The organism is Mitsuaria sp. CC2, from assembly GCF_048957715.1.
Classification (GTDB): Bacteria; Pseudomonadota; Gammaproteobacteria; order Burkholderiales; family Burkholderiaceae_C; genus Roseateles.
The window spans coordinates 56,958-114,628 of record NZ_JARVXN010000015.1; the positions used below are offsets into that span (position 1 = coordinate 56,958).

Consider the following 57,671-nt stretch of genomic DNA (forward strand, 5'->3'; position numbering starts at 1 on the left):
TCCCGCCGCGTCCCGCGCGGGAAAGGGAACTGGAGGGATTTCCATGGCCGGCACCCGCCGCGCATCGCGCAAGACCACCTCGAGGCGCCCGTCGTCTCAACACCCGGCCTTACTCCCGGCGGATCAGAGTTATCTGCAACGGATTCTTAACGCCAAGGTGTATGAGGTGGCGCAGGAAACTCCTCTCGACGCCGCCCGCAATCTCTCCAAGCGCATCGGCAACAAGGTCTGGCTGAAACGCGAAGATCAGCAGCCGGTATTCAGCTTCAAATTGCGGGGCGCCTATAACAAGATGGCAAATCTCGCGCCCGAGCAATTGGCGCGCGGCGTGATTTGCGCGTCGGCGGGTAATCACGCGCAAGGGGTGGCGCTGTCGGCGAAGAAACTCGGCTGCCGCGCCGTCATCGTGATGCCGGTGACCACGCCCAAGGTCAAGATCGACGCCGTCCAGGCCCTGGGCGGCGAGGTCGTCCTTTCTGGCGAATCCTTCACCGACGCCTACGGCCATGCGCTGGAGCTGGAGCAGCAGCACGGGCTGAGCTTCGTCCACCCGTTCGACGATCCCGACGTCATCGCCGGCCAGGGAACGATCGCGATGGAGGTCCTTCGCCAGCATCCCGGTCCCATCGACGCCATCTTCGTCGCGATCGGCGGCGGCGGCCTGATCTCCGGCGTGGCGGCCTACATCAAGGCGGTGCGGCCGGAGATCAAGGTCATCGGCGTCCAGACCAAGGATTCGGACGCCATGGTGCGTTCGGTGCGCGCCGGCAAGCGGGTGACGCTGAGCGACGTGGGCCTGTTTTCGGACGGCACCGCGGTCAAGCTGGTGGGCGAGGAGACCTTCCGCATCTGCCGCGAACTTGTCGACGATTACCTCCTCGTCGACACGGACGCCGTCTGCGCCGCGATCAAGGACGTCTTCGTCGACACGCGCAGCATCCTGGAGCCCGCCGGCGGCCTGGGCGTCGCGGCGATCAAGCAGTACGCGGCGCAACACGGGACCAGGGGCGAAACCTACGTCGCCATCACCTGCGGCGCGAACATGAACTTCGACCGGCTGCGTTTCGTCGCCGAGCGGGCCGAGGTCGGTGAGGAGCGCGAGGCGCTGTTCGCCGTCACCATCCCCGAGGAACGTGGCAGCTTCCGGCGCTTCTGCGAGTTGGTCCAGGGACGCAGCGTCACCGAGTTCAACTACCGCATCTCCGACCGCCAAGTGGCGCACGTCTTCGTGGGCGTCTCCATCACAAAGCGCGAGGAGGCCGACAAGCTGGTCCGCAGCTTCGAGCGGCACCGCTTCGCCACCGTCGATCTCACTGACGACGAACTGGCCAAGCAGCACGTCCGCCACATGGTGGGCGGCCGCACCGAGCTCGCGGAGAACGAGCGCCTGTTCCGCTTCATCTTCCCGGAGCGGCCCGGCGCCTTGATGCGTTTCCTTTCCAGCATGAGCCCGGACTGGAACATCAGCCTGTTCCACTACCGCAACCAGGGCGCGGACTACGGTCGCATCCTCGTCGGACTGCAGGTGCCCAAGGGCGACGGCAAGGCGTTCAAGACCTTCCTCGACCAGTTGAACTATCCGTACACCGAGGAAACCGACAACCCCGTGTACCGCCTGTTCCTGCGTTGAGCGCCCACCCGTCCGTTACGGATTGACACCAACAGCCTGCCCCTGGGACAAGGGGCAGACCTCGGGCGTCGGGGGCAATTGCCGATGGCCCGACTTCGGCGCGGCCCGAGAATGGCGGTCCCCATGTCCATTCATCAGTCCCTCATCTCCCCGACCGCCAATCCGGAGCTGGAACGCGCCCTGCGCCAGCGTCTGGAGCGCCGCTGCTCGCTGGCCGGCCGGCTAGGGGAACTGGAGCCGCTCGCGGTGCGGCTGGGCCTGATCCAGGCGACACAGACGCCGAAGTTCCGCGACCCGACCCTGGTGCTGTTCGCGGCCGACCACGGCCTGGCCGTGGACGGCATCGCATTGCCCAACGGTCGCAGCACGCGCGAGCAGGCCCTGCTCGCCCTGCAGCATCGGTTGCCCTCGACCGTGTTCGCGCGCAACCAGGGCATGCACGTCACGGTCGTCGACTGCGGCATCGCGGAACCGCTCAGTCCGCAGCAACGCCTGCTCGCGCGCAAGATCGCGCATGGCACCCGCAACTCGCGGGCCGGCGCGGCGATGACGGTCGAACAGGCACATGCCGGAGTGCGCGTCGGCATGGAGATCTCTGACAACCTCGCGGGCAACGTGATCGCCTGCGCGGGCCTCGGCCAGGGATCGCTGGAGGCCTCGGCCCTGGTCCTCTCCCGACTGATGGACATGCCGGTGCAGGACTTCATCATTTCCGGCCCCGACATGCCGCATGAGGACCTGTCCCACCTCATGCTGGTGCTGCAAGGGGCGCAGCAGCGGCACCGCGACGTCCGGGAACCGATGGCGGTCCTGGCGGCCTTCGGCGGTTTCGAGCTGGCGGTCATGGTCGGCGCCATGCTGGTGGCCGCGTCCAAGCGTCAATTGATCCTGGTGGACGGCATTCCCGCATGCGCGGCACTGAAGGTGGCGTCGATGATCGCGCCGCCGGTCACCGACTACGCGGTGTTCTGCCGCAGCACCACCCATCGCGGCCTCGACGAAGCCCTGCAGCTCTTCCACGCCGCGGCGCTGCTGGAACTCGGCATGGCATGCGGGGACGGCACCGGCGCGACGCTGGCGTGGCCGCTGGTGCGTTGCGCGGCGGCGTTGCTGACGGAAGTCCAGGACCTGCCCGACGGCACCATCCACAGCCGCCCCTCCGACCTCCGCGACACGGCGACCAGCGGTCCGGGCGCATTGCACACGGGACCGGGTCGGTCCACGCTGGGAAGCAAGTACTGACCCCATGCGCGGCCAGCGCCTGGGCACTCGCACGCGCTACCTCTTCGGGATTACTTGATGGGGTTGGCGCTGCCGTCGCCGGGCGGCATCTGCGGCAGCGACCCGGTGACGGCCGTCGGCGGCACGATGCCGTCAGGTCCCGGCGCGCCGGCATGCGGCGGCATCTGCGGGCCGAAGTTCGGCGGAGGCGCCATGCCGCCACCCGGCGCGAACTGAGGCGGCTGTGCCGGCATGACCATGGACAGATCAGGCGCGCCCGGCGCGAGGCTCAGCCGCACCGTCACTGCGTCGCCGACGCCGAGCCCGACATCCCGTCGATTGATCTCGATCAGTTTCAGGTCGCCTTCGACCAGAGCGCCCATGCGCACGGGCTTGGGTGGCGCACCGGCGATGGCGATCAGCGCGACGCCTTCACCCGGATAACGCCCACCGGTGGTCGGCGCCACCACGCCCAACAACTGGAAGCGCGACGAGGCGGCCTCGACCGGCGTCTCCACCACCTTGGCGGCAGCGAACAATCGAGTCCAGTCGGCGGGCGCGCCTTCGGACACCGCCGAACGCGTCATGGCGGGCGCTTGAGGCCCCTTCACCATCAGCGTCAATGCCCAATAAGCGAGGCTCGCCGCCATCGCCGCCCAGACTACGAAGCTTAACCATCGTGCATGCATCCGACGATTATGATGCAGCGCGATGGGCCACCAAGGGCGGCCCCACGAGGATTGCAACACCATGCATCGACCCGTTTCCCTGTCCGCTCCGCGCCGCGCGCGCGGCTTCACGCTGATCGAACTGATCGTCGCCATCACCATCGTCGCCGTCATGGGCGCGGTGGTCGTGCCGGCGGTGATGAATCACGTGTCCGAAGCCCGCCGCACCGCGGCGCGCTCCGACGTCAACACGTTGATGCAGGCGCTCAAGCTCTACAAGATGGACAACGGCCGCTTCCCGAGCGGCGACCAGGGACTGGGCGCGCTCGTGGCCAAGCCCACCAGCGGCCCCGCGGCGCCGAACTGGAAGGTCTACATCGAGAAACTGCCCAAGGATCCCTGGGGCAATCCTTACCAGTACGACAACCCCGGCCTGAAGGGCGAAGTCGACATCTACAGCCTGGGCGCCGACGGCAAGCCGGGCGGCGAAGGCTCCGACGCCGACATCGGCTCCTGGGAATAAGCGCGCGGTCCGCCGTGCGTGTCCTCCCTCCCCTCGCCGACCGCCCAGCGCCGTGCGCACGCGTCCGTCCGGCCGACTGCTCCAGCGCGGCTTCACGCTGATCGAGCTGATCGTCGCGATCACGATCGTGGCGATCGCCAGCGCCACCGTTGCGGTCGCCGTGCGCGACCGCGCCGACGTGCAGTTGGAGCGCGAGGCGCTGCTGTTGGCCGCCGTGCTGGAAACTGCGCGGTCCGAAGCCCGCGCGGCTTCGCTGGACGTGCGGTGGGTCCCTGATTCGAACAGCGACGCCTCCCGCTACCGCATCACCGGTCTGCCGGTGGCGCTGATCAAGCGGCTGGATCTGGAGCGCCCCTGGCTGGGCGACCCGCCGATCGTCGAGATCGAGAGCGCGAACCCCACCGGCCGCGCGATCCGCCTCGGCCCCGAGCCGCTGATCGGCGCGCAGCGCGTGACGCTGATCCGCGGCGACCACCGCATCACGCTCGCCACGGACGGCCTGCGTCCTTTCGCCATCGCGAAGGGCGGCGCATGACCATCGGCATGCCTTCGTCGCGAGGCCGCGGCTTCACACTCGTCGAGGTGCTGGTGGCGGTGACGATCGTCGCGCTGTGCCTGGCGGCGGGGCTGCGCGCCGCCGGCGCAATGACCTCGAATTCCGACCGGCTGGCGATCAACTCGCTGGCCCAGTGGTGCGCCGAGAACGAACTCACCGAGATGCGTCTGACCAAGACCTTCCCGAGCATCGGCGACAACAGCGTCACCTGCGCGCAGCTGGGACGCGACTTCAACGTCAAGATGGCGGTGCGCGGCACGCCGAATCCGAACTTCCGCCGCGTCGAGGCCCAGGTCTTCGACGACCGCGACCGGCCGCTGCTGACGATCACCACCATCGTGGGACGCAACTCCTGATGCGCCGCTCGGCAGGCCCTTCCCGGCGCGCGGCGCGCGGGTTCACGCTGATCGAGGTCGTGGTCGCGCTCGTGGTGATGGCGATCATGTCGGTGATGGCGTGGCGCGCGGTGTCCGCGCTGACGACCAGCCGCGAGCGCAACGAGGCCGCGATGGATCGTGCCGAGACGCTGCAGACCCTGATCCGCCAGTGGGAGCTGGACCTGCGCGAGGTCCAGAAGAGCGACGTTTTTGACGCCCTGACCTTCGACGGCGCGACGCTGCGCGTCACGCGCCGGCGCGAGACCGGGCTGCAGCTCGTCGCGTGGCAACTGAAGGAAGGCCGGCTGGCGCGTTGGGAGTCGCAGACCCTGAACAGCGCCGACGCGCTGCGCGATGCCTGGTTCCGCAGTCAGCAGCTCAGTGCCAAGGAGATGCGCGAGCTGCCCGGCCTCGACCGCGTCACCGGCTGGCAGATGTACTTCTTCCAGCGCGGCGCCTGGGCCAATGCCCAGTCCACGCTGGACAAGGACACCGATCAGGCGAACAAGGACGCGGCGGCGACCAGCGCCGTGCCGGAAGGCGTGCGCATGCGGCTGCAATTCGGCGAGGACAGCGGCTACCGCGGCGAGCTGATCCGCGAAGTCGCCGTCGAGGGCGGCAGCTGATGCGTACCGCGCCTGCGCGCCCCCACGTGGCGACGCGTTCGCGACGCGGCGCGGCCCTGCTCACCGCGCTGCTGATCGTGGTGCTGGTGACGACCTTGTCCGCCGCGATGGTGTGGCGGCAGTCGCGCTCGATCCAGATCGAGGCGGCGGACCGCGGCCGCACCCAGGCGGACTGGGTGCTGCAGGGCGCGCTGGACTGGGCACGGCTGATCCTCAGCGAGGACGTCAAGTCCGGTCGCAGCAAGGCCGCGCAGAGCGACGACCTCGGCGAAGTGTGGGCGGTGCCGCTGGCCGAGGCCCGGCTGTCGAGCTTCCTGTCGCAGGACGAGAACAAGTCGGAGGATGCAGGCCCGGACGCCTTCCTGTCCGGCCACATCGAGGACGCGCAAGGCCTGTTCAACCTGCGCAACCTGGAGACGCAGCCGACGCAGCCCCAGGCCGGGCAACCGCCGGACGCGCAGGCCGTCCAGAAAGCCCTCGACAACCTGAATGCCGCGCGCCGCATCTTCCAGCGCGCGGGCATGAGCGCCTCGATCGCCGAACAGGTCCAGAAGAGCCTCATCGCCTCCGCGGGGGGCAAGGGCACGGACCAGCAGGGCGACGTGCCGCTGAGACCGGCGCGGATCGAGCAGCTGCGCTGGTTCGGCCTCAACGAGGAACAGGTGGCGCGCCTGGGCACCCTGGCGGTGCTGCTGCCGAAGGCGGGGACCACGCTGAACCTGAATACCGCGCCGCGGGAAGTCATCGCGGATGTCCTGGGCGTCGACCTCGGTGTCGCCGACAGCATCGTTCGCACCCGCCAGAGCAAGGCCTTCACGGCCTGGGACGACCGGCTTTCCAGCCTCGTGCCGGGGCTGCCCTCCACCGATACGCGCCGGGCGATGGCCGCCTTCACCTCGAACTACTTTTTCGTCGAGGGCCAGCTGCGCATGGACGATCGGATCCTGGCCCAGCGGTCGCTGGTGTTCCGGGACGGTACCAACGTCCGCGTGATGGATCGGCAGCGCCTGCTTCGCCAATCGGCATTGCCCGGCACGCCCGGCTACGGGGCCGCGCCGTGATCGCTGCGGACGACGTCGCGCGCGGCCCACAGGCGCTTGAAACGAATCGAAAGAAGAGGGACGGGATGCATGCACTTGTAAAAGCGCGACTACGGGCTTGCTCGGGGGCTTACGGCCCCGTTTCGTCACGCAAGCCCTCCTAGAATCCGCGATCCTATGAGTACCCTGCTCATCCTCCTGCCGGCCAGCCCGCCTCAGAACGGTGCCGCCCCGCTCGACTACGAATTCTGGTTCAGCCACGACGCACAGGCGCCGGCCCACGCACACGGGCGCGGTCAGCGCGCCGCGCTGGACGCGATGCCGCACGCCGATCGCGTGATGCTGCTGCTGCGCGACGACCAGGTCAGTTGGCTCCCCGCGCAATTGCCCAAGATCAAGGGCGCAAAGTTGCGCGCCGCGATCGTCGGGGTGATGGAGGACCAGCTGCTCGAAGACGCCGACCGGCTGCACTTCGCGCTGATGCCCACGCCCGACGCCGAGGGCCAGTCCCACTGGGTCGCCGTGACCGCCCGCGAACCGCTGCGCGAGCATCTGCAGGCGATGGCAGCGGCCGGGCTGCTGATCGAGGCGCTGCGGCCACTGTCGTGGCCGCAGATCGCCAAGCCCGGCGACGAGGACGTCGAGGAAGGCGGCCACGTCTACGCCGGTTCCGACGACCGCCCCCGCCTGCGCGTCTCGCGCGCCGACGGCGTCGCGACCTTCCCGCTGGACAGCGGCGGTCTGCGCGGCTGGCTCGGCGAGGACTGGTGGACCGCGGCCCCCGTGACCGCGAGCCCCGCCGCCTCGGCCGTGGCCGAGCAGTGGCTGGGCCGCAAGGTGCGGGTGCTCAACGACGCCGAGCGCGTCTGGGCGGCCCGGGAGGCGCCGGTCAACCTGCTGCAGTTCGACCTGACGCCGCGCCAGCGCGGCTGGCAGCGCGTGCACCAGGCCTGGCAGACGCTGCAGTCGCCGACGTGGCGTCCCTTCCGCTGGGGCGTCATCGGACTGATCGCCGTGCAGGTGATCGGTCTGAACGCGATGGCCTGGCAGCAGGGCCGCGCCATCGACGCGCGCAAGACCGAACAGGAAACGCTGCTGCGCCAGGCCTTCCCGCAGATCCGCGTCGTCCGTGACGCGCGCGCCCAGATGCTCCGCGAGACCGAAACGCTGCGCGGCGGCGCCGGTCAGGTCGGCCCCGGCGACCTCGAAGACCTGCTCGGCGCGGTGGCGAGGGTCTGGCCGCAGGGCGAGCCGCCGCTGCCCAACGTCCGATTCGAACAGGGCCGGCTGACGCTGGCCGGACTGACCCAGCCGCAACGCGCCCAGTTGCGCGACCGGCTCGGTCAGGATCCCGCGCTGCGCGTCTCCGAAGAAGGCGACGCGCTCCAACTCAGCCTGCGACCCGACAACCGATGAACGCCATCACGACCATGCGACGGGACCTCACGGCCCGCTGGCAGGCCGCCACCCCGCGCGAACGCCTGATCGTGCGGCTGACCGCGACGTTCGTCGGCCTGCTGCTGCTCTGGCTGATCGCACTGGCGCCGGCCTGGGCCACGCTGCGCAAGGCGCCGGGCGAGATCGACCGGCTCGACCGCGAGCTCCAGCAGATGCGGTCGATGGCGCTGCAGGCGCAGACGCTGAAGCAGGCGGTGCCGGTGTCCACCGAGCAATCGATGACCGCCCTGCGCGCCGCGACGGCCCGACTGGGCCCCTCCGCTGAACTGACCATCACCGGTACGCAGGCCCAGCTGCGGCTGCGCGGCGTGCCCGGCGGCGCGCTGGCGATGTGGATCGGCGAGGCGCGCCAGGGCGCGCGCGCGCGTCCGCAGGAAGCCGAACTGCAAGCGGGGCCGCAGGGCTACACCGGTCGCCTGACCGTCGTGCTGCCGGCCGCGACGGGGAACTGAGCGATGGCCAAACAACCCCGCTTCATGGAGTCGGCTTTCGTCCAGTCGGCCTTCATGCTCCTGGCCGCGCCGGCCAAGGCCGTGGCGCTGGTCCGCACCGACCGTGGCGCGATGCGCTGGGCGGTCGTCGGCGCCGTGCTGGGCCTGCTGACCGCCATCGTGGTCTGGGCGCCCGCGGCCTGGCTGGCCAAGGCCGCAGCCTCGGCGACGAATGACCGGCTGCTGCTGGCCGACGCGCGCGGCAGCCTCTGGAACGGCAGCGCGCGCGTGATCCTCAGTCCCGGCGAAGGCAGCCGCGACGCGAGCGAACTGCCGCAACGCCTGGGCTGGACGCTGCGACCGGCCTGGATCGACGGCGGCCCGGGCGTGCGCCTGACGCTGGACCAGTCCTGCTGCATCAAGCCGGCGGCGCCGGTGACGGCGAGCTTCGGCCTGGACCGGCTCACCGTGCGCCTGCCCGACGCGACACCCGAACAGCCCTGGATCCGCTGGCCCGCCGCGTGGCTGGTCGGGCTGGGCACGCCCTGGAACACACTGGCGCCGGACGGTGTCATCGCCGTCAGCGCGCAGGGCTTCGTCTTCGAAGGCAAGGGCAAGGCGATCGCCGTGAGCGGCATGGCCCAGGTCGAACTGCGCGACTTCTCGTCGCGCCTGGCGCAGGTGTCGCCGCTGGGCAGCTATCGCATGGGCCTGGTGGGCGGCGGCGCGGCGCCGCAACTGATCCTGTCGACGATCCAGGGCCCGCTGCAACTGAGCGGGCAGGGCACCCTGGGCGCGACGCGGACGCAATTCCAGGGCGAGGCCACGGCCGCGCCCGGCAGCGAAGCCGCATTGGCCAATTTGTTGAACATCATCGGGCGGCGCCAGGGGGCGCGCTCGATCATCTCGGTGGGATGAGCATGAACAAGCACATGATGCGACCGACGGCGCTGGGCGTCGCGATCACCCTGATCGCGGGCAGCCTGCCGATGCAGGCCGGCGCACAGTCGACGCAGCAGAACCGCCGACAGCCGGCCGTGCGCGCGAGCACGCCGGTCACGCTGAACTTCGTCAACACCGACATCGAGGCGGTCTCCCGCGCGATGTCCGCCGCGCTGGGCAAGCCCATCCTGGTCGATCCCCGAGTCAAGGGCACGATGACGCTGACGGCGGAGACGCCGGTCCCCGTGCAGGAGGCCTACCTGAGCTATCTGGCCGCGCTGCGCGGCATGGGCTTCGCGATGGTCGAGACCGGCGGACTCCTCAAGCTGGTGCCCGAAGCGGAAGCCAAGCTGCAGACCGGCGCGGTGACCATCGCCGGCGAGTCGCGCACGCGCGGCGACCAGGTGGTGACGCAGATCTTCAAGCTCAGTCACGAGAACGCCAACAACCTGGTGGCGGTGCTGCGTCCGCTGATCACGCCGAACAACACGATCAACGCCAACCCGGGCAACAACAGCCTGGTGATCACCGACTACGCCGACAACCTGCAGCGGATCAGCCGCATCGTCGCGGCGCTGGACCAGCCCTCGAACACCGACATCGAGGTGATCCCGCTGCGCAACGCGGTGGCCTCGGACATCGTGCAACTGGTGCAGCGGCTGTCGGACGGCGGCGGCGCGCAGGGCGTCCAGGTGCAAGGCGGCGCGGGCGGCGGCAGCGGCAGCGTCATGGCCGATCCGCGCAGCAACGCGCTGATCGTGCGCGCGGCCAATCCGGCCAAGCTGATGCAGCTGCGCGCGATGATCGCCAAGCTCGACCAGCCCAGCAGCGACACCGGCGGCAGCATCCGCGTGATCTACCTGAAGAACGCGGACGCGGTGCGCCTGGCCACGGTGCTGCGCGCGGCGTACACGAACAACGCGGGACCGGGCGCGGGCGGCTCCAACAGCAGCGGTCAGGGCGGCACCGGCAACTTCGCCGGCGCACAGACCGGCAGCGGCGGACAGTCGGGCGGTTTCGCGGGCAACAGCTCCTCGTTCGGCGGCAGTTCGTCGAGCTCCGGCAGCAGCGGGTCCAGCGGCAGCGGCGGCTCTTCGACGCAGGTCGGCCAGACGGCGCAGGTGAACACCGGCGGTTTCGTGCAGGCGGATCCGGCGACCAACTCACTGATCATCACGGCGCCGGAGCCGATGTACCGCCAGATCCGCGCGGTCGTCGAGCAGCTCGACACGCGCCGCGCGCAGGTCTACGTGGAAGCGCTGATCGTGAAGGTCGACGCCAGCAAGGCCGGCCAGTTCGGCGTGCAGTTCCAGCAGCTGTTCGGCGAAGGCGCGATCGGAACCAACTTCGGCACCGGCTTCTCGAACATCCTGAACTTGACCGCCGCCACGGCCGGCGGCACCACGGGCGTCAGCAGCGCGATCTCCAGCGGCACGATCCCCACCGGCCTGAACGTGGGCATCATCAAGAAGGTCGGCAGCCTCTACACGCTGGGCGCCATCGCCAACGTGCTGGGTTCCGTGGCCGGCACCAATGTGCTTTCCACGCCCTCGCTGATCGTCCAGGACAACGAGGAAGCGGACCTGTTGATCGGCAGCAACGTGCCGGTGCTGACCGGCAACTCGACGACCACGTCGGGCACCACCACCAGCCCGTTCCAGACCTTCGAGCGCCGCGACGTCGGTCTGCGCCTGAAGGTGCGCGCCACCGTCGGCGAAAACGGCACCGTGCGGATGAAGGCGTATCAGGAGAACTCGAGCGTGGTCACGGGGGTGGCGAACTCGGCCACGCAAGGGCCGACCTTCGACAAGAGCGCGGTCGAGACCTCGGTGACGCTGGAAGACGGCCAGGTGCTGGTGATGGGCGGCATGCTGAAGGACGAGTACACCGACGGCGAGGACAAGGTGCCGGGCCTGGGCGACATCCCCATCCTGGGCAACCTGTTCAAGAACCAGAGCCGCAAGCGGACCAAGTCCAATCTGATGATCTTCCTGCGCCCCGTCATCCTGCGCACGCCGGAAAGCGCCGCGGCGCTGACGATGGACCGCTACGACGCGATCCGCGCCTATCAGCAGGAGTCCCAGCCGAAGAGCACCCTGGTGCTGCCCGACACCGGCGCGCCGCTGCTGCCGGAAAGGCCGGCGTCGACGCCAAGCGGCACGCTGCCCCAGCAGCTGCCGCTTCCGGTGTATCCGGCCTCGTCGCCGGTGCCGGGCGCCGCCACGCCGAGCAACACCAACCCGCCGAGCAACCCGCAAGGCCGTTGAGCCCGGAGCGATCATGGCCAGCCGCCATCCCCTTCCCTACGCCGTCGCCAAGGCGCAGCAGCTGCTGATCGAGGACGACGGCCAGCAGCGCACGCTGTGGGCCTCGCCGGCGCTGACGCTGCCGGTGCTGTCGGAGCTGCAGCGCGTCTACGCGCCGACGCGCATCGAATGCCTGAGCGTGGCCGAGCTCTCGACACGCATCCAGTCCGCCTACGCCGGCGGCGAGGACAACGCGGCGATGGTGATCGGCGAAGTCGAAAGCGCCGTCGACCTGTCGCGCATGATGCAGGACCTGCCGGCGGTCGCCGACCTGCTGGAGGCCGCGGACGACGCGCCCATCATCCGGATGCTCAACGCGCTGCTGACGCAGGCTGCGAACAACGGCGCGAGCGACATCCACATCGAGCCTTACGAGCGCGAAAGCTCGGTGCGATTCCGCGTCGACGGCACCTTGCGCGAGGTGGTCCGGCCGAACCGCGCGCTGCACGCGGCGCTGATCTCGCGGCTGAAGATCATGGCGGAACTCGACATCGCCGAGAAGCGGCTGCCGCAGGACGGCCGGATCTCGCTGCGCATCGGCGGCCGCGCGATCGACGTGCGGGTGAGCACGCTGCCCTCGGCGCACGGCGAGCGCGCGGTGCTGCGTCTGCTGGACAAGTCGGAATCGCGCTTCACGCTGACGGCCCTGGGCATGGACGGCGAGCGCCTGGAGCGTTTCCAGCGCGTGGTCCAGCAGCCGCACGGCATCGTGCTGGTGACGGGCCCGACGGGTTCGGGCAAGACGACGACGCTGTACGCGGCGCTGCAGACGGTGGACACGTCGACGACGAACGTGCTGACCGTCGAGGACCCGATCGAATACGAACTGCCCGGCATCGGGCAGACGCAGGTGAACTCGCGGATCGACCTGACCTTCGCGAAGGCGCTGCGCGCGATTTTGCGCCAGGACCCGGACGTCATCATGATCGGCGAAATCCGCGATTACGAGACGGCGCAGATCGCGATCCAGGCCTCGCTGACGGGTCACCTGGTGCTGGCGACGCTGCACACGAACGACGCGGTGAGCGCGGTGACGCGTCTCACCGACATGGGCGTGGAGCCCTTCCTGCTGAGCTCATCGCTGCTGGGCGTGCTGGCGCAGCGGCTGGTGCGCAAGCTGTGTCCGGTGTGCAAGTCGCCCGAGCCTCTGCCCGGCGGCGGCACACGCTACCACCCGGTGGGTTGCCCGGCCTGCTCGAGCAGCGGCTACAAGGGCCGGACCGGCGTGTACGAGCTGATGGTGAGCAATGACGCGATGCGCAGCCTGATCCACAACCAGGCGCCGGAGTCCGAGCTGCTGGCGGCGGCGCGCGCAAACGGCCTGCGCTCGATGCGCGAGGACGGCGACCGGCTGGTGGCGGCGGGCGTCACGTCCGAAGAGGAAGTGCTGCGGGTCACGCGCGAGTGATCGCTTTGATGCCACGGCCACACGAGCAGTAGAGACACGAGGTTCCGAGCGATGCCTGCCTTCAAGTACGACGCCCTGGATGCGTCCGGCAAATCCCGCACGGGCCTGCTGGAGGCGGACACGCTGAAAGCCGCGCGCTCGCAGCTGCGCACGCAGGGACTGGTGCCGCTGGACGTGAAGGCGGTGGCGGCGCAGCCGGGCAAGAAGGCGCGTTTCGCGCGACGCGCGTTCAAGGCGGCAGGGCTCGCGGTGTGGACGCGGCAGCTCGCGGGACTGATCTCGGCGGGACTGCCGCTGGAACGCTCGATGGCCGCGTTGGCCGATGAAGCCGAAGATCCACGCCAGCGCGAACTGATGTCGCAGCTGAAGGCGGAGGTCAACGCGGGTTCGTCGTTCGCGCGTGCGCTGGGCACGGCGCCGCGCGAGTTCGACGACGTCTACCGCGCGGTGGTCGCCGCGGGCGAACAGAGCGGCGCGCTGGGTCCGGTGCTGGAGAGCCTGGCGGACGACCTCGAGGAACAACAACGCCTGCGCTCGGAGCTCTTCGGCGCGCTGGCGTATCCGGTCATCGTCTGCATCATCGCGGTGCTGGCGGTGAGCTTCCTGCTGACCTACGTGGTGCCGCAGGTGGCGGCGGTGTTCACGCAGACGCGGCAGACGCTGCCGCTGCTGACGCGGATCATGATGGGCACCTCCGACGTGCTCCGCAACTGGGGCTGGGTGATCCTGATCATCGTGGTCGGCGGCTTCATCGGCACGAAGCAGCTGCTCAAGCGCGAAGGACCGCGACAGCGCTTCGACGCGGCCTTCCTGAACCTGCCCTTGCTGGGCCGGCTCGCGCGCGGCTACAACGCGGCGCGGTTCTCGGGCACGCTGGCGATGCTGGCGGGCGCGGGCGTGCCGATCCTGAAGGCGCTGCAGGCCGCGGCGGAGACGCTGTCCAACAGCGCGATGCGCGCCGACGCGATGGACGCGCTGGCGCAGGTCCGCGAGGGCGCGCCGCTAGGCGCGGCGCTGGCCGGCAAGAAGCGCTTCCCGGGGCTGCTGTCCATGTTCGCGCGACTGGGCGAGCAGACGGGTCAACTGCCCGACATGCTGCAGCGCGCGGCCAAGCAGCTCGGCAATGAAGTGAAGCGCCGCGCGATGACGCTGGCCACCCTGCTGGAACCGCTGCTCATCGTGGCGATGGGCGGCGTGGTGATGCTGATCGTGCTGTCGGTGCTGCTGCCGATCATCGACATGAACAAGCTGGCGGCGCAGTAAGCGCCCCACCGGCGCCCCGGGCGCCGGTGCTTCGAGTCGGTCGGCGGCCTATCATCGGGTCCATGCCCGCCTCTCTCGACGGCCGCCTGGTGGTGGCCCTTTCCTCCCGCGCGTTGTTCGACTTCGAAGAGGAGAACCAGCTCTTCGAGAACAGCGACGACCGCGCCTACATGCGCCTGCAGCAGCAGCGCCTGGACGAACCCGCCAAACCCGGCACCGCGTTCTCCCTCGTGCGCAAGCTGCTCGCGTTCAACGCGCCCGGCGGGACGCCCCGCGTCGAGGTCGTCGTGCTGTCGCGCAACGACCCGATCTCCGGCATGCGCGTGTTCCGGTCGGCCCAGCATTACGGCCTGAACATCGAGCGCGGCGTCTTCACGCGCGGTCACAGCCCCTGGCGCTACCTCAAGCCGCTCAAGGCGCAGCTCTTCCTCTCCGCCAACGAGGACGACGTGCGATCCGCGCTCGTCGCGGGCGTCGCCGCGGCCCGTGTTTTCCCGCAGTCGGCGCGCGCCTCCGCCGCCTATCCGGATGAACTCCGCATCGCCTTCGACGGCGACGCCGTGCTCTTCTCCGACGAGGCCGAACAGATCTACCAGCGCGACGGCCTCGACGCCTTCCAGGAGCACGAGATCGCCCGCAAGCTCACGCCCCTCCCCGCCGGCCCGTTCAAGCAGGTGCTGCATGAGCTGCAACGCCTGCAGGACGCGCCCGCCGTGCCGATGCGCCTGCGCACCGCCCTGGTCACCGCCCGCAGCGCGCCCGCCCACGAGCGCGCCATCCGCACGTTGATGGACTGGGACGTCGAGGTCGACGAGGCGATGTTCCTCGGCGGCCTGCCCAAGGGCGAATTCCTCCGAGAGTTCGAGCCCGACTTCTTCTTCGACGACCAGCACGGCCACGTGCAGAACGCCGTCCCGCATGTGCCCGCCGGGCACGTGGCCATGGGGGTGACGAACCGCTGAAGACTTTCGCGGCGCCAGAATCCGCGCCGCATGACTTCCGGCTGCCGTCAGGCCGGGCCCCCTCCACGCTCCGACGCTCCGCCCCGGACTCCCACAAGGAAGACCCACGATGCGCATCACGCTCCGCCGCCTGGCCATCGCCACGGCCTGCTCGATGGCCACCCTCGCCATCGCCGCCGAATCCATGGCCACCGCGACCGCCGCCGCAGGGACCGCCGACGCTGTCGCCCGCAACGCCCCGGCCCGGCCCGCCGTCACCGATCCCTCGCTCGGCTTCTACCGCCAGCCCGCGCTGCGCGGCGACCGGCTGGTCTTCGTCGCCGAGGGCGATCTCTGGCAGGCCAGCACCGCCGGCGGCACCGCCCAGCGCATCACCACCCACGGCGGCGCGGAGACCTTCCCCGCCGTCTCTCCCGACGGACGCTGGATCGCGTTCGTCGGTCAGCAGGAGTCGGCCGGGGACGTCTTCGTGATGCCGGCGGTCGGCGGCATCGCCCGCCGCCTGACCTGGGATACCGGCGCCGTGCGCGTCTGGGGCATCACCGCCGACAACGAGGTGCTCTACTCCGGCGCCACCGAGCGCGGCGAACCCGGCACCCAGCTGCATCTGGTCTCCCTGGTCAGCGGCGCGCACCGCGCGCTGCCCGTCGGCCAGGCGAGCGACGGCGCACTCAGCGCCGATGGCAAGACCTTGTACTTCACCCGCAACGGGCTGCGCGGCGACAACGCCCGCCAGTACCGCGGCGGCGCCCTCGCCCGTCTGTGGGTGATGGACCTCTCCGGCACCGCCGAAGCCCGGCCGCTCTTCGCCGAAGGCGCGAACGACCGCCGCCCGATGCCCTACCAGGATGCCACCGGCGCCGCACGCGTCGCCTTCCTGTCCGACCGCGACGGCACCTTCAACCTGTGGTCCGTGAAGGCCGACGGCTCCGATCCGCGCCAGCACACCCGTCACAAGGGCTGGGACATCCGCCACGCGAGCCTGGACGGCGCGCAGGCGGTCTACGCGCTGGGCGCGGACCTCTATCGCATCGACCTCAACAGCAGCGGTGGCGGCAGCGGTGGCGGCAGCGTTGGCAGCAATGGTGGCGGCAGCGCCGCCGAGCAGAAGATCACCCTGCGCCTGGCCGGCGACTACGACCAGCAACGCAAGCGCTGGATCGCGCGTCCGCAGGACTTCCTGACCGGCGTCTCGCTCTCGCCCAACGGTGAGCAGGTGGTGATGACCGCGCGAGGCCGCCTCGCGACCCAGGGCGTCGGCCCGCTGCGCCGCGCCGAACTGCCGGTGCCGGCCTCCGCCGACGACGCGGGCCGCTGCCGCGATTCCGCCTTCAGCGGCGACAGCCGCGACGTCTTCGCGTTCTGCGACTTCAGCGGAGAATTCGAGCTCTGGCGCTTCGCCGCCAACGGCACCGGTCAGCCCCGGCAGATCACCGAAGGCGCCACCGTGCTGCGTCGCAGCCTGTCGCCGTCGCCGGACGGCCGCTGGATCGCGCACACCGACAAGGAGGGGCGCCTCTTCCTCACCGACCTCAGGAACCCTTCACGCGCCGCCGCCACGCGCGAGGTCGACCACGACACGCTCGGCGACGGCGCCGCGTCGCTGAGCTGGTCCGCCGACGGCAAGGCCCTCGCCTTCGTCCGCACCACGACCAATCCGTACCGCGAGCAGCTGATGCTGCTGACCGTCGCCGACGGCAAGGTCCATCAGCTCGGCAGCGACCGCTACGCCGCCACCGCACCGGCCTTCAGCCCCGACGGCCAATGGCTGTACTTCCTGTCGCGCCGCAGCTTCAGCGTGACCGGCAACCCCGGCCCGTGGGGCGATCGCAACATGGGGCCCTATTTCGACAAGGGCTGGAAGATCTACGCGATCGCGCTGCAACCGAACCTGCGCTTCCCGTTCGCCGCGCCGGATGAACTGCAAGGCATGAAGGCCAAGGAAGAGGCCGAGGTCCGGGAGCAGGAGAAGGACAAGCCCGACAACAAGGAGTCCAAGCAGAAGGTCGAGGAAGCCAAGGCCGACGCAGCCAAGGAAGCCAAGCCCGCCGCGCCACCCGCCTCGAAGGGTGGCAAGCCGGAGATCCAGATCCCCGGACTGGCGTTGCGCCTGTACGAGGTGCCGGCCGCCGCAGGCAATTACAGCCTGCTCGCGGTCGATTCCAAGCGCCTGTACGTGCAGGAAGGCGCCGCCCTGCGCCAGCTGCCGATCGGACCGCAGGAGTCCAAGCTGGAGACCTTCGCCGACGGCGTCGTCGCCTGGGACCTGAGCGCGGACGGCAAGAAGCTGATGATCCGCCGCGCGGCCGCACCGGGAGCCGCGCCGGAGATCCTGATCGTCGACGCCGGGCCGAAGCTGCCGGGCGATCTCGACAAGTCGCGCGTGCGCTGGGCCGACTGGCAGATCGCCGTCGACCCGAAGGCCGAATGGCGGCAGATGTTCAACGACGCATGGCGCATGCAGCGCGATTTCTTCTACGACAAGGACATGCACGGCGTGGACTGGGCCGCCATGCGCGCCAAGTACTTCCCGTTGACCGAGCGGATCACCGAGCGCGGCGAACTCGCCGAGCTGATGGCGCAGATGGTCGGCGAACTCAGCCTGCTGCACAGCCAGATCGCGCCGGGAGAGCTCCGCAAGGGCGCCGAGGAACCCGGCTACGCCGGCCTGGGCGCGCAGCTGGAGCGCGATCCCAAGGGGAACGGCTGGAAGATCGCCCGCATCTATGCCGGCGATCCGGAACTGCCGTCCGAAGCGGCGCCGCTGGCGGCGCCCGGACTGAACATCGCCGAAGGCGCGGTGATCACGCAGATCAACGGCCGCAAGGCCGCATCGGTGCCGGACCCGAGCGAGCTGATGCGCGGCCAGGCCGGCAAGCAGGTGCTGCTGCAGATCCGCGAGCCCTCGGGCAGGGAGCGCCCGGTCGTCGTCACGCCGGTCGACATGCGACGCGAAAGCCAGCTCCGCGTCAACGACTGGCGCTTCAGCCGCGGCAAACTCGTCGACAAGGCCGCCGACGGCAAGATCGGCTACCTCCACCTGCGCGCGATGACCCGCGATGACATCGGCGACTTCGTCCGCGAGTTCTACGCGCAGAGCGAGCGCGAAGGCCTGATCATCGACGTCCGCCACAACAACGGCGGCAACATCGACAGCTGGATCCTGCAGACGCTGCTGCGCCGCGCCTGGGCGTTCTGGCAACCGCGCTCGCCGTATGGCAGCAAGCCGTATCCGAACATGCAGCAGGTCTTCCGCGGCAAGGTGGTCGTGATCGCCAACGAGGAAACCTACTCCGACGGGGAAACCTTCTCCGAAGGCTTCAAGCGTCTGGGCCTGGGTCCCGTCATCGGGAAGACGACCTCGGGCGCCGGCGTCTGGTTGTCTGACCAGAACCGCTTGATGGACAACGGTCTGATGCGATCGGCCGAGAACGGCCAGATCACCATCGACGGTCAGTTCCTCGTCGAAGGCAAGGGCGTGACGCCGGACATCGAGGTCGACAACCCGCCGCGGGCAACCGCGAACGGGCAGGATGCGCAGCTCGACGCCGCGATCTCCTGGCTCAAGGACGCGATCGCGAAGGATCCGATCAAGACACCGAAGCCGGGGCCGTATCTGCGGCCGATCAAGCAGTAACCGCGCACCGTCGAGCGCGGCCCTGCACAGGGTAGGAGGCCTCGCGTCCGCGAACCTCCCACCCTGTTCCGGTCCCGGCAGCACTCGCTGTCCACCATTGAAAACGGGAGGCCTCTGCCTCCCGTTTGTCGTTGCTGGCGCGGTTGCTGCCGCGCGTTCAGCTCAGCGTGACGCGCGCAAACTGGCGCTTGCCGACCTGCAGCACCATGGTGCCGGCCTCGACCTTCAAGGCCTTGTCGCTGATCGTCACGCCGTCGATCTTGACGCCGCCCTGCTCGATCTTGCGATTGCCCTCGCCATTCGACGGCACCAGGTTGGCCGCCTTCAGCAGCGCCGCGATGCCCATCGGGGCGCCGCTCAACGCGACCTCGGGGATGTCGTCCGGAATGCCGCCGCGGGCCCGGTTGTTGAAGTCGGCCTCGGCGTCTTCCGCCGCCTGCGCACTGTGGAAACGCGCGGTGATCTCCTTGGCGAGCATCACCTTCGCTTCCTTGGGATTGCGACCGCCCTCGATCTCGCGCTTCAGCGCGGCGATCTCCTCGATGGACTTGAAGCTCAGCAGGTCGAACCACTTCCACATCTGCACGTCGCTGATCGACAGGATCTTGGCGAACATGCCGTTGGCCGGCTCGGTGATGCCCACGTAGTTGTTCTTGGACTTGGACATCTTCTCGACGCCGTCCAATCCCTCCAGCAGCGGCATCGTCAGGATGCACTGCGATTCCTGGCCGTATTCGGCCTGCAGGTGACGACCCATCAGCAGGTTGAACTTCTGGTCGGTACCGCCCAGCTCCAGATCGGCCTTCAGCGCCACCGAGTCGTAGCCCTGCATCAGCGGATAGAGGAACTCATGCACCGAGATCGGCGTGCCGGCGGCGTAACGCTTGGTGAAGTCGTCACGCTCCATCATGCGGGCGACGGTGTACTTGGCCGCCAGCTGGATCAGGCCTCGCGCGCCGAGCGGGTCGCTCCATTCGCTGTTGTAGCGGATCTCGGTGCGGGCCGGGTCCAGCACGAGGCTGGCCTGCTTGTAGTAGGTCTCGGCGTTGTGCTTGATCTGCTCCGGCGTCAGCGGCGGACGCGTGGCGTTGCGTCCCGACGGGTCGCCGATCATGGAGGTGAAGTCGCCGATCAGGAAGATCACCTGGTGCCCCAGGTCCTGCAGCTGGCGCATCTTGTTCAGCACCACGGTGTGGCCGACGTGGATGTCGGGCGCCGTCGGGTCCAGGCCAAGCTTGATCCGCAGGGGCTGGCCGGTGGCCTCGGAACGCGCCAGCTTCTTCAGCCATTCGTCCTGCGGCAGCAACTCCTCGCAGCCCCGGAGCGATTGCTGCATCGCATGACGGACGCGGTCGGTGACCGGAAATTCGGGGGCGGACGGGGCGGGGGTTCGGATGTCAGACATGGCGTTTCAAAACCCGCACGGGCTTACGTAAAGTCTTGATTTGCCGGGTTTTCTAGCAGTTGTAACCCGGGGTCGCCGCTATACTTTCGGCTGATTTTGCGGGGCGCCAAGAGGGCAATTCACGTGCCTGGTTTGACGTTGCAGCGCAAGGCGTTGATTCTAGTGGACGGTCAACGGCACTCCTCAGGCTTCAGAAAGGGCTTCGGCGCGTGATGAATTGGAATGACGAATGGCAGCGCGTTCAGCGCACCCTCGCTCGCGCCGAGTCCTTCGCGGCCAAACACCCGCGCGCCCTGACCGGCACCGTGGTCGGTGTGTTGAGCTGCTTCGCCGTGACCGCCTTCGGCGTCGCGCCGCTGGCCCCTGATGCGGCAGATCTCCCGCAACGCGTCGTCTCCGAATCCATTCCGCTGCAGTCGCTGGACGAGCAACTGGCCGATCTGGCCGCGTTCGATCCGGGCCTGTCGCGCAGCGACGTGACCCGCTCCGCCGACACCGCCGATGCGCTGCTCAAGCGCATGGGCGCCTTCGATCCCGCCGCCGCCGCGTTCCTGCGTTCCGACGAGACCGCCAGGAAACTGCTGACCGGCCGCGTCGGCAAGCGCGTGCAGGTCGTCGCGACCGCCAGCGGCGAGGTGCAATCCCTCATCGCCCGCTACGCCGCCGAGGCCACCGAGCAGCAGGACACCCACTTCACCCGCCTGAGCATCACCCGCCAGGGCGACAAGTTCGTCTCCAAGCTGGAGACCGCAACCTTCGAGACCCAGACCCGTCTGGGCAGCGGCACGATCCAGTCCTCGCTGTTCGCCGCGACCGACGAAGCCAATGTGCCCGACGCGATCGCGACGCAGCTGGCGGACATGTTCTCGGGGGACATCGACTTCCACCGCGAACTGCGCAAGGGCGACCGCTTCTCGCTGGTCTACGAGACCTTGACCGCCGACGGCGAACCCATCACCTGGGGCAACCGTTCCGGCCGCCTGCTCGCCGCCGAGTTCGTGAACAACGGCAAGAGCTACCAGTCGGTGTACTTCCGCGACCCGACCAGCGGCAAGAGCAACTATTACGGCTTCGACGGCGAGAGCAAGCGCCGCTCGTTCCTGGCGAGCCCGATGGAGTTCTCGCGCGTCACCTCGGGCTTCGCGATGCGTTTCCATCCGATCCTCCAGACCTGGCGGCAGCATCAGGGCATCGACTACGGCGCCCCGACCGGTACCGCGGTGCGCAGCGTCGGCGACGGCAACGTCGAGTTCGCCGGCTGGCAGAACGGCTTCGGCAACGTCATCCAGCTCAAGCACAGCGGCAACCGGATGACGGTCTACGCCCACCTGAGCCGCATCGACGTCAAGAAGGGCCAGAAGATCGAACAGGGCCAGAAGATCGGTGCCGTCGGCTCGACCGGCTGGGCGACGGGTCCCCATCTGCACTTCGAGTTCCGCGTCAACGGCAAGCAGCAGGATCCGCGCGTGATCGCCCGCGCCTCGGAGGCCGTGACCCTGCCCGCGACCGCCAAGGCGGCATTCAAGTCGCAGGTCGCCAGCGCGAAGAATGCGCTGGAGGCGGCCGCCTCGATCCACGACGGCGTCGTCGGCGAGTAAGCAGGACGGCGCGCACACCCAGCGCTCCGCCGCCTCGACCCGGATTTCCTGACTTCCCGAGCATCCGGCCATGAAGAAGTCCGGCACCGAGCTCTACATCGGACTGATGTCCGGCACCTCGCTGGACGGCGTCGATGCGGTGCTGCTGCGCGCCGAGTCCGATGGGCGCGTCCAGGCCCTCGCCCACGAATACCAGCCCTTCGGCGCTGAGTTGCGCGCGGAACTGCTGGCACTCAACAGTCCCGGCAACAACGAACTGCAGCGGGCCGCGCTCGCCGGCAATGCGGTCACGCGTGCGTACGCGCAAGCGAGCCGGGCGCTGCTGACATCGCAGCGGCTCGTGCCGCAGCAGGTCCGTGCACTCGGCGCGCACGGGCAGACGGTACGACACCGCCCTGGCGAGTTCGACGGCACTGGCTTCACCTTGCAGTTGCTCAATGCCCCCCTGTTGGCGGAGCTCAGCGGCATCGCGGTCGTTCATGATCTGCGCAGCCGCGATCTGGCCGCCGGCGGCCAGGGCGCGCCGCTGGTGCCAGCCTTCCATCGCGCCGTGCTGGCGCAGGAAGGCACCGACGTCGTCGTGCTGAACGTCGGCGGCATCAGCAATGTGAGCCTGCTCTGGGCGGACGGCCGCAGCGGCGGCTTCGACTGCGGTCCCGGCAACTGTCTGATGGATGGATGGATTCATCGCCATCAAGGCGCCGCGTATGACGCCAGCGGCCAATGGGCCGCGCAGGGCCAGGTGCACACCGGGCTGCTCAACGCGCTGCTGGACGAGCCCTACTTCCGACAGACACCGCCGCGCAGCACGGGGCGGGACCTGTTCCACCTCGACTGGCTCGACGGCCGGATCGAGGCGCATGCGCCGCGCGCTCCGGCCGTCGACGTGCAGGCGACACTGCTGGAGCTGAGTGCACTGTGCGTGCTCGACAGCCTGGTCGCCTTCGCTCCGGGCGCCTGGCGTGAGCTGCTGGTTTGCGGTGGAGGCGCCTTCAACGACACGCTGCTGAAGCGCCTGCAGGCGCTGCTCCCCACCGTGGCCGTCCGCACCACCGCGGCCAAGGGACTTCCCCCCATGCAGGTCGAGGGCGCTGCCTTCGCCTGGCTGGCCATGCGCCATGTACGCGGGTTGCATGGCAACCTGCCGGCGGCGACCGGCGCATCGGGCCCGCGCGTGCTGGGCAGCTATACGCCCGCCTGACCACGCAACCCAGAAGCGACAAGACCGCCCGAAGGCGGTCTTTGTCATCCGGCCCGAAGGCCGAAACTCCCGACAAGCAAGGAACCTGCCCCGGTCAGACCGAGAAGCTGGATCCGCACCCGCAGGTGGTCTGGGCGTTCGGATTCTTGATCACGAACTGGGCGCCTTGCAGGTCTTCCTTGTAGTCGATCTCGGCGCCGACCAGGTACTGCAGGCTCATGGCGTCGATCAGCAGCGTCACGCCGTTCTTGGCCATCTGCGTGTCGTCGTCGTTGACGGCCTCGTCGAAGGTGAAGCCGTACTGGAAGCCCGAGCAACCGCCGCCCTGCACGAACACGCGCAGCTTCAGTTCCGGATTGCCTTCTTCCAGCACCAGTTCGCGCACCTTCTCAGCCGCGCTGTCCGTGAAGACCAGCGGGGCCGGCATGCCGCCCAGATCGGTGGAGGTGGTTTCGAGGACTGCGCTCATCGTGGATCCTGTTGTGTCGGAGGAATGGCGGGATTATCTCAAAGCCCCCGCCCGGGAGGCAGGTGCTTGGAGATAAGCCCCTTCGAGAGGATATGCACCCTGTCGAACAAAAAACAAGGCGGATAAAAAACAAGGCCGCTGAAGCAGCGGCCTTGTCCTGGAGCTTTCGCCACCGGTGACATCCCAACCCGGATGCCACCGATGGACGGAAGTCGATCAGCGCTTGCTGAACTGCTTCCGGCGACGGGCGCCGTGCAGACCGACCTTCTTACGCTCAACTTCACGCGCATCACGCGTGACGAAGCCAGCGCGGCTCAGTTCGGGCTTCAGGGCCGCGTCATAGTCGATCAGCGCGCGGGTGATACCCAGGCGGACCGCGCCGGCCTGGCCGGACTCGCCGCCGCCGTGCACGTTGACCTTGATGTCGAACGCTTCACCATTGTTCGTCAGCAGCAGCGGCTGGCGCGAAATCATGATGGACGTTTGACGGCCGAAGTACTGCTCGATCGTGCGGCCATTGACCGTGATCTGGCCAGTGCCCTTCTTGATGAAGACACGAGCCACAGACGACTTGCGACGGCCGGTACCGTAGTTCCAGTTTCCGATCATCTCCGCTCCTTAGATTTCCAGCGCCTTGGGCTGCTGGGCGGTGTGCGGATGCGTGTCGCCCGCATACACCTTCAGCTTCTTGATCATCGCGTAGCCGAGCGGGCCCTTGGGCAGCATGCCCTTGACGGCCTTTTCCAGGGCACGGCCCGGATGCTTGGCTTGCATGTCCTTGAACTTGGTGGCGTAGATGCCGCCCGGGAAACCCGAGTGACGGTAGTACACCTTGTCCGTGGCCTTGTTGCCGGTAACGCGCAGCTTCTCGGCGTTGATGATGACGATGAAGTCACCGGTATCGACGTGAGGCGTGTAGATGGCCTTGTGCTTGCCGCGCAAACGGAGTGCCACTTCGCTGGCAACACGTCCGAGCACCTTGTCGGTGGCGTCAATCACAAACCACTCGTGCGTCACTTCGGCCGGCTTGGCGCTGAAGGTCTTCATGAGATTCTTTCAAAAGGCGAAACTTCGGGCGATCTGCCCCCGTACGCTCGGTGCACGCTTTTGCTTGCGGCCTCTCACGGACGTTCCCCCGCTGCCTTGGAAACGGGAAAGCCGACGAGTCTAGCAGAACCTGCGGGAATGGCCAAATCCAGGCGGCTGCCGGACGCGTGTGGCGCGATTTTCCCTGAACGCGGCTAGCATCCTCGCCCACCGACCCCGTGCCATGTCCCGCTCGAAAGACCCCCGCCCCACCCCCGCCGCCACGCCGGTTGCGGAGGACGCCCCGCGCTCGCGCTGGAGTCCCCGCGCGATGCTGGCCCGCTGGACCGGCTGGGTGCCGATCCGATCGCTGGGCAAGCGCCACCGCAAGCGCATCCTCCAGCATCTGCTGGCCCTGGGCGAGCGCGACCGCTACCTCCGCTTCGGTTATCCGGCCCGAGACGAACAGATCGAAAAGTACGTCGCCGGCCTGGACCTCGTCCGGGACGAGGTGCTGGGCATCTTCAACCGCCGCCTGCAGCTGATCGCCGTGGCCCACCTGGCCTATGCACCGGCGCCGCAGATCAAGGGCCGTCCAGCGATGGCGGAATTCGGCGTCTCGGTCGCCACCTTGGCCCGCGGCAAGGGCTTCGGCGGCCGGTTGTTCGAGCGCGCCTCGCTGCACGCGCGCAATCGAGGTATCGACACGCTGTTCATTCACGCGCTCAGCGAGAACGCGCCGATGCTGAAAATCGCCCGCAAGGCCGGCGCGACGGTCGAGCGCGACGGCGGGGAGTCCGAGGCCTGGCTGCGCCTGCCGCCGGATTCGGTGTCTTCCCACGTGGACGAAGCCCTGGAGCGCCACATGGCCGAATGGGACTTCCAGTTCAAGCGCCACATGCGGACCGTGGGCGATTTCCTGGACGGCGTGGCCGAGGTGAAGTCCCGGATCCGTAAAGTGCGCGAGCGCACCGACGATCCGGAATCCAAACCCTGATCCACCGCTGATCGCACAGGTACCGGTTTCATTCCCGGCATCCCCACCCCATTTCAGGGGGTAGCCGGGGTGATTTCTGATGCAATTTGTAACGCCTTTCCGCTACATTCCCGCGATTCGCCCGGTACGGTGTCTCCAATTCGCTGCTCCCGTGCGTCCTTCGGCGTCCTCGGGCGCCATCCGTACGGTCCGTCCAGCTGATTGGGCTCATTGGGTATGCAGAACCTGCTTCCGTGGATCATCGCGGGACTGTCGGCATTGGCAGTCCTGGGACTGGCCGCCGCGCTCCTGCTGCGGCGCCCGCGCCGCGAGCGCAAGCCGCTGCCCACGGAGTGGTCGCTCAACGCCCGCCCCGTCTTCAGCGCCGACGAGCGTCGCGTCTTCCGCCTGCTGCGGGAGGCGCTGCCGCACCACGTCGTCATGTGCAAGCTGCCGATGGTGCGCTTCTGCCAGCCCACCGAAGCCCGCGACGTGCGCTACTGGTATGAACTGCTGGGCGGCATCAGCGTGAACTTCGCGATCTGCAGCCCCAACGGGCGCGTGCTGGCCGCAATCGACATCGAGACCGAGCGGCCGGGCTCCGCCCGCAGCCTCCAGATCAAGCAGGCGGTGCTGGCCGCGTGCCGCATCCGCTACCTGCGGTCGTCGGTCGACAACCTGCCCACCGCCACGGAATTGCAACTGCTCGTGCCCTACAGCAACCAGGGCAGCCGCGCCGGCATGGCCGCGATGCCGCGCGCCGGCGCGTCCCATCTGCCGAGCCCCCCGCCGGTCGCTCCGCGTCGTCCGGCGCCGGCTGCGCCGGCAACCGCGCGCAACACGCTGTGGAACGATTCGCCGGTTTTCAGCGATTCCTTCTTCGCGCCCGACAGCCGCTACGACGCCTTCGGCGGCGAATCGATGCAGGCGCCGATCCCGCCCGCGGAACCGCGTGCGCGCGGCTACCGTCCGCGCGCCGGCGCTCAGGAGGCCGCCGGTTTCCGCGACTCGCAGCTGCGCGAACCGCATGCACGCGATCCGCAGTTCCGCGACTCCCAGTTCCGTGATTCCCAGTTCCGTGATTCCCAGTTCCGTGATTCCCAGTTCCGTGATTCCCAGTTCGGCCGCGACTTCCCCACACTGCCCAGCGAACTGCCGGACCCCGACATCGGCGGCGTGGTCGTCGACTCGCCCCGCTACGGGCGGCGCTAAGCTACGCCCCTGCCCGCTCTTCGAGGACACCACGGCGCTGCGGCGCCGTTTTTGCTGTCCTCGCCGCTTCGATGACTGACTTGACGGCCGGCTTCGGCCTCCTGACCCCCGAACTGATGCTCGACGCGCTCGAGCACGCGGGGCTCCGCCCCGACGGCCGGCTGCTCCAGCTGAACTCGTACGAGAACCGCGTGCTGATGGCGCATCTGGAGGACGGCACGGCGGTGGTCGCGAAGTTCTACCGGCCGGGCCGCTGGAGCGATGCGCAGATCCTGGAGGAGCATGCCTTCGCGCAGGCGCTGGCCGACGCCGAGGTGCCCGTCGTCGCGCCGCTGCCGCTGACGACCGACGGCGTCACCGGGACGCTCGGCCACTTCAAGGGCCAGCGCTTCGCGGTGACGCCGCGCCAGGGGGGCCGCGCGCCGGAGCTCGAAGACCCCGAGGTGCTGCGCTGGAACGGCCGGCTGCTCGCCCGGCTGCACGAGATCGGCCAGCGCGAGCCCTTCCAGCACCGGTTGTCCTGGAACAGCGCGGGGCCGGCGCGCGAGGCGCGCGACTGGCTGCGCGCGCACGACACGCTGGCGCCCGAGGTCGCCGCCAACTGGCACGACGCGGCCGCGCGCTGCATAGACGCGATCGATGCCGCGTTCGAGGCGCTGCCCGACCGACGCGCGCTGCGTCTGCACGGCGATTGCCATCCCGGAAACATCTTGTGGACGCCGGATCGCGGACCGCATTTCGTGGACCTCGACGACGCGGTGCAGGGTCCGGCGGTGCAGGACCTGTGGATGCTGCTGTCGGGCGAGCCGGAGGCGGCGCGTCGCCAGCTCGACGCGCTGCTCGACGGCTACGAGAGCGTGCGCGAATTCGACTGGCGCGAGTTGAAGCTGGTCGAGGCGCTCCGCACGCAACGGATGATCCATCACAGCGCCTGGCTGGCGCGTCGCTGGGAGGATCCGGCCTTCCCGGCGGCCTTCCCCTGGTTCGGCACGCCCAACTACTGGAGCGACCAGGTCGTGAAACTGCGGGAGCAATTGGACGCGATGCAGACGCAGGCCCGGCCCGTCGACGGCTGGCACGGCTGATCCGTGCGCGCCCTGCGCGGGGTCGGACGCGCTGCGCAGCGCTGACCGGCTTCGGGGTCCATCCCCGTATCCAAGCCAGTTGGCGCCGCCGGTTTCACCGTGTTGGCCAGCCCGCTACGGCTCCCGCCGACAGATGACGGCATGACTGACGCTGCTCCCTTCGCCCTGGAGCCGCACCATGCCCGACTCACCCCCCGGCCACGACCTGCACGTCGTGTTGCCGACGCCCGCCCTGCCGGACGCGACGCACGACGGCCCCTCGACGTCGAATGCGGCCGCGCAGGTCCGCACCGCGACCACGACGGCGATGCCGTCGCGCATCCGGTCTTTCCTCAACCTCCGTCACGACATCGATGCCGGGCGCGTTCACGCCGAGGAGGGCCGGCTGCGCGTCATCCTTTACGCAGTGCACGCGGCGATGCGCTCCCTGGCGACTGATACCCCGCAGGTGACGGCCGAGCAGCGGGCACAGGTGCGCAAAGACGTCGTCGCGCACCTGACGCGGCAGTTGAAAGATGCTTTCCTCGACGAGGCCGACGAAGCATTCCTGGATCGATACGCCGGACGGTGGGTGTCGGCCGTGCTCGACGGCGACTACGCCGGTGTCGCCGGAGACGGCGGCCGCCGGGACACGATCCGCCAGGTCATCCTGGAGCCGCAGCATTTGACCGCCGCCGTTCTGCTGCGCCCCTGGGGCATCGGCGATCTCAGCGACAACGGCGTCGAGGCGGCCCCCGCGTTCCTCCGCAAAGAAAAAGTGACCGTGCACCGCGGCAGCGCGCTGCTTGTGGAAGGCCTGCTGGCGGCGGCGTACCACGCGGAGCGCCTGCTCAACCACTCGCCGACGCCCGCGTCCCTCGCCCACCATGTCGGCGTGGCGCGTCAGGCCGCCTATACGCTGGAGTCCGGACTCGCCGGCAAGCCGCTGCTGTTCGACCTCGACCGGCTCGAGCGCCTCGCGGCGCGTAGGGACGCCTCGGCGCAGGGACATCTCGCCGCGACGCGGGACCTCTGGTTGACGCAATGGCGATTGTCCGAACTGGGCGTCGCCGGCCCGCCGACCTTCCTGTCGAGAGCGGAGCGCGGGATCGCGGCCTGGCGTCCGGCCGGCGGTGCCCTGCTGCGAACCGACGACCCGACGCCCTTCGTGCAGCTGATCGGATTTGCGCCCGCGGTGTCCAAGCGACCGGACAACGAACTCCCCGCGAGCGTCGCGCCTCAGGAGGCGGCGACGCCCCTGCCGTTGCTCCACTCGTTGATGCCGACGGTGCAACAGCACCTCGATCGGCAGACGGGCACCGTGACCCTGACGTCGAGCGGAGGATCGCCGCCCCTCACCCTGCACCTGCCTGGCCCCGTGTCGACATCGGACGCGGAGCGAGGCCGCCAGCAGGACGCAGGCCTCGCGCTCCTGGACACCTTCAGCGTGGCGGTGTTGATGGATGAAGCGCCCCTGTCGCGCTCGATGCTGCCCGGCGAGATCACGCTGACCGATGAGGAATTCCTGGTCGGAAAGCAGGTCGTGGTGCGGCGGCAGCCCGACGACAGGTGGATTGTCGATGCGGATGCCGTCGCGGTCGTGCGCGAGATCCATGGCCTCGACGGCGCCGTTCGTCCCAGCGACGACCCGCTGACCGACTGGCGGATGCCGGGCCGGGGCAGTCCCCGCGATACGGCCGCGAACGCCCGCAGCGATCGGTTGCGCCTGTACGTCCAGATGGAGGACGACACGGTCATGCATCACGTCGGACGGTCGCTGGCCAGGAGCCACCCGGACGAAGTCGTCTGGATTCAGGCCCACCCCAAGGGAGAGTTCCGGGTGATCCGCGGGCAGTCCCTGCTGGACAACGCCTCGGCGGAGGCCCGGATCAAGCTGATCGTCTCCGGTCACGGTCACACCAGCCTGACGACCCGTGAACGCCTGCTCAGCGGCAGGACCGCGCGCGGCCTGGCCGACGAACTGCAGCGCCTGATCCCGCGTCTGCGACGGTCGCCGCTCCCGAAGCTGGAACGCATCAGCCTGCTCAGTTGCGCGCTCGAGACCCCGGTCGTGCAACGCAGCTTCGGCCGGGAGTTCGCCGTTGCCGCTCGCAACCTGGGGGCGGTAGGCATGGAGACCACCCTCTACGCACAGACGCTGATCGTCGAAACGCATGGGGGCCACCTCATCAAGGCCACCCAACAGCACGAGGACGCGTCGTTGCGTCGGGGCGCCGCCGGGACGACCTGGATCTTTCGATGCGATCCCGTCACTGGCGCCACGTCGGTCCGCGACAAGTTTCCCAACGGCAACGAGGGATACGACCTGCCCGCCGGCTGCTGCGGCATCCTGGGCGCAGGTCGAAGCCCCGCCCCCGGCTCGCGCTCGTGGGCACTGGCTTTCTCGGACGCCTGGGACCGCGGCCGCCTGCGCCAGCGATTCCGCCAACTGGTCGACCAGCATCGCCCGCCCGGCGCGCATCTGATCCCTCACCTGGCATTCCGGGACGGCGGAGGAGCCGTCCTGAGCTACATGCGGCTGGACACGGACAAGGTGCTGACCCGGGACATCGTCGCTCCCGCCGATCTCCTCGCGCTGCGCGCGGGGATGTCGCTGATCCGGGAGGGAATCGACCACTTCCGGGAGGAGCGCATCGACGTCGGCGCGTCCACGGCGCGCGTCGACCTGCTCAACCTCGGCCTGATGGCGCTCCTGCTGTCGGACCTGGCCGGCGTCACGCCGGGCGGCGACAAGTATCAGGAAGCGCTCTGGTACCTGGGCCTCACCCAGGGCGGCTTCCAGGCGGGGGCGGACGCGGCGGCGTTGGCCGCCACGCTGCGCGCTGCCGTCGCCCGTAAAGGTGCCGGCACCATGGCCAGTCTGGTGGAAAGCACCGGTACCTTGTCGAGCGCGCTGACGACCGTGAGCCGCATGGCGCAGGCGGGATCGATCGCCACCGATGTCGCGCGGCTCATCGACGCGCTGCGCGACGGGAGCCGGGCCGACGTGTCCCAGGCCGCGGTCCAGGTCGGACTGGACGCGGCCGGACTGGCGCTGGTGGGCCTCGCCGCCGTTGCCGACCTGGCCGGCGCGGCGATGCTCGCCGCTGCCGCAGAAGGTCTCGCCGTGCCGCTGGCGGGCCTGTCCATCGGCATTGCCGCCCTGGCACGCGAAGTGCAAGGCGAGATCAACCGGATCGATCACAACATCAGCCCGTTGCGGCAGATCAATCTCGGCTACGACGAACCCCTGCGGCGGGTGAGCATGGACCCCGCCCATCCGGAGCACCGCGCGCTCCTGGTCAACGGATGGGCGCCCATGAAACGCATCGATTTCGTGAACGGCACGGTGACCTTCGCGGACGCCACTGTCGGCGATTCGGTCCTGCACAAGAACCAGCTCTACTGGCAGGTCGGCAGCAATCGGCTGCACGACTACTGGATCAACGACGGCGCGGGCGATCAGTACCGTCACAGCCTGGAGGGCAAGAAGCTGGACCTCTGGACCCTCATGCGTCACCGGGGCCGTCCGGCGATCCCCCAGGTGTCGCTGCCGCGCCCCCTGCGCGACCCCGCGCTGGTCCTGGGGCTGATGACCGCGCCAAACGTGGCCCTGCATTTCGAGGCCTATTCGACGTCGCGGATCGGCGGGGACTTTTCGCTGCTGCACGACGACCTGATCGAGCGGATGCAGCGCAACAGCGCCGCCGACTTCGCCGCTGACTACGTGACCTCCAGCAGTTTCGCGAAATCGGCGGACCTGTGGCACGTCGACCAGAAGCCGACGTGGCTCGAGGTCGTGCTGGACGACCAGCCGAGGACACTGGCCCTGCCCGCGCGATCGAGCACCGACACCGAGGCTTTCGTCTTCAACGACGGACGTCTGCCTGACAAGCGTCGCTTCCTCCCCTTGGATCAATCGAAGGTGTGGATCCGGCTCCTGGGCGGCGGCGGGGCCTACACGCTCTCGATCCCTCCCGACGGGATGGTGCGCAACCCGGTGAGCATCCTGCCCTCCGGCACCGTGAGGGAAACCTGGACCTTGATGCTCAAGGGCGGCCTCCTCAACGGCGGCAGACCCGTGACCTTTCTCGATCGCGGCGCGGCGGGCGTGAGCATCGCGGGGCAGGAGATCCGTTTCGAGGCGTTGCATGACGCCGTCGTCCAGATCGCGGACCCGCTGGTCCCCGGCGTCCGGCTGGTGCTGGACATGGCGCGACAGGCGGCCTCGCTGGTGCTGACGCTGACGCACTGGACCGAATCCCTGCGACCTGCCACCGCCTTGTCCGAAGCGGTGCGCCTGCTCTCTCCCTCCGTCGACGGTGGATCCGGCGCCGCGGCCTCGTTGTTCCGTCCGACGGCCGCCGGCGAGCAGCGGCAGCCGGTTCAACTGTCGAGCGTGCTGGACAGCGGCGAAGTCCTGTCCGGCCTCCTCGATCCCGCCACGGGCGCGTCCATCCTCTACGGCGCCCGCCACCTGTTCCTGCTGGATTCCCCCCGTGCCGCTGATAGTCCGCCCACCTGGAAGCGCTACGCGCTCAACGGCGGCGAGGTCAGCCTCGACGAGCGGCGACGGCCGACCGTCCTTTACGACGGCGGCCGCCATTTCGCCCCGGTCAGCTTCACGTATTCGGAGGTGGAGCGGCGCCTCGTGCGCGATCGCCTCGCGATGACCGGTGCCGGCGAGCGGGCGCTGATGCAATGGCTGCGCGAGCACCCGGCCTGGACGTCGGCGGAACTGTTCCGCTTCATGACCGAGGTCCTGGCGGCCGGCGTCGATCTGGCAGGACCCGAAGGCGGGCCACCGATGCCCGTGGACACCGTCGACTTCTACTACCAGGGCGCCGGGCGCGCCCGACCGACCGAGGGCACGCTGTGGCTGGCGCTCTGGGAACGGCTGGACCGACTGGTGCAGCTGGCGCCGGGCAGTTCATCCGTTCATGTCGACAGCGATCCCACCCTCGCGCATGACCTGTCGCAGGCCGGCCTCGTCAGCTGGCGCCAGTACGCAACGGTGCTGGACGATGCGGCCCGGGGCATCCCGGGCCAGCAGCCCCTCCAGGCGCGGGAGATCCCCGCCGTCGAGGTCGCACGGGCCCGGCAATGGCTGATGCTGCAACATGCGCAGGCGAGCGACGCCTACGGCCACTGGTCCGATCTGCTCCCGGAGCGGCCGCCGCTCACCTTGCACGAACGCAGCCGTCTGGCTGGATTGCTGCAGCGGCTCCAGCAACTGCTGGACAAGCATCTGTCTGCTCATGGCGGCTCGGAGTGGATCAGGTTGGGCGACACCCCCGACGCCTCGGTGGCGCTGGCGCACGAATTGCGGGACGCCGGCGTGGACATCCGCATCGATGCCGCATCGACGTCGCCGACCTCACGGGCCACCGACCGCTGGGGGCCGAAAGACTTCTATGACGTGCAAGTGCCGTCCCTGCGGCTGTTCATGCACGATCTCAGCGACCGGCTGGATCGCGACGCGGCCGTCTTCCGGCGGCTGGGCCAGGTGCAACCCCTCGGAGCGTCCGACATCCCGCTGCAGGAAGTGCTGACGCGCCTGGCCGAAGCGCGTGCCGATGCCCGCCAGCGCGACCGACCGGTCCCGACAGTGCCGCGGCTGCTGATCGAGCAGGTGCGCCGGGCCGGCCTGACGTTCTCGCGCCCGCCCGCGGGCGCGGCACCGATGCCCGTCCCGCCGGTCAAATCCGGCGCGGGCGCGGCGCCGGCCGTCTGGCGTCCCAGCCCCACCCTGGGCTGCGTCCAGTCCACACCGGAGGGCGAGATCATCGACGACGCCACCCTGCGCTTGTGGCGCGACCAGGCCGCCACCCAGGGATTGCGGCTGGACACCTGGTATGCGCGTCATGCAGTGCCGGACACGCCCATGGAGGTCAGCCTGCGGGAAACCGCCGCGGAAGCCTTGCGCGACCGCCTGATCCGCCTGCGTGAACTCGGCAGACGATCCGGGTTGGCGGCGATGGCGCTGCATTCGGACCCCTCCTTGAACCGGCAGCTGTTCGCTGTCCTGCACCGGCTGTTGCCGCCGGCCGGCAGCGTCAAGGTCGCGGGCCGCGACACGGTCCGCGCGGGCGACGTCGTGCGCTTCGTCGACGGCCAGGGCGCCGGCCACTATGCGCTGATGCGGCAGGTCGACACCAACCTGCTGCAACTGACGCGGGATCCCGCCGCGCTCACGGGCAACCCGTATTGGGCCTACCTCGGCAGCGAGGCCGATCTGGGCCCGAAGCTGCGACCGCGCCTGTCGAACGAGCCGGACGGTCCTCCGGTGCTCGATCCCGGCGCCTACCACGCCTGGCGCTGGAACGACCGGGCGCCAGTCATCGGCGGGGTGTACCTCTACCAGAACCCGGTCAATGGCCAGGAAGAACTGTTCCGTCTCCGGCGCGTGCATGAGCGGCGCAAGGCCGTTGCCGGCCCCTACGGCTACTTCCCGACCGACGGCTCCAGCAACACCTACTGGCTCTACCTCGGGAATACCGAATCGCTGAACGAAGCGGAGCTCGGGGAGCTGGCGAATCGCCCGTCGCCGCTCGCGCCGGAAACCTTCTCGCTGGGCCTCCTCGAATGGTGGGCCGACCGCCTGATTCCCGGCGGCAGCAGCTACCGCAATTTCCGCATGGAACGGGACTCCTTCCTGGCGACGAGCTGGGGCGGCACCGTTTTCCGGCTGGACGAGGACGGTAGCCTGGGCCTGGAGTTGAACGACAGCGACACCACCCCCTTCCGCGTCGGCGACGATGCCGAATTCGACCGGCTGCGCCGTCAGTTCCTGGCCGGCCGGACTGCACCGAAATGGCTGCTGATCCAGAGCAACGGTCGCGAGGTGGACCTGGATGGGATCGCCCCCCTGGGCCTCCCCGAGGTCGTGATCCTCGACGAGTTCGACGGCGCGCCACGCCGCGTGGATCTCGACGAGGACGCGACACCGTCCGCCGAGGTGTTCTACGAAGGTCGGGACCTGGTGATCCATCGCGCCGACACCGGTCAGTTGCTCCGGATCCGCCGTGCGCTCGATCCCGCCACGGACATTCCCTTCGACGACGAATGGACGACGACGGTGAAAGTGACCGGCCAGGGAGGAAAACGCCACCTCGCATGGCCGGAGATGGACCGGTCCTTGCGCCTGCCGATGCTCACGCTGTTCGGGTCCAAGCTCGAGGTCGCCCGCGATGGCACAGACCTGCGGATCGGCGACGTCGGGGGATGGGCCGAGATGCGCGTGCCGGACGTCTTCGCGTTCGACAACGGCGTCATCGGCACCGCACCGACCGGCGACGACGAGGCCTTGCTGCGATTCCGGGTGCCGGACGGCCGATGGCAGCTCGCGCGCCTGTCGGCCCCGCTCATCGCGGCAATGGCCCGGGGCACGAGCACACCGCAACGCTGGCGACTGGTGCCGGACGGTGACAGGGGGCTGGGTCATCTCGAGCCTGAGCCCAAGGCGACGTCCGATGCCGGACCGACCCCGGAAACCGGCATGCACGCCGGAAGCCTGGCGCCGAAAAGCTCCGAAGCCCCCCCGCAGCGGTGGTTGCTGGCCGGCGCGAAGCTGTCTGAAGCGATGGCGTCCGTCGTGCCGGCGGGACAGCTCGACCTCTCGCCGCGCTGGGTGGCCGAGGACAGCGCGCGTCCGACGGAGATGTCGATCAGCGGCTGGACCACCTCGCGCCGGGACGTCGCGCTGCCGGCCTGAGCCCGGCAGCGCCGGTCCTCAGGCCTCAACCCAGCAGCAAGGCATTCACTCGCTTCACGTACGCCGCAGGGTCCTCCAGCACACCGCCTTCGGCCAGCAACGCCTGGTCGAAGAGCACCTGCGCCAGGTCGCCGAAACGCGCATCGCCGGCCTCATCGCCCTGGATCGCGCCCAGCTTCTTCACCAGCGCGTGGTCGGGATTGATTTCCAGCGTCGGCTGCGACACCGGCGCGGCCTGGCCGGCCTGTTTCAGCATGCGGGCCAGGTGGCCGCTGATGTCGTGCTCCTCGACCACGATGCAGGCCGGCGAGTCCACCAGCCGCGTGGTCACGCGGACATCCTTCGCGCGGCCTTCCAGCGCGGTCTTCAAGCGGTCCAGCACCGGCTTGAACTGCTCGGCGGCTTCCTCGGCCTTCTTCTTCTCTTCCTCGTCCTGGAGCTGGCCGAGGTCGACCGCACCCTTCGCGACGGATTGCAGGCCCTTGCCCTCGAACTCGTGCAGGTGCGACAGCATCCACTCGTCGACGCGCTCGGTCAGCAGCAGCACCTCGATGCCCTTCTTGCGGAAGATCTCCAGCTGCGGGCTGTTCTTCGCGGCGCCCAGGCTGTCGGCGGTGATGTAGAAGATGGCTTCCTGGCCTTCCTTCATCCGCGACACGTAGTCGGCCAACGAGACGTTCTCGTCGGCGTGCGTCGACGCGAAGCGCAGCAGCTTGACCAGGCGTTCCTGGTTCGCATGGTCCTCGCCGACGCCTTCCTTGAGCACCTGGCCGAAGTCGGTCCAGAAACGCGCGTACTTGTCGCGTTCGCCGGCGTCCTCGCTGTTGGCCAGAGACTCCAGCATCGAGAGCACGCGCTTGGTCGAGCCCTCGCGGATCGCCTTCACGTCGCGGCTTTCCTGCAGCAGTTCGCGGCTGACGTTCAGCGGCAGGTCGGCCGAGTCGATCACGCCCTTCACGAAGCGCAGGTACACCGGCATCAGCGCCTCGGCGTCGTCCATGATGAACACACGCTTGACGTACAGCTTCACACCGCCGCGCTTGTCGCGGTTCCACAGGTCGAAGGGCGCCTTGGCGGGGATGTAGAGCAGCTGGGTGTACTCGCTGCGACCCTCGACGCGGTTGTGCGTGAACGCGAGCGGCGCTTCGGTGTCGTAGCTGATCTGCTGGTAGAAGGCGTCGTACTCGGCCTGCGTGACATCGCTCTTGGCGCGTGTCCACAGCGCGGAGGCCTTGTTCACCGGCTCCCACTCGTCCTTCAGCACCTGCGTGGCGTTGTCGGCGTCCCACTCTTCCTTGCGCATCAGGATGGGCAGCGAGATGTGGTCCGAATACTTGGCGATCGTCGACTTCAGGCGCCAGGTCTTGAGGAACTCCTCCTCGCCCTCGCGCAGGTGCAGGATCACGTCGGTGCCGCGGCCGGGCTTGGTGAGGGTCTCCACCTCGAAGTCGCCGGTGCCTTCGGAGCTCCAGCGCACGCCCTGATCGGCCGGCAGGCCGGCGCGACGCGATTCGACGGTGATGCGGTCGGCGACGATGAAGCCGGAGTAGAACCCGACGCCGAACTGGCCGATCAGGTTCGCGTCCTTCTTCTGGTCGCCTTCGAGCTTGGCCATGAACTCGCGCGTGCCGCTCTTGGCGATCGTGCCGAGATGGGCGATGGCCTCCTCCGCGGACAGGCCGATGCCGGTGTCGCTGATGGTGACGGTGCGGGCCTCGGTGTCGAAGGACACCCGGACTTCCAGCGTCGGCTGGTCCTCGAGCAGCTGCGGATGGTCGAGCGCCTCGAAGCGCAGCTTGTCGCAGGCGTCGGAGGCGTTGCTGACCAGCTCGCGCAGGAAGATCTCCTTGTTCGAGTAGAGCGAGTGCGTCACCAGATGCAGGATCTGCTTGACTTCGGCCTGGAAGGAATGGGTTTGCTTGTCCATCGTTCGTGAGAGCGGTGATGCGAATGGGAGACCAACGGGGGGCGGAAGGGTCCGATCCCGATGGGGCCTGGATTATCGCGGCGGTAGATGGGCACGGCCGGAACCGATTTCAAGGGGCGGCGCGCGCCCTAAACTTCGCGCCCTATGCCGATGATCTACTGGTTCGACTTGTTGGGCGTGGCGGTGTTCGCCGTCAGCGGCGCGCTGGCCGCGATGCAGGCGGGCCTGGACCTGTTCGGCCTGCTCGTGATCGCCGCGATGACGGCGGTGGGCGGCGGCACGCTGCGCGATCTGCTGCTGAACCGGCATCCGGTGTTCTGGATGAAGGACACGCGTTACCTGCTGGTGATCATCGCCAGCGCGCTGGCGGCGCTCCTGGCCGGCCCGTTCCCCGAACACGCCATCGGCATCCTGAGGGTCGCCGACGCGCTGGGGCTGGCGCTGTTCGCGCTGTGCGGCACCGAGATCGCCGAGGAGCACGGTGTGCAGCCGATGCCCGCGCTGCTGATGGGCACCCTGACCGCGTGCGGCGGCGGCGTGCTGCGCGACGTGCTGAGCGGCCAGGCACCGCTGTTGCTGCGCAAGGACATTTACGCGACCGCCGCGATCGGCGGCATCGCGTTGTATTTCCTGCTCAAGGCGATGGGCGTCCCGATGCGCTGGGCCTTCGTCATCGGCATGGTGGGCGTCGCCGCCTTGCGCCTGGCGGCGCTGTACTTCGGCTGGCAGTTGCCGGCGCTGCAGATGCTGCAGGTTCACTGACGGGCGTCGTCGCCCTCGCCCTCGCCCTCGCCCTCGTCGTCTTCTTCGTCGAGGTCCTCGTCCTCATCGTCGTGCGCCGCATACGCCTGCTGCGCATCCCGCGTGCCGCGCTTGGCGGCGACGGCGCGGGCTTCCTTCTCGGCGATCCGGGCGGCTTCCGCGGCGTCCGCGGCGGCGGTCCACTCGTCGAATTCCGCCGGCGTCTCCAGCGTGATGCGGCCGAGTTGACCCTGGCGGAGGTCGTACAGCAGCACCTCCGCGGCCTTCTGCATGTTGATGCGCCCGCCCGACAGCACCGCGCCGCGGCGCTTGCCGATGAGTTGCAGCACCTCGCCGTCGAGCAGCGACGCGTCGGGTTCGAGCTGGTAGCGGGTCTTGAGCGACTGCGGATAGTGCAGACGCAAGTAACCGAGCAGGTCCAGCGCGACCACTTCCTCCTCGAAGGCGTTGCGACCGACCGCGCCGCTGGCGGCCAGGTTGATGCCCGCTTCCGGCACGCGGATCTTGGGCCACAGCATGCCCGGGGTGTCGAACAGATAGACACCCTTGTCGAGCAGGATCTTCTGCTCCATCTTGGTGATGCCGGGCTCGTCGCCGGTAGCGGCGGCGCGCTTGCCGACGATCGTATTGATCAGCGTCGACTTCCCGACGTTCGGGATGCCGCAGATCAGCACACGCAGCGGCTTGTCCAGACCGCCGCGGTGCGGCGCCAGCGCGCGGCACTCGGCCGCCATCAGCTTCGCCAGGCCGGGCTGCCCCTGGTGGATCGCGACCGCATGGGTGTTCGGCTGCGCGCGATAGAACGCCAGCCACTCCGCCGTGCGCGCCGGATCCGCCAGATCCTGCTTGTTGATCAGCTTCAGCGCCGGGCGGCCCTGCGTCAGTTGCGCGATCAGCGGATTGGCGCTGCTCGCGGGCACGCGGGCATCGAGCATCTCGATGACCACGTCGATCCCGCTTTTCATGCGCTCGCGGATCGCGCCCCGGGTCTTGTGCATGTGCCCGGGAAACCATTGAATCGCCATGGCGCGATTGTCCGCGATCCGGAGCTCAGTTCCGCGCCGGCGCAGGACGCAGTTCGACGATGGTCGGTGCGCCGTCCCGCGATTCGATCCGGACCTCCACCTTGTCGCCGGCCTTGATCGCGGTGAGCTGCGCCGCACTCACCACACCCGGCGCCAGCTTGAACGGCATCGTCATGCCCGGCATGTCGAGGTGGCGGATGTCCCCGTGCTTGAGCGTGAGCTTCTGCTGCGGGATGTCGACGCGGCGGACCTCCGCCGCGATCCAGTCCTGGGAGGACGGCGCCGCGGCACCGGTGGCCCCTGTCTGCTGGTCGTGCCCTTCATGCGAATGCTCCTGCGCGCGCGCCGGCAGGGCCGCGACGCCCACGGCGACGGCCAAGGCGACGACAAGGACGAAGGAAGTGGTGTGGATGCGGTTCATGGTGCTGACTTTCTGGATTCGTGAATGAAGGTCGTCGGGACTCAATGCCCTTGATGCCCGTGCCCATCGGGCTTGCGGACGCGCAGCGGTTCAACGGCGGGTGACACCGGCGCCGGCGCGGGCCTGACCACCGGCGCGGCCGGCGCGCCGGCGGGCGCCGCCACCGGTCGGGCGATGCTGCCCGCCGGAGCGGCGTACCAGCCCGGATCCCCGTAGTCGCCGGGCTTCTGGTCCTTGCGCACCTTGAGGACGCTGAACATGCCGCCCATCTCGAGCGAGCCGTGCGGCCCCCGTCCGCTCATCATCGGCACGGTGTTCTCCGGCAGCGGCATCTCCATCTCGGCCATGTCGGCCATGCCGCGCTCGCCCATCGCCATGTAGTCGGGGATGACCTTGTTGATGCGCGCCGCGAGCCCGCGGTGATCCACGCCGATCAGTGTGTCGACCTGATGCCCCATCGCGTTCATCGTGTGGTGGCTCTTGTGGCAGTGGATCGCCCAGTCGCCGGGCTCGTCGGCGAGGAACTCGATCTGCCGCATCTGGCCGACCGCGACGTCGGTGGTGACCTCCGGCCAGCGCGCCGTCTTCGGCACGGGGCCGCCGTCGGTGCCGGTGACCTCGAACTCGTGCCCGTGCAGGTGGATCGGGTGGTTGGTCATCGTCAGGTTGCCGACGCGGATTCGCACGCGATCGCCCTGGCGCACGTTGAGCGGGGCGATGCCGGGGAACACGCGGCTGTTCCAGGTCCACAGGTTGAAGTCGGTCATCGTCATCGTGCGTGGCGTGTAGCTGCCGGGGTCGATGTCGTAGCTCGACAGCAGGAAGCAGAAGTCGCGCTGCACCGTCGCGATCTGCGGATGACTGGCCTTGGGATGCGTGACCCAGAAGCCCATCATCCCCATCGCCATCTGCGTCATCTCGTCGGCATGCGGGTGATACATGAAGGTGCCCGGACGCCGCGCGACGAACTCGTAGACGAAAGTCTCGCCGGGCTTGATCGCCGGCTGCGTCAGGCCGGACACGCCGTCCATGCCGTTGGGCAGCCGCTGACCGTGCCAATGCACGCTGGTGTGTTCAGGCAGCTTGTTGGTGACGTAGATGCGGACGCGGTCGCCCTCGACGACCTCGATCGTCGGGCCGGGAGACTGCCCGTTGTAGCCCCACAGATGGGCCGTGGTGCCGGGGGCGAGCTCGCGTAGCACCGGCTCGGCGACGAGGTGGAACTCCTTGACGCCGTCGCGCTGGCGCCATGGCAGGGTCCATCCGTTCAGCGTGACGACGGGGTTGTACGGGCGACCGTTGGGCGGCGTGAGCGGCGGCGCCGTGTCGGCGTTGTCGCGCTGCGCGGGTTCGGGCAGCGCCGCGAGGGCGACGCGCGAGACGCCGCTCGCGTTCACTGCGCCGGCGGCACCGAGCGCCGCGCCCGCGGCCGCCCGGGCAAACAGGTGTCGTCGGGAAATCATCGGAAGGTCCTTTCGAGGCCGCGCGTTCAATGCGCGGCGTTGCCGCCGGCTTCAGCGGCGGCGGTCGATGACGAAGAGGAGGAGGCGGCGACAGCGCCGTCGCGCACGGGTCCGAGCAGGCTCTGCGACAGGGTGGACTCCGCCAGCCAGAAGTCACGCTGCGCAGCCAGCGCCGCGGACACGGCGCGGGCCTGCGCGCGGGCGTCGGCGAGCAGCTCCATGACGCCGACAAGCATGCCGTTGTAGCGCATCAGGGTCTCGTCGGAGACTTGCCTGGCCAGCGGCAGCACCTCGTCGTGATGGCGCCGGGCGATGCGCCACGCGGCTTCGGCACGGGCGCGGGCGATTCGCACGTCCGACCGTGCATCGACGGCGATCTGCGCCGTGCGTTCGAGCGCCTGCCCGTAAGCCTCCCTCGCACCCGCCACACGCGCCTGGCCCCAGTCGAACAATGGCAGTTCGACGCTGAGCTCGACACCGCGTTGCGTCGGCGCTTCGTTGCTGCTGTTGCGCTGCAGACCGAGTTCGAGCACGTTGATGCGACCGGTGCTGCGCGTGAGGCCCAGTTGCGCGGCGAGCTGCTCCGACTCACGCTTCGCGGCGAGGATGTCGAGCCGCTGCGCGACCGTCTGGCGCTCGACGTCGTCCGCGGTGCGGAAATCGGCGGGCACGTCCGGCAGGCGCTCCGGCAGCTTCAGCGCGGCCAGGTCCTCGCCCCAGAGCCCGATCGCGCGGACCAGCGCCTCGCGGTCGCCGACGGCCTGCCACTGCGCCTGCTCGACCGCGAGCTGCGCTTCGGCGAGCACCGCCCGCTCGCGCGCCAGACGCAGCGCGCTGACGTTGCCGGCCTGCCGCATCCGCAGCGCGAGCTCGGCGCCGGCGGACGCCGATTCGAGCACCGTCTGCGCATGCAGCAACTGCTCCTGCGACGCGACCGCCTGGATCCAGCGCCGGCGAGTCTGCCCGGCGACGTCGAGCAGCAACTGCGCGACGCGCGCCTGCTCCCGTTCGAGCCCACGGACGCCGGCCTCCTGCCGGGCGCCGCGACCCAGCAGGCTGAGCAGACTGAATTCGAGGCCGCGTTCGATCTCGCGTTCGTCGCCTCGGACAAGCCGGCCGATGTTCAGCACCGGATTCGGCCAGAGCAGCGTCTGCACGCGCTCGGCATCGGCCATGCCCAGGCCGTACAGCCCGGCCTGCAGACCGCGGTGGTTGAGCAGCGCGAGCTGCACAGCGCCCTGTGCGTCGAGGGGCGCCGCGAGCAGCGCGTCCGTACGCCGCCGGGCGGCGGCGCGCTGGTCATCGGAGCGCTGCATGGGCAGATCGGCGCCTAACCAGTCGCGACTCTTCTGCTGGACAGGCGCGGCGGCCTGTTCGGGCGAGAACGAGGCGCAGGCCGACAGCGTCGTCGCAGCCGCCAGCGCCAACAGTCGCCGGGCGATCGGGCGCACCGTGTTCATCGTGGAGGACATGCGCCGCTCCTCAGTGAGGGTGGTGACCGCCGGCCGGCGCCGAAGCGGCCCGGCGCTCACGCAGCAGCGCGCGCCATCCGCCGGCCTCGAGGACGCGTCGGTTGGCCTGGCGCCAGTCGCCGACACCGGGATCGACGACCGCGGCACTCGACGCGGGCGCGGGCGGCTGGGGCCGAGGCGCGGCGGAGGTCAGGCGCGCATCGGCGGGATCGGGCGGCGCGGCGATGGCGGCAGTTGCTGTTGCCGTTGCTGCTGCGGCGCACAGGCACATCGCCAGCGCGAGTGCGGGAATGGAAGGGGAAGACATGGCTGCCTCGCGAATGAACGGGAGCGGGACCGGTCCGCCGCGGGGACACGCGGACGGACGACGGCTCGAACGGCGGCTCGTCCAGGACGAGCGCCGGCGTTCAGTCGAGGAAGGCTTTGGGCGGCCGCTCAAGCGGCTGGGGGGACTGCTCGGGCGCGCCATGGGCCTCGAGCGAAGGGGCGAGGTCGCGCAGGTCGTGCGCGGCCGGCGTCAGGGAGGCGATCGGCAATGCGGCGCCGATGCAGCATTGCAGGCAGATGCCGCAATGGTGATCGGCGGTCGACTTGTGATCCATGCCGCCGTCGTGCGACGCGCCAGGGTCCATCGACGTCATGCCGACGTGATTCAGGCCGGCCCTGTCATGCGACATCCCGCCCATGGCGGACATGTCGTGGTCCATGTCCTGACAGTCGCTGGGCATCGTCATCGTGACGGCGCCGGCGTCCGACGACATCAGCGCCATGCCGAGGCTCATGGTCGCCGCCAGCGCGCCCTGCAGCGGCAGGGCGAGGCTCAGCAACGCGAGCACCAGCCAGCGGCTCCAGAGGAGCCGGCGCGGAGTGGACGCGGTGGTGGGGGACATCGGGTCCGAGTGTACGGGATGACCGAAGCACCAGTGCCTTCGGCGAGGGCGGATCGGGCGCGCGGGCTGTCAAACGACGTTTCTCGGCCGGCTCACTACGCCGCTCGTGTTCAGACCAGGAGCGCTCATGTTCCCCCCGCCGAAAGATCTCCAGACGGCATCCTCAGGCGCCGACGCCCACTTGTCCGCCCGGGAGCCAGAAGATCCGCAGGTCGAAGATCCGCACTCGGCCGCTCCGGGGGTGGCCTCCGCCGGACGCGAACGGTCCGCCGAGGAGATCTTCGCCCAGTGGGCCGTCGCCGGGCGGGACAGCCGCGGTCACGTCCGGTATCTCGTCGGTCGACACCTGCACGAGGCGCCGAGTGATCGCCCGTTGTCCTCGGTCGCGCCATTGGACGAGCAGGCGCCTTGCACGCATCTCACCTGGAACCGGCTGCAGCGTTCCGGCGTGGGCGCGCTGATCGACGACTGGTGCGCGGAAGCGGACGCTTCGCCCCCGTTCAAGAACGCGGAGAGCGCCAGGCGGCTCTGCCAACTGATCGATCGGGTCATCAAGGACGACCCCACCGCGGCCCTGGTGGCAGTCCATGCCGCATGCCAGAACGGCGCGTCCTTGGCGCAGCGGCTGGAAAAGTTCGAAACGGTGCTCCAGTTCGCGCGGGAGGTGCCGGAGCCCCTGCAACTGGACAGACGTCCTGGCCACGCGAAAGCCGCCAGCGCGGAAGCCGGGCAACGCCACGCTTCGGCGCACGACGCTGGGAGCGCCGAGGTCGGCCCGGGGACCACGCCCTCGATGGGCGGCGACCTCCTGGTCGAGGCCCTCGGGCCGCGAGCCTTGCGCCCGCAGGTCTCCCTGCTGTCGCAGTCGAGCGTCGTCTCCTCCAATCTGCCCTCGCTGGAGTTGACGACGGAGGTCACGATCGTGACGCCGTCCGTCGGGCCGATGCCCACCCCGTCCCTGTCGCTGCCCGGCGGTGGCGCCATGTTGGAAGTGCCCATTGGCGGTGCGGGCCACTCGTCGACGCCCAGCGCCCATTCACAATCCTGGCGCTGGCCCCATTGGGAGGACGCCGATACTGAAGCGAGCGGCTCATCCTTGCCGTCGACGCCCTCGCTGCCGTCCTTGGCCTCTCTCGCCTGGCTGCCGTCGATGCGCACGACAACCGACGGCTCGCAGTCGCCGCTGTCGGACGATTTCATGCATCCCGGCGAGGAGGATCTGAAGGCCAGCCAGCAGATCCTGAGCATTCCGACCTGCCCTGGCTTGAGCAAAGCGGACGAGTTGCAGCGCCAATGGGCGTTGACGCTGATCTCGTCCTATCTGGACGGTTCGCGCGATCTGCTCTTCCTGTCGCCCGACGAGAGTGCATCGATCGCCTGGATCATCGCCTCGATGGTCCGCAAAACCATGTCGCTCAACCCGGCCCCTAGCGACGGGAAGGACATCTTCCGCAGCCCCGAAGCGTCAAACGCCCTGAACACACTCGCCCGCTGGGTTGGCGAGGCCGACGGCGTGGAGGGCGTGCGTCGCGAACGATGGCTGCAGTACCTGACCGACCGGAGTTTCGATCCCGAATGCCGGCTGCTGCTCGCGGCACCGCTGCTTGCGCACGGCGCGGACTTGCCGCCGCGGGACGCGCTAAACACGTTGCTGCCGCCGGACAGCCTTTCCGACCGCGGCACCTTGCGTTGGAAGGGCGAACCGCTGTGCGATGAAGCGTCTCTGGCCGAACTGCTGGATCGGCTGGGCGTGAGGCACCTGGAGGTGGCAGCGCCGCTGCAACTCTCGACCACGGCGCTGCAGCCGCTGCGCGGCGCCGATGTGCTCGCCGTGAGCCTGCGCAAGACCCGCGCGATGTCGTCGTCATCGCTCAAGGAGTGCATCGCGAAACTCGAGGCAACCCTGCCGGCGCTCTACGAGGTCCGCTTGATGGACCGGCGTACAACCATCGATCGTGACGCCACCCCTGACGGATGGATCCCCGTCCCGCGCGTGGTCGGGCAGTTGCGGCATGCACGCCGAGACGCGAATCGCAAACGCATGGCACCCGTGCGCGACCTCTGGCCGCAGGGACGCATGCCGCCGGCGTTGCGGGCGAGCGCGGTCAACGTGCTGCCGGACGGTGAGCCGGTGCTGGAGTTCATCGGCAGCCTCCGTCGGCAACGGGCGGCGACGGGACTGTTCGGGGCCACCGACATCGAACTGTCGGCGCACCTGATCGGAGTCCTCGACGGGCTGGCCCGGGACGCCGACTTCGCCAGACGTTGCCGCGCCCTCGCGGAGGATCGGGCCGGGCCCTGCGCCGACGGTGGAACGCTGACGCTCTCCGCCATGTCGGCCCTGCGCGATGCGTCGGAGGCGACCTCGATCGACGAGGTCGCGGAGGACGCCTTTCTCCAGGCCTGTCTGGCGCGGGCGAGCGCGGCTCGCGCCGAGCGTCGTCCCGATTTCGACGAAACGCTCGAAGAAGCCATGGTGCTGCGCTGGCATGTGTCGATGCTGCTGGCCGACCTGCTCGACAGCCAGCGCATCCGCATTGCCGACAAACCCGTCTTCGGCGCCTATGTCGAGGGCGGAGATTGGAACTCCCCCGAGCGACACGCCACCTTCAGGGCGGAGGCGATGGCGCTTGTGGCCGCCGAGACCGAGGGCGATTTCCCCGGTGTGGTCATGTTGATGTCGGCGCAGGAAGATCCGCTGGCGGCCACCTTCCAATCCCGCATCGACCGGGAGCCTGCATTCACTGAGTTCGATCAGGCGCGCGCTGCGGCACAGGGCGCCTTTGGTGCGGATTCTGACGCCGAGGATGACGCGGCGGCGCTGGCGCGCACCGAAGGTGAGTTGCACCGGATCGACCAAGCCCACTTTGCGGCTCGCCTGGCGACGCTGCGTCCGCGACTGGAGGGGATTGCCGCCGTCGTGCGTGCGGCCGTCCCCCCAATGCCCACGCCGACAGCCACGGCTTGAAACGCGAAGGGCCGCATAGCGGCCCTTCATCATCCTGGAACAGGCCGCGCGACGACGGCCCGCATCGAGATCAGTCCTCGTTCTTGAACACGAGCTTGACCTCGTGCGTCTCCTTTTGGCCGCTGGGTTCGAACTTCCAGTCCATCAGCGCGCGGGTCACGGCCTTGTCGAAGACCTTGCGCGGTTCGGCTTCCAGGATCTCGACGCCCGAGACCTTGCCGTCGGCTTCGATGTTCATCTTGGCGCGGACCGAGCCTTGCGAGATCGACTGGCGGGCGGCCTCGGCCGGGAATTCCGGCGGCACCTTCTTGACGATCTTCGGCGTGGCGTGGGCGCCCGCGGCCAGGACCAGCGCGCTCGCCAGACCCAGCAGGGTGCGGGTGACGGTGCGGGACAGCTTGGTGTTCAGTTGCTTGCTCATTTGGGACCTCGTACGTCTTGGGTGAGGAAATCAGGTTTCCGGTAGGAACTGGGATTCAGGTGGCGGCGCGCGCGGTGCTGAAGAAGCCCACGGCCTGCACCAGGCGCGAGCTGCTGTCGCGCAGCGAGTCGGTCGAGCGGGTCAGCTCGTCCACCAGCGTGGTGTTCTGCTGGGTGGCGCGGTCCAGCTCGTTCATCGCGTTGTTCACGACGCCGACGCCGGCGGCCTGCTCCTGGGCCGAGTGCGAGATCTCCTCGATCAGCTGGCCCATGTTGTTGACCTCGTCGACGACCGAGCGGATGGTCGCGCCGGCGTTGTTGACCAGGGCGGTGCCGTTCTCGACCTTCACGGACGATTCCTGGATCAGCACCTTGATCTCCTTGGCCGCCTGCGCCGAGCGCGACGCCAGCGCGCGCACTTCCGACGCCACCACCGCGAAGCCCTTGCCGTGCTCACCGGCGCGGGCCGCTTCCACGGCGGCGTTCAGCGCCAGGATGTTGGTCTGGAACGCGATGCCATCGATGACGCCGATGATGTCGCCGATCTTGCGCGAGCTCGCGCTGATCTCTTCCATCGTCGACACGACCTGGCTCACCACGGTGCCGCCGGCGGAGGCCGACTGCCGCGCCTTGGTGGCGATGCTGGCGGCCTTCCGGGTCAGCTCGCTGGCGCCGTTCAGGTTGGAGGCGATCTGCTCGACCGACGCGGCGGTGTTCTGCAGGCTCTCGGCGGAACGCGCGGTGCGGTCCGACAGATCGACGTTGCTGCCGGCGATCTCGTTGGAGTTCTGGGCCACTTCACCCGCCGCGGAGCTCACGCTGGCGACGACGCCGGACAGCGCGGTCTGCATGTCGCGCATCGCGTGCAGCATCTGGGCCAGCTCGTCGGAACCTTCCACCTCGATGTGCTGCGACAGATCGCCGGAGCTGATCGCCTGGGCGGCGTCCTTGGCCTTGCGGGCCGGCACGACGATCGAGCGGGCGATCGTCAGACCGCCGACGCTGCCGATGACCACGGCGATCAGCACCAGAACGCCGGTGACGAAGATCGACTGGTTGGCCAGCTTGGCACCGCCTTCGGCAAGCTCGCGACCGTTGGCGAACTGCAGGTCCACCAGACTCTTCAGCGTGTCCTGGTAATCCTTCTGCGCGGGACGCACGTCCTTGATCAGCGCTTCGCGCGCCTCGTCCGGGCTGCCGTCCTGCTGCACCTTCAGGAACTTGGACACCGCGTCAACGAACTTGGTCTGGGCCTCGCGGACCTTGGCGGCGAGTTCCTTGTCCTTGGCGTCGGAGACCTTGCCGTCGAGTTCGGTCAGTTGCTTCTGGCCGTCCTCGAGCGCGGCGGCGATGTCGGCCTTCTGGCGCTTGATGGCATTGGCGGTGTCGAGCAGGAGCAGGTCACGCGAGGCGCGGGCGATGACATTGACGTCGCTCTCGAGCGCGTTGGCCAGCGCGATCTTCACCAGGCTGGAATCAGCCGTCGTGCTCAGGTCATGGGACAGGCGGCTGGCGTTGTGGGCGCCGAAGGCGCCGATCACGACCAGCAGCAGGATCAGCAGCGCGTAGCTCAGCGTCAGGCGCTGGCCGATACGCAGGCGGGACAGAAACGACATCGATTCCCTCGCAACGATTGAGTTGTTTGATTGGCCGGACCGCGACAAGCTTTCGAGCGCTCGTGGCGTCGGCAGTGCGCACCGATCCTCGGCTTCGGCGCGATCATCGTTGGACTTGATTCGGGGAATCGAGGGTGGGATCGAGGCCCCGTGAAATCTGACGCGGCACTTGCAACTGAATGAAAGGGCCCCGCCGAACCACTTGCCAGGCTCTCGGTAGAAGCCCTAATGAGCCGCCGGTCGGGGTTTCATGATTCCTGCACATTCCTGCGCAGCGCCCCCACAGAGGCCGCATCGCACGGGCGTACCCGGGCGGTAACTCCGGGCGCCACTCCGGGCACAACTCCGGACGTCGATGTTCCTCAGGGTCAGGGCTTGCCCGTCGCCGCGGGCTCCGCGTCGAGGACCTCGACGCGATTGCGCCCGCCCTCCTTCGCCCGGTACATCGCCGCGTCCGCGCGCCGCAGTGCGTGCTCGACGCCCGCATCGTTCTCGCGCAGCACGGTGACGCCGATGCTGACGGTGTACGTGATCGACGACGCGCCGCCGTCCTTCGTCTTGATCGCCACCGTCGTGGCCGCGATGCGCTCGCGCAGCCGCTCCGCGAAGCGCCGGGCACCCGGCAGATCCGTGTGGGCGAGCCCGATGACGAACTCCTCCCCGCCGAAGCGGCCCGGCAGATCCACGTCGCGCGAGGACGCCTTCAGCACCTCCGCCAGCGAGCGGATCACCGCGTCGCCGGCGGCGTGGCCGTGGCGATCGTTGACCTGCTTGAAGTGGTCGATGTCGAGCATCAGCAGCGCGGACGGCGTTCGGTAACGCCGCACGGTGCGCAGCAACGCGCGCAGTCCCTCTTCCGTCGCCATGCGAGTGGCCAGTCCGGTGAGACCGTCGGTGCGCGAGCGCTGCTCCAGTTCCGCGTTCACCCGCGCCAGCTGGGTCACCAGCGCCTCGGTCGAGCGCAGCCAGCGCGACAGCGCCTGGTACCCGAACTGGGCGACGAACAGCACGATCAAGGTGAACACCCAGAAGAACACCCATGCGGTGCTGAGCATGGCCCGCGAGGCTTCGTCGAGCTTGGCCCAGTCGTGGCCGCCAAGCGCGGTCCTCAGTTGCAACGAGCCCAGGCCGAGGCTGACCAGCCCGTAGCCCTGCACGGCCAGCACGATCGCGAACAGCAGCCCCAGTCCCATCGCGCGGCGACCGCTGGGGGGCGGCGTGAACAGCGCCGGCCGCGCCGCGATCCAGCGCGACAGGCGGGGCCAGGTCAGCGCCATCAGCGGTCCGCCGAACAGGACGCTCTGAAGGAAGGCGCCCAGCCACCAGCCCTGCCAGATCGGCAACTGGCGATGCGCGGGGAGGTCGTGGCTGAAATTCCAGATCAACGCGCCCGAGGAACTGAACACCGCCGCGACGAAGCAAAGCGGGACGAAGAACAGCCAGGCGCTCAGGCTGCGCAGGCCGCGCGGAGCGCCGACGGCGCGGTAACCCAGGGCGAGGACGGCGAGCCCCAGCGGGTTGGCGCAGGCGAACAGCGCGGACCAGGCGGTCGACAGGCCCGCATCCAGCGCCAGGACGAAGGTCGCCAGCCATGCCGGAACGGCGCCCCAACGCCAGCCGAAGCACAACGTCCACCACAGGCACAGGGGGAGCGGCGGATAGAAGGTCAGGAACGCGTTGGCGCCGCCGAGGTCGACGGGGATGCCGGACCATCCCTCGCGGACCGTGGCCAGCCCGAGCAGGACGCAGGCAGCGATCGTCGCCAGCCAGCCGACGGACAACCAGCCACGTTCCGCCAGGCTGCCCTCGCGCCAGAGCGCCCGGGCCGACAGGTCGCCCGGAGTCCCGGGCACCAGATCGGCGGGGCGCGGCAGAGGGTCCATTCAGACCGCCGGGAGCGACGACCCGGACGGGGGCGCGGGTCGGGTCCGCGAGCCGAAGATCGCCGAGCCGACACGCACCATCGTGGCGCCTTCAAGGATCGCCGCGTCCATGTCGGCGCTCATGCCCATGCTGAGCGTGTCCAGCGCCAGGTCGAGGTCCCGGTTCAAGGTCGCCAGCAACTCGGCCAGCGCGCGGTGCGGCTGGCGCTGGGCCTCCAGGGTGGCGGCGGGCTCGGGGATCGCCATCAACCCCCGCAGCCGCAGCGCCGGCAACGCGGCGACCGCACGGGCGACATCGGCCACTTCCGCCGGCGCCAGACCGCTCTTGGAGTCCTCGCCGCTGATATTGACCTGCAGGCACACGTTCAGCGGCGGCAGATCGGCCGGGCGCTGTTCCGCCAGACGTTGGGCGATCTTGAGACGGTCCACGCTGTGCACCCAGTCGAAACGCTCAGCCACGACGCGGGTCTTGTTGCTCTGCAGCGGCCCGATCAAGTGCCATTCGACCTGTCCGCGCAGATCGGACAGCGCTTCGACCTTGTCCACGCCCTCCTGGACGTAGTTCTCACCGAAGCGGCGTTCGCCCGCTTCGAAGGCCTCTCTCACATCCGAGGCCGGGAAAGTCTTTGTTACCACCAGCAGCGCGACGCTGTCGACAGGCCGCGACGCCTGATGGCAAGCCCTCTGAATGCGGCCATGGAGCTGTTGTATGTTCTCGGAGATCGTCGCCATAATCGACCAAGCTTTCCCTCATCCCATGGACATCACCCAACTGCTGGCATTCTCGGTCAAGAACAAGGCCTCCGACCTTCACTTGTCCGCCGGACTGCCCCCCATGATCCGCGTCCATGGCGACGTGCGCCGCATCAACGTCGAGGCCCTCGAGCACCGTCAGGTGCACGACATGGTCTACGACATCATGAGCGACGCCCAGCGCAAGTCCTACGAGGAAACGCTGGAAGTCGACTTCTCCTTCGAGATCCAGGGCCTGGCCCGCTTCCGCGTCAACGCGTTCAACCACAACCGCGGCGCGGGGGCGGTGTTCCGGACCATTCCGAGCAAGATCCTGACGCTGGAGCAGCTCAACTGCCCCAAGGTGTTCACCGAGCTGGCGATGAAGCCGCGCGGCATGGTGCTGGTGACCGGTCCGACGGGCTCGGGCAAGAGCACGACGCTGGCCGCGATGGTCAACCACCTCAACGAGAACGAGTACGGACACATCCTGACCGTCGAGGACCCGATCGAATTCGTCCATGAATCCAAGAAGTGCCTGGTCAACCAGCGCGAAGTGGGTCCGCAGACGATGAGCTTCTCCAACGCGTTGCGCTCGGCGCTGCGCGAGGACCCGGACTGCATCCTGGTCGGCGAAATGCGGGACCTGGAAACCATCCGCCTGGCGCTGACCGCCGCGGAGACGGGCCACCTGGTCTTCGGCACGCTGCACACCTCGTCGGCCGCCAAGACGGTCGACCGGATCGTCGACGTCTTCCCTGCGGCGGAGAAGGACATGGTCCGCGCCATGCTGTCGGAATCGCTGCAGGCGGTGATCTCGCAGACCCTGTGCAAGACCAAGGACGGCAGCGGGCGCGTCGCCGCGCACGAGATCATGCTGGGCACCTCCGCGATCCGGAACCTGATCCGGGAGAACAAGGTCGCGCAGATGTACTCGTCGATCCAGACCGGCAACAACCTGGGCATGCAGACGCTGGACCAGAACCTCACCGACATGGTCCGCCGCAACATCATCTCGCCGGCCGAGGCACGCGCCAAGGCCAAGATGCCCGAGAACTTCCCCGGCTGAGCGGACCGGCCCCACCACAACGACAGATCGATCGGGCGCGGGCGGTTGACCGCCGCGTGCCCGGCACACAGGACAGGACGCCGCCATGGAACGCGATCAGGCCACCAAGTTCATCAACGACCTGCTTCGCCTGATGGTGTCGCGCAAGGGTTCCGACCTTTTCCTGACGGCGGAGTTCCCGCCGGCGGTGAAGGTGGACGGCAAGGTGACCAAGGTGTCGCCGCAGCCGCTGACCGGCCAGCACACGCTGCAGCTGGCGCGGGCCATCATGAACGACAAGCAGGCGGCCGATTTCGAACGCACCAAGGAGTGCAACTTCGCGATCTCGCCGCAAGGCATCGGCCGGTTCCGCGTCAACGCCTACATCCAGCAGGGCCACGTGGCGCTGGTGCTGCGGACGATTCCGCAGACGCTGCCGACGGTTGAATCGCTGGAGCTGCCGCACATCCTGAAGGACGTGGTGCAGACCAAGCGCGGCCTGGTGATCCTGGTGGGCGCGACCGGTTCGGGCAAGAGCACCTCGCTGGCGGCGATGGTGGACCACCGCAACCAGACGACCTACGGCCACATCATCACGATCGAGGATCCGGTCGAGTTCGTGCACCCCCACAAGAACTGCATCGTCAGCCAGCGCGAGGTGGGTCTCGACACCGAAGGCTGGGAGCAGGCGCTGAAGAACACGCTGCGCCAGGCGCCGGACGTGATCCTGATGGGCGAGATCCGCGACCGCGAGACGATGGAACACGCGGTGGCCTTCGCCGAGACCGGTCACCTGTGCATGGCCACGCTGCACGCCAACAGCGCCAACCAGGCGCTGGACCGGATCATCAACTTCTTTCCGGAAGAACGTCGCGCGCAGCTGCTGATGGACCTGTCGCTGAACCTGAAGGCGCTGGTGTCGCAGCGGCTGCTGCCGCGCCAGGAGGGCAAGGGCCGGATCGCGGCGGTCGAGATCCTGCTGAACACGCCGCTGATCAGCGACCTGATCTTCAAGGGCGAGGTGGGCGAGATCAAGGAAATCATGAAGCGCTCGCGCGAGCTCGGCATGCAGACTTTCGACCAGGCGCTGTTCGACCTCTACGAAATGGGCAAGGTGACCTACGAGGACGCGTTGCGCAACGCCGACTCCGTCAACGACCTGCGCCTGCAGATCAAGCTCAACAGCGAACGGGCGCGCAGCGGCGACTTGTCGTCGGGCACGGAACACCTGACCATCGTCTGAGCGCGGTGCCGCGGTGACGCGGCACGCACAGGACGATGCTGCGCAGGGGCCACAATCGGCGGGTGTTTGTCCACCCACCGACAGGTCCTTCCATGAGCAGCATCGGTCAGCGTACCTACGAATCGACCCCGTCCCTCCGCGTGTCCTTCCTGGGACTCGGCGTCATGGGCTTCCCGATGGCGGGCCATCTGGCCAAGGCCGGCCAGCAGGTCACGGTCTACAACCGGTCGCCCGCGAAGGCCCAGGCCTGGACCTCGGAGTTCGGCGGCCAATCCGCCGCGACACCGCGTGAAGCGGCACAGGACGCGGACATCGTCTTCTGCTGCGTCGGCAACGACGCCGACCTGCGCTCGGTCGTGCTCGGTGCCGACGGCGCCTTCGCCGGCATGAAGCCGGGTGCGGTCCTCGTCGACCACACGACCGCCTCCGCCGAGGTCGCCCGTGAACTCGCCGCGGAAGCACGGAAGCTCGGCCTGCACTTCATCGATGCGCCGGTCTCGGGCGGCCAGGCCGGCGCGGTCAACGGCGCGCTGACGGTCATGTGCGGCGGCGAGGAAGCCGTCTTCGACAAGATCCGTCCCTACGCCATCCACTTCGCGAAGGCAGTCACCCGCGTGGGCGACGCTGGCGCCGGACAGCTCGCCAAGATGGTGAACCAGATCTGCATCGCCGGCATCGTCCAGGGCTTGTCGGAAGCCATCGCCTTCGGACAGAAGAGCGGCCTCCCGATGGCGCTGGTGCTCGATGTCATCGGCAAGGGCGCCGCCCAGAGCTGGCAGATGGACAACCGCGGCAAGACCATGGTCGAAGACAAGTTCGACTTCGGCTTCGCCGTGGACTGGATGCGCAAGGACCTCGGTCTGGTGCTCGACGAAGCCCGCCGCAATGGGGCCCGCTTGCCGCTGACGGCGTTGGTCGACCAGTTCTATGCGGATGTGCAGGACATGGGCGGGAACCGCTTCGATACGTCGAGCCTGATCAAGCGCTTGCGCTGATCGTCAGAACGCTGACGGTCGGAACGCCAAGCGCGGGCTCTCCACGATGCAAGGGGCATCCCTCCGGGAACCCCTCGCATCATTCCGGCCCCACGGTCACTGGCTGACCGCGACTCCGTTCGATACGCCGCCGCCCAGCACCTTGTAGAGCTGCACCTGGTTCTGCAGCTGCGCGAGGCGCACCTGCAGTGCCGCCTGCTGCGCGGCGAAGGTCGCCCGTTGCGCATCCAGCAGATCGAGGCTTGAGGCCGCGCCGTTGCGGAAGCTCAGGTCGACCAGCTCCAGCCGCGTCGCTTCCGCGGCCGCCTGCGCGTCCTGCGCGCGCAGCTGCTCGTCGAGCGTGGCCCGGCCGGCCAAGGCATCCGCCACTTCCTTGAACGCCGTCTGCACGACCTTCTCGTACTGGGCCACCGCGATCTCGCGGTTGGCCTTGGCGGCCTCGACGTTGTTGCGCACGCGCCCCGCGTCGAAGATCGGCATCAGCGCCGAACCCGCGATGCTCCACGCGCTCTGGCTGAACAGGTCGCGCAGGGCGCTGCTCGCCGTGCCCACGCTGCTCGTCAGCGTGATGCTCGGGAAGTAGGCCGCGCGCGCGACGCCGATGTTGGCCTCGGCCGCCACCAGCTGCTGCTCGGCCTGGACCACGTCGGGCCGGCCGACCAGCACCTGCGACGGCATGCCCGCCAGCAGCGCGCCCATGGTCTGGTCGCTCAGCGGCCGCGACTGCGGCAGCGACTCCGGCACGCCCTGCCCCACCAGCAGCGTCAGCGTGTTCAGGTCCTGCTGACGCGTGCGCTCAGCCTGCGCCAGCGTGGCGCGCGCGGCTTCGTACGACGACTTCGAGGTGCTCAGGTCCAGGTTGGACGCCGCGCCGTTGTCGAACTTCAGCTGCATCAGCTTGAGGCTGTCCTCGCGCGTCGCCAGCGTCTGGCGCGTGCGCGCCAGCAGCTCCTCGTCGGCCTGGACCGCGAGGTAGGCCGACGCGACGCCGGCCACCAGGCTGATCTGCGCGGAACGCGCCGCCTCGCCCGTCGCCAGGTACTGCGCGAAGGACGCGGCGCTCTGGTTCTTGACGCGGCTGAACAGGTCGATCTCGTACGAGGTGATCTGCAGGCCGGCCTGGTAGGCGTTGACGATGCGGCTGTCGCCGTTGGCCGTGGTCTGCGGTCCGCGCGACGCGGAGAAGCCGGCGTTGACCGTCGGCCAGCGGCTCGCCGCCGTGACGTTGGCCTGCGCCCGCGCGACGTCGACGTTCAGCAGCGCGATGCGCAGGTCGCGGTTGTTCTTCAGCGCCAGATCGATCAGTTGCTTCAACCGTTCATCACGGAAGAATTGCTGCCATTGCAGCTCGGTCGCGGCCTTGGCGTCGGTCGCCTCGGCGCCCGGGCCTTGCGGCCACTGCGGCGCCACCGGCGCGTCCGGGCGCTTGTGGTCGGGCGCGAGGTTCACGCAGCCGGTCAGCAACGCCACGGTCGCAGCTGCCGCGGCCATCACGGAAAGTTTGCTTTTCATCATGCTCAGACTCCGTCCGCGTTCTTGGCGGCCGCGATGGCCTTGGTCGGATCCGGACCGTCCAGTTCGTGGGCGTACAGCCTGTTCTGGCGGTCGCTGCCCTTGAAGAAGCGGCGCACGACCAGGAAGAACACCGGCACGAAGATCACCGCCAGCAAGGTCGCGGTGACCATGCCCGACAGCACGCCGGTACCGATGGCGCGCTGGCTCGCCGAGCCCGCGCCGCTGGCGAAGAACAGCGGCGTGACGCCCAGGATGAAGGCCAGCGAGGTCATGATGATCGGGCGGAAGCGCAGGTGCGCCGCCTCCAGGATCGCCTCGACCAGGCCCTTGCCCTGCGCCTGCAGGTCCTTGGCGAACTCGATGATCAGGATCGCGTTCTTCGCCGACAGGCCGATGATGGTGATCAGGCCGACCTTGAAGTACACGTCGTTGGGCATGCCGCGCAAGGTCGCCCCCGCGAGCGCACCCAGCAGGCCCAGCGGCACCACCAGCATCACCGACATCGGGATGGACCAGCTCTCGTACAGCGCGGCCAGGCAGAGGAAGACCGCCAGCAGCGAGAACGCCAGCAGGATGCCCGCCTGCGAGCCCGACAACTGCTCCTCACGCGACAGCCCGGTCCACTCGAAGCCGATGCCGGGCGGGAGCTGCGAGATCATGTTCTCGAGTTCCTTCATCGCCTGGCCCGACGAGACGCCGACACCCGGGTCGCCGGCCAGCCGCATCGCGGGATAGCCGTTGTAGCGGGTGGCCTGCATCTGGCCGGTGATCCAGCGGCTGGACGCGAAGGCCGAGACCGGCACGTTGGCGCCCGACGCGTTGGTCACATTGAGCTTGAGCACGTCTTCCGGCGTCGAGCGGCGTGCCGCGTCGGCCTGCACCACGACACGCTGCATGCGGCCGGTGCTCGGGAAGTCGTTGACGTAGGCCGAGCCCAGCTGCGTGCCGAGCACCCGGGCGATGGTGTCGAAGGAAACGCCCAGCGCCTGCGCCTTGGCGCGGTCGATGTCGATCTGCAGCTGCGGCGCGTCTTCCAGGCCGTCCGGACGGATGGTCGCGATGAGCTTGCTCTTCTGCGCCATGCCCATGAGCTGGTTGCGCGCGTTGAGCAGTGCCTCGTGCCCGAGGCCGGCGCGGTCCTGCAGACGCAGCGCGAAGCCTGTGGCATTGCCGAGTTCCTGGATGGGCGGCGGCGACAGCGGGAAGATGAAGGCGTCCCGCACGCCGACCATCATCGCGCCCATGACGCGACCGGCCAGCGCCGAGGCCGAGTGGTCCTTGCCCTTGCGCTCGTCCCAGGGCTTCAACGGCACGAACACCAGCGCGGCGTTCTGGCCCTGACCCGAGAACGAGAAGCCGATGACGCCGATGGTGTCGGCGACTTCCGGCTGCTTGTGCAGGAACTGCTCGACGGCGGCCACCGCGGCTTCGGTCCGGTTGGACGTCGCGCCCGGCGGCAGCTGCACGTTGACGATCAGGTAGCCCTGGTCTTCGTTGGGCAGGAAGGACGTCGGCATGCGGACGTACAGCCAGCCGACGACCGCGACCACGGCGACGAAGGCGATCATCATCGGACCG

44 protein-coding genes (1 of these 44 only partly in view) are annotated in these 57,671 nt (G+C 68.9%); 26 read left to right on the forward strand and 18 right to left on the reverse strand.

The genetic code is table 11. From position 1 onward, the window contains the following. Positions 1 to 43 precede the first annotated feature (43 nt). Together ilvA and PV762_RS10740 are read left to right on the forward strand one after the other, a co-directional pair. Entirely contained in the window at positions 44 to 1,630 is a 1,587-nt protein-coding gene (gene ilvA, locus PV762_RS10735) for a threonine ammonia-lyase, biosynthetic (protein ID WP_421035024.1), read from the forward strand. Between the two features lie 123 nt (positions 1,631 to 1,753). Then, a complete protein-coding gene (locus PV762_RS10740; RefSeq protein ID WP_421035025.1) occupies positions 1,754 to 2,872 on the forward strand; it encodes a nicotinate-nucleotide--dimethylbenzimidazole phosphoribosyltransferase in 1,119 nt (372 codons plus the stop codon). A gap of 50 nt (positions 2,873 to 2,922) precedes the next feature. On the opposite strand, the gene PV762_RS10745 is transcribed toward PV762_RS10740, so the two are convergent. After that, a complete protein-coding gene (locus PV762_RS10745; RefSeq protein WP_421035026.1) occupies positions 2,923 to 3,438 on the reverse strand; it encodes a hypothetical protein in 516 nt (171 codons plus the stop codon). A gap of 163 nt (positions 3,439 to 3,601) precedes the next feature. On the opposite strand from PV762_RS10745, the gene gspG reads away from it, so the two are divergent. The 13 genes from gspG to PV762_RS10810 all read left to right on the forward strand — a co-directional run bounded on the left by gspG (position 3,602) and on the right by PV762_RS10810 (position 19,048). Next, entirely contained in the window at positions 3,602 to 4,042 is a 441-nt protein-coding gene (gene gspG, locus PV762_RS10750; protein ID WP_421035027.1) for a type II secretion system major pseudopilin GspG, read from the forward strand. Between the two features lie 52 nt (positions 4,043 to 4,094). Beyond that, positions 4,095 to 4,577, forward strand: coding sequence for a type II secretion system protein (locus PV762_RS10755; protein ID WP_421035028.1), 483 nt, complete (start codon positions 4,095 to 4,097; stop codon positions 4,575 to 4,577). After that, on the forward strand, positions 4,574 to 4,954 hold the full coding sequence (gspI, locus tag PV762_RS10760; protein ID WP_421035029.1) for a type II secretion system minor pseudopilin GspI: 381 nt from the start codon (positions 4,574 to 4,576) through the stop codon (positions 4,952 to 4,954). The genes PV762_RS10755 and gspI overlap by 4 nt, the downstream gene beginning before the upstream one ends. Continuing rightward, positions 4,954 to 5,601, forward strand: a complete 648-nt coding sequence (locus tag PV762_RS10765) for a PulJ/GspJ family protein (RefSeq protein WP_421035030.1) — start codon at positions 4,954 to 4,956, stop codon at positions 5,599 to 5,601. The genes gspI and PV762_RS10765 overlap by 1 nt, the downstream gene beginning before the upstream one ends. Beyond that, entirely contained in the window at positions 5,601 to 6,662 is a 1,062-nt protein-coding gene (gene gspK / locus PV762_RS10770; RefSeq protein ID WP_421035031.1) for a type II secretion system minor pseudopilin GspK, read from the forward strand. Before PV762_RS10765 ends, gspK begins: the two co-directional genes overlap by 1 nt. A 156-nt stretch (positions 6,663 to 6,818) precedes the next feature. After that, a complete protein-coding gene (gene gspL / locus PV762_RS10775; RefSeq protein WP_421035032.1) occupies positions 6,819 to 8,057 on the forward strand; it encodes a type II secretion system protein GspL in 1,239 nt (412 codons plus the stop codon). After that, the gene (gene gspM, locus PV762_RS10780) at positions 8,054 to 8,551 is read left to right on the forward strand and encodes a type II secretion system protein GspM (protein WP_421035033.1); all 498 of its coding nucleotides are present in this window, start codon (positions 8,054 to 8,056) and stop codon (positions 8,549 to 8,551) included. Before gspL ends, gspM begins: the two co-directional genes overlap by 4 nt. A gap of 3 nt (positions 8,552 to 8,554) precedes the next feature. Further along, positions 8,555 to 9,448 carry a type II secretion system protein N gene (gspN, locus tag PV762_RS10785; RefSeq protein ID WP_421035034.1) on the forward strand — a complete coding sequence of 298 codons (894 nt, stop codon included), beginning with the start codon at positions 8,555 to 8,557 and terminating at the stop codon, positions 9,446 to 9,448. A 2-nt stretch (positions 9,449 to 9,450) separates the two neighbouring features. Continuing rightward, positions 9,451 to 11,739, forward strand: coding sequence for a type II secretion system secretin GspD (gene gspD, locus PV762_RS10790; RefSeq protein WP_421035035.1), 2,289 nt, complete (start codon positions 9,451 to 9,453; stop codon positions 11,737 to 11,739). A 13-nt stretch (positions 11,740 to 11,752) separates the two neighbouring features. Then, positions 11,753 to 13,186 carry a type II secretion system ATPase GspE gene (gene gspE, locus PV762_RS10795; RefSeq protein WP_421035036.1) on the forward strand — a complete coding sequence of 478 codons (1,434 nt, stop codon included), beginning with the start codon at positions 11,753 to 11,755 and terminating at the stop codon, positions 13,184 to 13,186. Between the two features lie 51 nt (positions 13,187 to 13,237). Further along, positions 13,238 to 14,449 carry a type II secretion system inner membrane protein GspF gene (gene gspF, locus PV762_RS10800; RefSeq protein WP_421035037.1) on the forward strand — a complete coding sequence of 404 codons (1,212 nt, stop codon included), beginning with the start codon at positions 13,238 to 13,240 and terminating at the stop codon, positions 14,447 to 14,449. 62 nt (positions 14,450 to 14,511) lie between these two features. Beyond that, entirely contained in the window at positions 14,512 to 15,411 is a 900-nt protein-coding gene (locus PV762_RS10805) for a 5'-nucleotidase (RefSeq protein WP_421035038.1), read from the forward strand. Positions 15,412 to 15,520: 109 nt separating this feature from the next. Next, the gene (locus PV762_RS10810; protein WP_421035039.1) at positions 15,521 to 19,048 is read left to right on the forward strand and encodes a S41 family peptidase; all 3,528 of its coding nucleotides are present in this window, start codon (positions 15,521 to 15,523) and stop codon (positions 19,046 to 19,048) included. 157 nt (positions 19,049 to 19,205) lie between these two features. On the opposite strand, the gene tyrS is transcribed toward PV762_RS10810, so the two are convergent. Next, positions 19,206 to 20,453, reverse strand: coding sequence for a tyrosine--tRNA ligase (tyrS, locus tag PV762_RS10815; RefSeq protein WP_421035040.1), 1,248 nt, complete (start codon positions 20,451 to 20,453; stop codon positions 19,206 to 19,208). A gap of 212 nt (positions 20,454 to 20,665) precedes the next feature. Here tyrS and PV762_RS10820 point away from each other — a divergent pair, with 212 nt between their 5' ends. Next, positions 20,666 to 22,051: a peptidoglycan DD-metalloendopeptidase family protein gene (locus tag PV762_RS10820; RefSeq protein WP_421035041.1), complete on the forward strand. Its 1,386-nt coding sequence runs from the start codon at positions 20,666 to 20,668 to the stop codon at positions 22,049 to 22,051. Between the two features lie 70 nt (positions 22,052 to 22,121). Next, entirely contained in the window at positions 22,122 to 23,252 is a 1,131-nt protein-coding gene (locus tag PV762_RS10825) for an anhydro-N-acetylmuramic acid kinase (RefSeq protein ID WP_421035042.1), read from the forward strand. A 94-nt stretch (positions 23,253 to 23,346) separates the two neighbouring features. Here PV762_RS10825 and erpA read toward each other — a convergent pair whose 3' ends face one another. The 3 genes from erpA to rplM all read right to left on the reverse strand — a co-directional run bounded on the left by erpA (position 23,347) and on the right by rplM (position 24,768). Next, complete coding sequence (erpA, locus tag PV762_RS10830) at positions 23,347 to 23,721, reverse strand: iron-sulfur cluster insertion protein ErpA (RefSeq protein WP_088407855.1); 375 nt, start codon at positions 23,719 to 23,721, stop codon at positions 23,347 to 23,349. A 216-nt stretch (positions 23,722 to 23,937) separates the two neighbouring features. Next, the gene (gene rpsI / locus PV762_RS10835; RefSeq protein ID WP_088407854.1) at positions 23,938 to 24,330 is read right to left on the reverse strand and encodes a 30S ribosomal protein S9; all 393 of its coding nucleotides are present in this window, start codon (positions 24,328 to 24,330) and stop codon (positions 23,938 to 23,940) included. A gap of 9 nt (positions 24,331 to 24,339) precedes the next feature. After that, positions 24,340 to 24,768 carry a 50S ribosomal protein L13 gene (gene rplM, locus PV762_RS10840; RefSeq protein WP_067065533.1) on the reverse strand — a complete coding sequence of 143 codons (429 nt, stop codon included), beginning with the start codon at positions 24,766 to 24,768 and terminating at the stop codon, positions 24,340 to 24,342. 223 nt (positions 24,769 to 24,991) lie between these two features. Between rplM and PV762_RS10845 the strand changes: the two genes are divergently transcribed. The 4 genes from PV762_RS10845 (at position 24,992) to PV762_RS10860 (ending at position 35,713) form a co-directional block, all read left to right on the forward strand. Beyond that, positions 24,992 to 25,744 (forward strand): GNAT family N-acetyltransferase, encoded by a 753-nt coding sequence (locus tag PV762_RS10845; RefSeq protein WP_421035043.1) that lies wholly within the window; start codon positions 24,992 to 24,994, stop codon positions 25,742 to 25,744. Between the two features lie 216 nt (positions 25,745 to 25,960). Beyond that, a complete protein-coding gene (locus tag PV762_RS10850; protein ID WP_421035044.1) occupies positions 25,961 to 26,935 on the forward strand; it encodes a DUF2726 domain-containing protein in 975 nt (324 codons plus the stop codon). A 71-nt stretch (positions 26,936 to 27,006) separates the two neighbouring features. Continuing rightward, positions 27,007 to 28,020, forward strand: a complete 1,014-nt coding sequence (locus tag PV762_RS10855; protein ID WP_421035045.1) for a serine/threonine protein kinase — start codon at positions 27,007 to 27,009, stop codon at positions 28,018 to 28,020. A 178-nt stretch (positions 28,021 to 28,198) separates the two neighbouring features. Further along, complete coding sequence (locus tag PV762_RS10860) at positions 28,199 to 35,713, forward strand: C80 family cysteine peptidase (protein ID WP_421035046.1); 7,515 nt, start codon at positions 28,199 to 28,201, stop codon at positions 35,711 to 35,713. 25 nt (positions 35,714 to 35,738) lie between these two features. Here PV762_RS10860 and htpG read toward each other — a convergent pair whose 3' ends face one another. Next, the gene (gene htpG / locus PV762_RS10865; protein WP_421035047.1) at positions 35,739 to 37,640 is read right to left on the reverse strand and encodes a molecular chaperone HtpG; all 1,902 of its coding nucleotides are present in this window, start codon (positions 37,638 to 37,640) and stop codon (positions 35,739 to 35,741) included. Between the two features lie 144 nt (positions 37,641 to 37,784). Here htpG and PV762_RS10870 point away from each other — a divergent pair, with 144 nt between their 5' ends. Continuing rightward, complete coding sequence (locus PV762_RS10870; protein WP_421035048.1) at positions 37,785 to 38,402, forward strand: trimeric intracellular cation channel family protein; 618 nt, start codon at positions 37,785 to 37,787, stop codon at positions 38,400 to 38,402. Here PV762_RS10870 and ylqF read toward each other — a convergent pair. The 6 genes from ylqF to PV762_RS10900 all read right to left on the reverse strand — a co-directional run bounded on the left by ylqF (position 38,396) and on the right by PV762_RS10900 (position 43,673). After that, on the reverse strand, positions 38,396 to 39,427 hold the full coding sequence (gene ylqF, locus PV762_RS10875; protein WP_421035049.1) for a ribosome biogenesis GTPase YlqF: 1,032 nt from the start codon (positions 39,425 to 39,427) through the stop codon (positions 38,396 to 38,398). The genes PV762_RS10870 and ylqF overlap by 7 nt on opposite strands. Positions 39,428 to 39,452: 25 nt before the next feature. After that, entirely contained in the window at positions 39,453 to 39,848 is a 396-nt protein-coding gene (locus PV762_RS10880; protein WP_421035050.1) for a copper-binding protein, read from the reverse strand. Between the two features lie 41 nt (positions 39,849 to 39,889). Further along, positions 39,890 to 41,311, reverse strand: a complete 1,422-nt coding sequence (locus PV762_RS10885) for a multicopper oxidase family protein (protein WP_421035051.1) — start codon at positions 41,309 to 41,311, stop codon at positions 39,890 to 39,892. Positions 41,312 to 41,337: 26 nt separating this feature from the next. Then, positions 41,338 to 42,783: a TolC family protein gene (locus PV762_RS10890; RefSeq protein ID WP_421035052.1), complete on the reverse strand. Its 1,446-nt coding sequence runs from the start codon at positions 42,781 to 42,783 to the stop codon at positions 41,338 to 41,340. A gap of 10 nt (positions 42,784 to 42,793) precedes the next feature. Continuing rightward, a complete protein-coding gene (locus PV762_RS10895; RefSeq protein WP_421035053.1) occupies positions 42,794 to 43,090 on the reverse strand; it encodes a hypothetical protein in 297 nt (98 codons plus the stop codon). Positions 43,091 to 43,190: 100 nt separating this feature from the next. Beyond that, positions 43,191 to 43,673 (reverse strand): hypothetical protein, encoded by a 483-nt coding sequence (locus PV762_RS10900; protein ID WP_421035054.1) that lies wholly within the window; start codon positions 43,671 to 43,673, stop codon positions 43,191 to 43,193. A 127-nt stretch (positions 43,674 to 43,800) separates the two neighbouring features. On the opposite strand from PV762_RS10900, the gene PV762_RS10905 reads away from it, so the two are divergent. Next, entirely contained in the window at positions 43,801 to 46,641 is a 2,841-nt protein-coding gene (locus PV762_RS10905; RefSeq protein WP_421035055.1) for a hypothetical protein, read from the forward strand. A 70-nt stretch (positions 46,642 to 46,711) separates the two neighbouring features. On the opposite strand, the gene PV762_RS10910 is transcribed toward PV762_RS10905, so the two are convergent. The 4 genes from PV762_RS10910 to PV762_RS10925 all read right to left on the reverse strand — a co-directional run bounded on the left by PV762_RS10910 (position 46,712) and on the right by PV762_RS10925 (position 51,292). Then, positions 46,712 to 47,062, reverse strand: coding sequence for an energy transducer TonB (locus tag PV762_RS10910; protein WP_421035056.1), 351 nt, complete (start codon positions 47,060 to 47,062; stop codon positions 46,712 to 46,714). A gap of 55 nt (positions 47,063 to 47,117) precedes the next feature. Then, positions 47,118 to 48,677: a methyl-accepting chemotaxis protein gene (locus tag PV762_RS10915; RefSeq protein WP_421035057.1), complete on the reverse strand. Its 1,560-nt coding sequence runs from the start codon at positions 48,675 to 48,677 to the stop codon at positions 47,118 to 47,120. A gap of 368 nt (positions 48,678 to 49,045) precedes the next feature. After that, complete coding sequence (locus PV762_RS10920; protein ID WP_421035058.1) at positions 49,046 to 50,560, reverse strand: diguanylate cyclase; 1,515 nt, start codon at positions 50,558 to 50,560, stop codon at positions 49,046 to 49,048. After that, positions 50,561 to 51,292 (reverse strand): YggS family pyridoxal phosphate-dependent enzyme, encoded by a 732-nt coding sequence (locus PV762_RS10925; RefSeq protein ID WP_421035059.1) that lies wholly within the window; start codon positions 51,290 to 51,292, stop codon positions 50,561 to 50,563. A gap of 25 nt (positions 51,293 to 51,317) precedes the next feature. On the opposite strand from PV762_RS10925, the gene PV762_RS10930 reads away from it, so the two are divergent. The 3 genes from PV762_RS10930 (at position 51,318) to PV762_RS10940 (ending at position 54,578) form a co-directional block, all read left to right on the forward strand. Beyond that, positions 51,318 to 52,361 carry a type IV pilus twitching motility protein PilT gene (locus tag PV762_RS10930; protein ID WP_421035060.1) on the forward strand — a complete coding sequence of 348 codons (1,044 nt, stop codon included), beginning with the start codon at positions 51,318 to 51,320 and terminating at the stop codon, positions 52,359 to 52,361. An 85-nt stretch (positions 52,362 to 52,446) separates the two neighbouring features. Next, positions 52,447 to 53,583 carry a PilT/PilU family type 4a pilus ATPase gene (locus PV762_RS10935; protein ID WP_088407837.1) on the forward strand — a complete coding sequence of 379 codons (1,137 nt, stop codon included), beginning with the start codon at positions 52,447 to 52,449 and terminating at the stop codon, positions 53,581 to 53,583. A gap of 92 nt (positions 53,584 to 53,675) precedes the next feature. Further along, positions 53,676 to 54,578: an NAD(P)-dependent oxidoreductase gene (locus PV762_RS10940; RefSeq protein WP_421035061.1), complete on the forward strand. Its 903-nt coding sequence runs from the start codon at positions 53,676 to 53,678 to the stop codon at positions 54,576 to 54,578. A 96-nt stretch (positions 54,579 to 54,674) separates the two neighbouring features. Here PV762_RS10940 and PV762_RS10945 read toward each other — a convergent pair whose 3' ends face one another. Both PV762_RS10945 and PV762_RS10950 read right to left on the reverse strand, forming a co-directional pair. Continuing rightward, complete coding sequence (locus PV762_RS10945; protein ID WP_421035062.1) at positions 54,675 to 56,090, reverse strand: efflux transporter outer membrane subunit; 1,416 nt, start codon at positions 56,088 to 56,090, stop codon at positions 54,675 to 54,677. 5 nt (positions 56,091 to 56,095) lie between these two features. Next, positions 56,096 to 57,671, reverse strand: partial view of an efflux RND transporter permease subunit gene (locus tag PV762_RS10950; RefSeq protein ID WP_421035063.1) — the 3' end only. It continues 1,610 nt past the right edge of the window; 1,576 of the gene's 3,186 nt are visible here — the last part of the coding sequence; its start codon lies beyond the right edge, outside the window; the stop codon is at positions 56,096 to 56,098.

Bases quoted from the DNA above. Each gene is read 5' to 3' on its own strand.
- ylqF (WP_421035049.1), bottom strand. From the start codon at position 39,427: ATGGCGATTCAATGGTTTCCCGGGCACATGCACAAGACCCGGGGCGCG.
- PV762_RS10915 (WP_421035057.1), bottom strand. From the start codon at position 48,677: ATGTCGTTTCTGTCCCGCCTGCGTATCGGCCAGCGCCTGACGCTGAGC.
- PV762_RS10910 (WP_421035056.1), bottom strand. From the start codon at position 47,062: ATGAGCAAGCAACTGAACACCAAGCTGTCCCGCACCGTCACCCGCACC.
- PV762_RS10920 (WP_421035058.1), bottom strand. From the start codon at position 50,560: ATGGACCCTCTGCCGCGCCCCGCCGATCTGGTGCCCGGGACTCCGGGC.
- gspI (WP_421035029.1), top strand. From the start codon at position 4,574: ATGACCATCGGCATGCCTTCGTCGCGAGGCCGCGGCTTCACACTCGTC.
- PV762_RS10900 (WP_421035054.1), bottom strand. From the start codon at position 43,673: ATGTCCCCCACCACCGCGTCCACTCCGCGCCGGCTCCTCTGGAGCCGC.
- PV762_RS10855 (WP_421035045.1), top strand. From the start codon at position 27,007: ATGACTGACTTGACGGCCGGCTTCGGCCTCCTGACCCCCGAACTGATG.
- gspD (WP_421035035.1), top strand. From the start codon at position 9,451: ATGAACAAGCACATGATGCGACCGACGGCGCTGGGCGTCGCGATCACC.
- PV762_RS10930 (WP_421035060.1), top strand. From the start codon at position 51,318: ATGGACATCACCCAACTGCTGGCATTCTCGGTCAAGAACAAGGCCTCC.
- PV762_RS10810 (WP_421035039.1), top strand. From the start codon at position 15,521: ATGCGCATCACGCTCCGCCGCCTGGCCATCGCCACGGCCTGCTCGATG.
- PV762_RS10940 (WP_421035061.1), top strand. From the start codon at position 53,676: ATGAGCAGCATCGGTCAGCGTACCTACGAATCGACCCCGTCCCTCCGC.
- PV762_RS10820 (WP_421035041.1), top strand. From the start codon at position 20,666: ATGAATTGGAATGACGAATGGCAGCGCGTTCAGCGCACCCTCGCTCGC.
- PV762_RS10850 (WP_421035044.1), top strand. From the start codon at position 25,961: ATGCAGAACCTGCTTCCGTGGATCATCGCGGGACTGTCGGCATTGGCA.
- PV762_RS10825 (WP_421035042.1), top strand. From the start codon at position 22,122: ATGAAGAAGTCCGGCACCGAGCTCTACATCGGACTGATGTCCGGCACC.
- PV762_RS10880 (WP_421035050.1), bottom strand. From the start codon at position 39,848: ATGAACCGCATCCACACCACTTCCTTCGTCCTTGTCGTCGCCTTGGCC.
- ilvA (WP_421035024.1), top strand. From the start codon at position 44: ATGGCCGGCACCCGCCGCGCATCGCGCAAGACCACCTCGAGGCGCCCG.
- gspN (WP_421035034.1), top strand. From the start codon at position 8,555: ATGGCCAAACAACCCCGCTTCATGGAGTCGGCTTTCGTCCAGTCGGCC.
- gspE (WP_421035036.1), top strand. From the start codon at position 11,753: ATGGCCAGCCGCCATCCCCTTCCCTACGCCGTCGCCAAGGCGCAGCAG.
- rpsI (WP_088407854.1), bottom strand. From the start codon at position 24,330: ATGATCGGAAACTGGAACTACGGTACCGGCCGTCGCAAGTCGTCTGTG.
- PV762_RS10885 (WP_421035051.1), bottom strand. From the start codon at position 41,311: ATGATTTCCCGACGACACCTGTTTGCCCGGGCGGCCGCGGGCGCGGCG.
- PV762_RS10805 (WP_421035038.1), top strand. From the start codon at position 14,512: ATGCCCGCCTCTCTCGACGGCCGCCTGGTGGTGGCCCTTTCCTCCCGC.
- tyrS (WP_421035040.1), bottom strand. From the start codon at position 20,453: ATGTCTGACATCCGAACCCCCGCCCCGTCCGCCCCCGAATTTCCGGTC.
- htpG (WP_421035047.1), bottom strand. From the start codon at position 37,640: ATGGACAAGCAAACCCATTCCTTCCAGGCCGAAGTCAAGCAGATCCTG.
- PV762_RS10945 (WP_421035062.1), bottom strand. From the start codon at position 56,090: ATGAAAAGCAAACTTTCCGTGATGGCCGCGGCAGCTGCGACCGTGGCG.
- PV762_RS10845 (WP_421035043.1), top strand. From the start codon at position 24,992: ATGTCCCGCTCGAAAGACCCCCGCCCCACCCCCGCCGCCACGCCGGTT.
- PV762_RS10740 (WP_421035025.1), top strand. From the start codon at position 1,754: ATGTCCATTCATCAGTCCCTCATCTCCCCGACCGCCAATCCGGAGCTG.
- PV762_RS10860 (WP_421035046.1), top strand. From the start codon at position 28,199: ATGCCCGACTCACCCCCCGGCCACGACCTGCACGTCGTGTTGCCGACG.
- gspK (WP_421035031.1), top strand. From the start codon at position 5,601: ATGCGTACCGCGCCTGCGCGCCCCCACGTGGCGACGCGTTCGCGACGC.
- PV762_RS10935 (WP_088407837.1), top strand. From the start codon at position 52,447: ATGGAACGCGATCAGGCCACCAAGTTCATCAACGACCTGCTTCGCCTG.
- PV762_RS10745 (WP_421035026.1), bottom strand. From the start codon at position 3,438: ATGACGCGTTCGGCGGTGTCCGAAGGCGCGCCCGCCGACTGGACTCGA.
- gspL (WP_421035032.1), top strand. From the start codon at position 6,819: ATGAGTACCCTGCTCATCCTCCTGCCGGCCAGCCCGCCTCAGAACGGT.
- gspF (WP_421035037.1), top strand. From the start codon at position 13,238: ATGCCTGCCTTCAAGTACGACGCCCTGGATGCGTCCGGCAAATCCCGC.
- rplM (WP_067065533.1), bottom strand. From the start codon at position 24,768: ATGAAGACCTTCAGCGCCAAGCCGGCCGAAGTGACGCACGAGTGGTTT.
- PV762_RS10870 (WP_421035048.1), top strand. From the start codon at position 37,785: ATGCCGATGATCTACTGGTTCGACTTGTTGGGCGTGGCGGTGTTCGCC.
- PV762_RS10765 (WP_421035030.1), top strand. From the start codon at position 4,954: ATGCGCCGCTCGGCAGGCCCTTCCCGGCGCGCGGCGCGCGGGTTCACG.
- PV762_RS10925 (WP_421035059.1), bottom strand. From the start codon at position 51,292: ATGGCGACGATCTCCGAGAACATACAACAGCTCCATGGCCGCATTCAG.
- PV762_RS10895 (WP_421035053.1), bottom strand. From the start codon at position 43,090: ATGTCTTCCCCTTCCATTCCCGCACTCGCGCTGGCGATGTGCCTGTGC.
- gspG (WP_421035027.1), top strand. From the start codon at position 3,602: ATGCATCGACCCGTTTCCCTGTCCGCTCCGCGCCGCGCGCGCGGCTTC.
- PV762_RS10890 (WP_421035052.1), bottom strand. From the start codon at position 42,783: ATGTCCTCCACGATGAACACGGTGCGCCCGATCGCCCGGCGACTGTTG.
- PV762_RS10905 (WP_421035055.1), top strand. From the start codon at position 43,801: ATGTTCCCCCCGCCGAAAGATCTCCAGACGGCATCCTCAGGCGCCGAC.
- gspM (WP_421035033.1), top strand. From the start codon at position 8,054: ATGAACGCCATCACGACCATGCGACGGGACCTCACGGCCCGCTGGCAG.
- erpA (WP_088407855.1), bottom strand. From the start codon at position 23,721: ATGAGCGCAGTCCTCGAAACCACCTCCACCGATCTGGGCGGCATGCCG.